A 57,671-nucleotide genomic window follows, 5' to 3' on the forward strand; every position below is an offset into this window, starting at 1 on the left:
TCCGTAGTTGTGGTATATGTTTTTTTGGTGGGTACCTCATCATTATGACCAAACTGTATTAAAACATAATCACCTTTGCTGATCCTTGCTATTATTGAGTCCCATAACCCTTCCTGCCGGAAAGAACGGGTGCTTCTCCCGTTCTTTGCGTAGTTATGCACTGTAACGGCGTCATTCCAGAAACCGGCAAAAGGCATTCCCCAGCCCGTTTCAGGATAGGCTTTTGGGTCTTTTATTGCCATTGTTGAATCGCCTGCAAGAAAAATGGTGATCTTCTTTTTTTGAATAAAGGATGCTGAAAGGATCAGTAATAAAAGGGCTGTAAGCCGCAAGCCATTTTTCATTGTGCTTATTTTACAAGACTGTTAATATAAACTTCTATATTGGAATAGTTTTTATGAAGGGTAGAAAGGGCAGCATCTTTGGGATCCCCGGGGTTCAGCCCATGCGTTTTTTCCCAGCTATCCGGGATGCCGTCTTTGTCTGTATCAGCCGGCACAACCCCTTGTTTTAGCGCAGGCCATGCCGAAACTGTTTTTTCATACGGGGTTCCATGGGGATAATTTCCCTGAACATCAATAAACCGGCCTGTACGGTTTTTTACATCGTTAATGATCCGCTGATCCAGCGTGTCTCTTTCAGGTAAAAAGGCCCCGGCCTTATCTAAAACGGCTTGGTAAGCGTTGTTTGCGGATTGATAAGGAACCGGCACTACATCAAACGGTTTTTCCATTACAGCCTGCTGCTTATCGGTTGTTGTACCGTCATTGCCCATCCGGATCCCTTTGTAATTATCCCGGGTTATATCAGCCGCCCCGTCAACATAATTGCCGTTTACAAAATAGCTGCCAAAAGGAATATTGTCCTTTGCAACTTTATTGGGGTTTACAATGCGGTATTTTACAGAAGCCTTTGTTGAGGGCCCGTATTTAAAATAATTGTTTGTGATGTTGTAATGGCCGCCTTCTCCGCCGTAAATAGTATTGATCCCCCAATTGTAAATTACATTATTGGCAAAGTCTGCCAGCTCTGCAGTAGCGCCTAATCTTACTCCGTTAAACCTTGGATTACGGCTGTTACAATGTGCAAACAGGTTATGGTGTGCACTGAAATGAGCCCCGCCCCAGATGCCGCCATAGCCATGATGCTCAAAATCCTGATCTCCCTCTTCAAAATGATAGGAATAATTCAATGGCTCGGTAATGATGTTCCATTGCAGGGTAGTGCTGTCGCTTTTATAGATGGAGCAAACCTCATCTGTACTCCAGCTCATACTGCAATGGTCAATCAGGATGTTCTTTTTACCGGCACCCCCAAATGCATCATCCGAACCACCCCCATCAGTCCTGCCTTTGTTCTGGTACCTGTCGCCCATCCTGAAGCGCAGGAACCGCACAATAATATTGTTGCCCGCTAAAACCACCGGCTGATCTGCCAGGCAAATGCCGCCGCCCGGTGCTGTTTGCCCTGCAATGGTTTTATTGCCTTTAATGTTGAGCCTGCTTTGCAGGTGGATGGTTCCTGATACGGCAAAAACAATGATTGCCGGGTTATTGCCTGTAACTGCTTTGCGGAGGCTGCCTTCCCCATCATCATCCAGGTTGGTAACAATATATACCTTACCACCACGCCCGCCTGTAGTATATTTACCAAAGCCTTCTGCGCCCGGAAAGGCAATGATTCCTGATGCAGCATCCGTTTTTACCGGCAATGTTTTCTGAGCGCTGCATCCTGTGGCCAATACGGTACAACAGGTAAAGAATAGTTTTTTCATTTCTTCTTGAGTTAATAGCCGGGGTTTTGTACTAAATTTTTGTTGGCATCAATGGCCGGTTGCGGAATGGGCAATAATTCTGATTTATTAACGGTAAACCCGGTTGCAAACCGGGCAAGGCCTGTTGTATTAATGGCAGCAGTCAACCAGTTGACTTTAGTGGTGCCTGCCGGTGTGGAGGAAGGTGCTGTATTATAATAGGAGTTTGCCCAGATGGTATGGTCATCTCCTGTTGCTGTTGTTTGATAATACATGTTTTTAGGCAGTATTGTTGTAAGGCAGTAAGCCGGGTATCCTGCCATATAACTGGGGTTGGCGATGGCTGTATTTGTTGACATGGTTAAAAGATTGGCTTTTGTTTCTGTAAGCGCAGTGGCCAGCAGGTTCCAGCGGATCAGGTCAAATTTCCTGATCCCTTCTCCACCCAGCTCTAAAGCGCGTTCTCTTACAATATATTTAAAAAAGTCCGTTTTGCTCAGTCCTGCCGGTACATCAACTGCTGCATTTACGGTGTTTATATTTTTGCCAAATCCCCTTCGCCTTACCCAATTTAAAGCATTGTAGGCATTTGCGGTTGGCCCATTGCTGATCTCGTTCTCGGCTTCGGCAAACATCAGTAAAACGTCAGCATAACGAAGGAGCTGCCATTTAAGGCTGAGGTATTGTATGGCATCGTTTGGATCAAAGGACGGATTGGTAACCCAGTCACGCCGGTATTTTCCGTCATTAATGGCTGTAATGGCCTGGCCTATTTTTGTTATACCATCGGCAGCAACAAAATAGGGTGCAATCGTTACATCTCTCCTCAGGTCCATCGAATCGAACAAATAGAAATAAGTCGGCAGCGGATTGATGGAGCTGTTCCCTTTGCCGTTAACACGGGGGCCGTTGTAGTAGCCCAGTTTTGAATCTTCTGCACTGCCGGACCCGGATGCGCTAGCCTGGAATAGCAGTTCGTTATTGGGATCCGAAACCGCATGTGCGCAAACCTGGTCTTTCCACAAGGATTTAAAGCTGGGATTTAAGGAATGCTGACCGGATTGAATGATATCATAGGTTTCGTCTCTTGCAATCTGGTAATATTTTAAATAATCCGTACTGCGTTCCATTGTTTTACTGGCGGGGCGCAGCGCGTAACCTCCCCTGAACAGGGCAATACGCGCCCTTAATCCTTTTACAGTGCCCTTCGTAATGCGCTCATCTTTGGAATCGCCTATGGCACCAAGATCATTTACCCAGGGAACAAGATCTTCGGCGGTTTTCAGATCCTCCAGGAGTCGGTCATAAAGCGAATCGCTGCTGGTTCTGGTGGGGAAAGGATCTTGCAGCGCCTGGTTTTGCGCAGCTGTAAAGTGGGCAGGCAAATCGCCCCAGTTACGGATCGCTTCAAAATAAAATTGTGCCCGCAACGTCAGGGCTTCTCCGTACATCCGCTGCAATTGTTTTTTTTGCTGATCTGTTCCATTGGTATACAACTCCATTTTAGGAATATAATCGATGCACATATTTGCGTTTTCTATTCCATTGAATAACTGTAAAAAGGGGTTGGTGATCTGGGCATTACCCGGTGTGCACTGATAACGGGCGATATCCCTGCGATCGTTATCATTACCATTGCCTGTAGGCCCCTGCATTTCATCATTATCCACTGTAAAATACAAACTTATCCGGATGCCATACCCATTGTCGCCCATAAGACGGCTGTAAGCGCCAATAAGCGCTGAATAAGCCCCGGGCACATCATTAAATACTTTTGCAGGATCATTGGCGGTGATGGGCTGCTGGTCTAAATATTTTTTGCATGAAGGTAGAAGGGTAACCACAGCTATTGCCCCTGCAGCCAGTAAATGATGTATTTTAATATGTTTCATCTCGTTGTTTTTTAGCGTTAAAAAGTAGCATTGATACCAAAAATGAACATGCGGCTTTTGGGGTAAGCGCTGTAATCCAGCCCGGGCGTTAACCCGCTTGACCGTACGCTTACTTCAGGATCATACCCGGAGTAACGGGTAAACACGGCCAGGTTATTGGCTGTTAAATAAAGCCTGAGGCTTTTCATTTTAATATTTCTTATGGCCTCTTTGCTAAAAGAATAACCGATTGTGATATTGTTTAACCGGAGGAAGGAGCCGTCTTCAATTGCCCAGGTGGAGGGATAAAAGGCGCCGCCACCCCTGATGGGCTGCCAGATGGTTGCATTGGCATTCAACGCGGCCAGCTGGTCGGGCGGTATACCATATACGGTTGTGCCATCTGTCCATTGTGCCGTTTGCCCGTCTGCTGTTACCACTTTCCATCTTCCGGACATTATTGCCAGCATATTGGAATTGCCGGTATAACCATTGGTAAACTCTATTTTATTTGCATTGTAAATATCATTGCCGTAACTGAAGTTTACAAAGATGCTGGCATCCCAGTTTTTATAACGGAACTGCTGGTTGAGACCGCCCGTGAATTTCGGGGTAGGATTACCGATAATTGTGCGGTCATTATTCAGATCAACAACCCCATCGTTATTCAGATCCCTGAATTTAACGGATCCCGGTTGTACCACGCCAATGATCCCGGCATCGGAAACAACACCGGGTTTAAGCGTATAAACACTGGTGGAAGCGTCATAATTGAAATCGCTTACCTTGTAAAATCCATCATTGACCAGCCCGTACATAGCGCCTACAGGAGCTCCTACTTTTTCTATATAATCTGTTGGCTGGCCGGAGACACCCCAGCTGGGCGATGGATAAAAATAGTCCTGGCCCTGTCCAAGCGCAAGGATCTTATTCTTATTGGAAGAGATATTGAAGTTGGCGTTCCAGGAGAAATCTTTTTTCGTAATGATCGCTGCTGCCAGTTGTATTTCAACCCCTTTGTTCTGCGTTTTTCCAATGTTCTGCAGCTGTGCAGAATACCCATACGTTAAATCAATAGGAACGCTCAGCAGCAGATCCCTGGAATTGTTGATATAATAATCAATACTCAGGTCAATCCTTTTAACCAGGGAAATGTCCAGCCCTATATTCTTATTAACGAGCGCCTCCCATTTAAGGTTGGGGTTCACGAGTGCGGGGGAGTAGCTGGCGTTTGTATTCTGGTTGTTGACGCTGTAATAATATTTTCCATCCTGGTTAAAGGTGGTGATGTAGAGGTAATCCGCTATACGACTGTTACCAATAGCACCGTAACCCAACCGCAGCTTTAGATCATCAATGAAGCGTGCGTTCTTCATGAAATTTTCGTTCTTGATTTTCCATGCAAAAGACCCTCCCGGGAAATAGCCCCACTGATTACCGGGGGCAAATTTTGAAGTTCCGTCTGCACGAACATTCAGCGATAAGAGGTATTTATCCATGAAGCCGTAATTGACCCTTGTAAAAAAGGAAAGATAGGTTGCCCGTGCTTTATTCAGGGAAGGGTAGCCTACAAAAGGAGTTCCCAGTTCCTGTTGCGAGAAAGCCGTTTCAGGTGTTGTAAACACCGGGTATTTGCCCACCATGCCAATACCATGGGTTGTTTTGATGTCTACTGTTTCTTCTCCCAAAATAATACTGATGTCGTGTTTGTTATTGATCTTTTGCAGCGAGTAAGTCAACACGTTTGAATTGATAAATGTGGTGGTTTTGGTAGAATCCAGGTTGATCATGGGCAACCGCCCGTCCTGGATTACAGCATAGGGCGACAAAGAATCGTAAAACTGCCTGTTGATGACATTATTATAATTATACCCAAAAGTTGTTTTAAAAGAAAGATTTTTTAAAATAGTATAGCTGGCATAGGCCGTAAGGTTAAAGGCGTCTGTAGTGGCTTTTTTATATTCTGAATTTGCAAGCAATATCGGGTTTACCAGTATTAAGCCATTGCCAACATTTGGGTCTGCATAGGGATCTTCCGTGTCCAGCGTTTCGTTAGCGCTCAGGAATGGCCTGTATTTAACGGAATTACGCAGCCTGCTGTAAGAACTTCCTGAATTGGACGAAACCCCTGCGCCATAAACGGTTTGATTCATATACCGTGTTATGATGCCTGCTTTCAGGTTTTTGGTGATAGTATAATCTGCTTTAAAGTTTAACAGGTTGCGGGTATATTTTGAATTGATAACAATGGGCTTTTCATTATTGAATGTATATCCAAAATTATACACGATCTTTTTATTGCCTCCGGAAAGAGCAAGGTTATGGGTTTGAGTAATGCCGGTTCTACCCAGTACTTCCTTTTGCCAGTCAACCGGTTTTACGTTTTTGTAATTTACCAGGGTATCCCATGTAAATCCGAACTGGTCTGCAAAAGTTGTGCTGTCTGAAGAGCTGCCTCTTGAACGTTCCGATTGATAAATAACAAAATCATAAGGCGAAAGGACGTCCAGCGTTTTGGGTAGTTGTTTGACGCCGATAAATCCGTTGTAAGTTACAGTAGTCCGACCCCGCCTTCCGCTTTTTGTGGTAATTATAACAACCCCATTGGCTCCCCTGGAACCATAGATGGCTGTTGCGGAAGCATCCTTTAAAACATCAATCGATTGAATATCCTGGGGGGATAGTGTGGATAATGCATTATCCACCTGCACGCCATCTACAATGTAAAGCGGACTGTTGTCGCCGGTAATAGAAATACCGCCACGTACCCGCACGTTCACCTCGGCATCAGGAGCACCTTCTGCAGAAGTGGCTGTAACCCCTGCCAGCCGGCCGTTTAGCGCTTCTGCTGCTGAATTGATTGGGATGTCCTTTAACTGCTTTGCCCCTACAGAAGAAACAGACCCTGTAAGCTCCTTCCGTTTGACCGTTTGGTACCCTATAACCACCACGTCATCACTGGTAATGATATTTTTTGCAAGGAGGATGTTCTGCTCATTCCCGTTTACCTTTACCGTTTGTTCTATAAAACCGGAAGAAGAAAACTGAAGCTCCGCTTCCCTTGCAGCCCGTACAGGAATGGAATAGGTTCCGTCCTGTTTGGTTTGTACTGCTGTCTGGCTGCCGGTAACTGAAACAGTAACATTAGGAACGGGCTTTCCGTCCTCATCAGTAACCGTTCCGGTAATGATGCGCCCCTGTGCCAGGGCAACCAGGCTAATCAACTGTAATGAAAGGCATAGAAGCAATACTTTTCTCATTTGCTGAAATTTTAAAAATTGAATAGGTCTGTCAACGTGTTGAAATCGGCCGCAAATCGTAATTTCTGTCTATAACATAGCAATCAGTACAATTTTAAAAACATTTTTAAACATTCGCTATTGTTTAGGTATGAATATTTACGCAATCGTTGCCGGAAACGTGCGCATAAAGAGTATCTTCGCAAACAGATAAGGTTTGGTTTTATGAAACTGGGTGCCATTACGATTAAAGATATTGCCAAAGCGCTGGAACTTTCTGCTTCCACGGTCTCCCGCGCACTGCGCGACAGCCATGAAATAGGTGCTGAAACCAAAAAGCGGATACAGGACTATGCTGCTGCAAACAATTACCGGCCCAATCTTGCTGCGCTAAGCCTGCGAAAAGGCAGGTCAAAATCTATAGGCATTGTACTGTCCAATGTTGCCAATAATTTTTTCAGCCAGATTATTGATGGCATTGAATCCATAGCTAACAGCAAGGGCTACAACGTTATCATTACACAAAGCAAGGACTCTGCGGAGCGTGAAAAGATGATCATTAATGATTTATCTGCCCGCTCCATAGATGGCCTGATTGTATCGCTTGCAGCGGAAACTACCGATTATTCTGTATTTGAAGAACTGAATAATGAAGGGTTGCCGATGGTATTTATTGATAGGATCGCAGAATCCATTGAAACGCATAAGGTTGTTGCAGATAACTTTGCTGGGGCTTATGAGGCGGTACGGCATCTTGCCGGCAATGGATATAAGAAAATTGCCCTTATTGCCAATAACAGAAACCTTTCTATATCAAAGGAGCGGATCGAGGGATGCGTTAAGGCATTTGATGAGCTGGGACTAGAGCAAAGCTCAGACTGGGTGCGCTTTTGCGCGGCCGGCGGGTCAGACAGGGGCGAAATGGAAAATGTAGTGTCTGCATTACTGTCGATGGAAAACAGGCCGGATGCCATCCTGACCCTTTCTGATACGCTGTCTCTCAAAACCCTCAGAATGCTTAAGAATAAAAATACAGCTATCCCTGATGATATAGGACTGATGGGATTTTCAAACTTTAATAATGCAGATTTGCTGGAACCGGCTCTTTCTGTAATTTATCAACCTTCATTTGAAATGGGCTCACTGGCTGCAAAATTGCTGCTCTCGGAAATAGAGAGCAAACGCCCTGTTACAAAATTTGAGAAACATATTCTTAAAACAAGGATCGTAACCCGTAAAAGTAGTGCCGCTTCTCATTTATAAAACACTTATTTTTGGAAGCATCAGTAGTTCAAAAGAATAAAAAATGAATCAGTCACCATTTGCCATGATCCATACCATGCGCTGGTATGGCCCTAATGATCCTGTGAGCCTGGATGATATTAAACAGGCCGGTTGCACAGGAGTTGTAACCGCCTTGCATCATATTCCTGTAGGAGCCATCTGGGAAATTGATGAAATCAGTAAAAGAAAAAAAGAGGTAGAAGATGCCGGTTTAACCTGGGAGGTTATTGAAAGCCTGCCGGTGCATGAAGCTATAAAAAAGCAAAGCGGCAATTACCGGGAGTATATTGAAAACTATAAGCAAAGTCTTAGGAATGTGGCCGCATGCGGGCTACGGGTGGTTACTTATAATTTTATGCCCATCCTGGACTGGATGCGCACAGACATTAATTACACGGTTGCCGATGGCAGCAAGGCTTTGCGGTTTGAAAAACCGGCCTTTATTGCTTTTGATGTATACCTGTTAAAGCGCCCGGGCGCAGAAAATGATTATACCGGAGAAGAATTACAGGCCGCCAGGGATTGCCTTGAAAAACTAAGCGATGAGGAAAAAGAAACCCTTTACCGCAATACCTTACTGGGGCTACCAGGCAGCGAAGAACGTTTTACAGAAGCGGAGATACTTGCGGCGCTGAAAACCTATGAAGCCATTGATGCAAAGAAACTAAAAGAGCACTTGTTTTATTTTCTGCAGCAGGTGGTTCCCGTTGCTGAGGAGGCCGGTTTAAAAATGGCTATTCACCCGGATGACCCTCCCTTTCCTATATTGGGATTGCCCAGGATCGTAAGCACTGAAAAAGATGCAGAAGAGTTAATTAATGCTGCCCCGTCCAAAGCCAACGGGTTGTGCTTCTGCACAGGATCTTACGGAGTAAGGGCCGATAATGATCTGCCGGGAATGGTAAAACGGCTGGGAGATCATATCCATTTCCTGCACCTGCGCAGTACGAAGAGGGATGCAGCCGGCAATTTTTTTGAAGCGGATCACCTGAACGGAGATGTGGATATGTATGAAGTGGTAAAAGAAATTGTAAAAACCATGCGCAGAAGGAAGGTATCCATCCATATGCGGCCGGATCATGGGCACCAGATGCTGGATGATCTTAAAAAGACCACTTATCCCGGGTATTCTGCTATAGGCCGGTTGAGAGGTTTGGCAGAATTACGCGGACTGGAGCTGGGTATTCAGCGAAGTATATAAGAAATGTGGAACAGGTAACAGGGTTAGTATCTATCCTGCTCCGTGCGGCGTCCTTCATCGCACAATGCTATTGTAGCTCGTTGGCGATATACATACTTCTGACTCAGTCCTCATAAAAAGGCTCTTTGGGAAGTTGCTTCAGATGGCGAATGTACCTTTGTTCATCAAAGGGTTTTTGGTGTTTCAGTATCTCAAACAGTTCTATGGCGACACACTGGCCGATCAGCTGCATGGTCTCAAATTCAGTATAGCCTTCTTTCAATAACCGTTTAAATGTTATTTTTGTTTCTGGAGGAGTATTGGGCCATCTGGTTTTTAATGATCTCAAAAATATGTTCCCGCATTACTTCATTCTGTTCCATATAAGCGTTTGTGTTTATTTATTTCCCTGTGAAATGATATAAAGATCCCGGTATGGACAATGTGCAACAATGCACCTGTCATTCCTCCCATTCACCTGCGCCCTGCCGTACCAGCACCATCGTATCACCGGTAGCATCAATAACGGTTGAAGGGATCATTCCGCCAATGCCCCCGTCTACCACAATATCAACCAGGTTCTGATATTTGTTGTAGATCATTTCCGGATCAGTATACTCTTCTACCAGCTCACCGGGCAGGGTGGTGCTTAAAATGGGATGCCCCAATTCTTCAATAAGCATGCGGGTAATTTTATTATCCGGTACGCGGATGCCCACAGTGTCCTTTTTGCTGTGCAGGATCTTGGGTACCTGCTTGCTGGCGCCCAGGATAAACGTGTAAGGACCGGGCAGGTACTCCTTCATGGTACGGAATGTAGTATTGGAGATCTGTTTGGCGAAATCGCTCAGATGGCTCAGGTTGGCGCATACAAAGGAAAACTGCGCCTTTTTAGGATCAACCTGCTTGATCCAGGCGATCCGTTCTATTGCTTTTGTCTGAAAAATATCGCAACCCAAACCATAAATAGTATCTGTAGGATAAACAATAATGCCCCCGGATCTTAAACAGTCTGCTACCTGTTTAATCAGTCTCGGTTGCGGATCCTTTGGATGAATAGCTATCAGCATATAATAAGTACTGCAAATATCGGGCTAAGTGTTGGGCCCGGCAATAGGTTTCAATGTTACCTTCAATATTTTTCAGCTGGGAATGTAAAATGTTTAAATAACCAATTTAAAATGAAAAGTGAAGTGGTGTCTTCCCGGGAACTGAAAATGACAGGGCAGCCAACAGTATCTCCTTTACTTTTACATTTTATATTCCATATTTCTTATTTTCTACTCCTGTATGCTCCATACTTCCTTACCCCGCAGCAGGGCATCCAGGTCCGGCGTTTTACGGGCTTTGGCATCTTCTAATTGCAGTGCCATCATTTCCTCATAGCAGGGGCGGTCTGTTTCATAAAAAACGCCAAAGGGCCTTGGCAGGTGGCCATCCAGTGCCGGGTTATCAAAGATGCGGGTTAATAATTGCGCTTTGAAAATATCTTTTTCATCATGTATCCACAGGTCATCAGCGCTGTATTCTGCTCCAAGTGTCACTACCTGTGGTTTGAACCCATCCAGGCGGATCCCTTTATTGCCTGCTGCACCAAAGATGAGCGGTTTGCCATGTTCCACAAAAATAGTTTCTTCCGGCTTGGATCCTTTCTCCGTAAAAATTTCAAAAGCGCCGTCATTAAAAATATTGCAGTTCTGGTAAATTTCCAGGAAGGAAGCGCCCTTGTGCTGGTGCGTGCGGATCAGCATTGCCTGCAGGTGTTTAGGGTCCCTGTCCATAGTGCGTGCTACAAAAGTAGCATCTGCGCCCATTGCCAGGGCAAGGGGATTAAAGGGGTGATCAATGCTGCCAAACGGAGTAGATTTTGTTATCTTCTTCTCTTCTGATGTAGGGGAATATTGTCCTTTGGTTAGCCCATAGATCTGGTTATTGAACAATAAAATATTTACGTCAAAGTTCCTGCGCAGCAAATGGATGGTATGATTGCCGCCAATGCTCAACCCATCACCATCGCCGGTAACGATCCAGATGCTCAGCTCCGGCCTTGTGGCCTTCAGGCCCGATGCAATAGCCGTTGCGCGACCGTGGATGGAGTGCATGCCATAGGTATTCATATAATAAGGAAAACGGCTGCTGCACCCGATGCCGGATATAAAAACAATATTTTCTTTAGGCATGTTAAGGCCGGGCATTACCCGTTGCACCTGTGCCAGTATGGAATAATCGCCACAACCGGGGCACCAGCGAACTTCCTGGTCAGTTGCAAAATCCTTTGCGGTTAAGGCGGGAACTAAAACTTCAGACATCTTTTAAAAATAATGCGCAAAGGTAATCATTAAAAGCCATTAAAGGGCATTAATAAGTGATGCTAACAGTTGTTATGCCATCGGTACTTCTGCAAAACATTACAACTGTTTAATTTGTCAAATTGTAGTACCTTGTCATTAAATTGTAAAATTGAGTCTATGCAGTATAAAAAGATCACCGTGGCATTCACCGCTCTGCTGTTATTATTAATGATAGGTGTTTCTTATTCCTTTTACACGCCGCCACATAATTTAAAAGTGCTGCCGCAGGATATTACGCATGAAAAGCTGGACAGCATCATGCACGGGTTCAATACTTCGCTAGGTGTTAAATGTGATTTTTGCCATGCGAAAAACGGCGATAAGCTGGATTTTGCCTCTGATAACAACCCTGCAAAAGATGTAGCGCGTAAGATGCTGCTGATGACTATGGAAATCAACAAGAATTATTTTAATACGGATTCCACTATTCACCCTGCCTATTTAAACACAGTAACCTGCAATACCTGTCATAAAGGAGATGCTTATCCTGAGCGCTAAAAAGATACTAAAACATCCGGAAGCGGATCTGTTTCTACCGGCTTGCTAAAAAAGAATGATGAATAGAACCTTCAACAAATGTCTATGGCTTTGGGCTCTTATGCCTGTTTTTATTTTTTCCTGTACAACAGACACCAACAATTGCTTAAGCCGCAAAGAAAAAGAGCAGGGGTGGGTGTTGCTGTTTGATGGCAGCTCTGCCAGCGGATGGCATTTATACAATAAGAAAAATACAACTGCCGGGTGGATCGTAAAGGATCAGGCGCTGGCGGTGGATACGGTAAAGAAAACGGAGGTCAATGATCTTGTTTCTGATAAAACGTATACCAATTTTGATTTGCAGTTTGAATGGAAACTGGCCAAAAACGGAAACAGCGGCGTATTTATAAATGTGCAGGAGCGCCCCGACCTGACCACCGCCTGGGCCTCCGGGCCGGAATACCAACTGCTGGACCCGGCACATGCGGATAATGCCATCCCTGTAAAAAAAGCGGGTACCCTTTTTGCGCTGGATGCGCAGAAAACCCCTGCGGCGGCTAAACCTGCGGGCGAGTGGAACCTGTCCCGCATAAAACAGGTAAATGGGAAGATTGAGTTTTATTTGAACGGGGTATTAACCGTGCAGGAGGATCTTACGGCTCCTGCCTGGCAGGATTCGGTCAGGCATACACATTTTAAAAACTTTCCTGAATTTGGCAAACATACCAGCGGGCATATTGCATTACAGGACTGGGCCAGCGGGGTTGCCTTCAGGAATATTAAGATCAGAGAGCTGTAAGAAAATACCAGGGACTGTATTTTTCAGAGCACCTTTTAGCAACGGTTTATTTTATGAGCTAATGATGCTTGTAGCCAGGAACCTTCCCTGAAATGCAACCGGTCTGAAACAGAAAAATTAAAAAGCCGGACGATTGTGTTTGTGATTAGTAATATAATCTGATAAACTGTAATTCAAATCATTCGCCATGCAGATTTACCTGTAATGAGCCTGTAACCGCTCCGTTATCAGTCCTCCCGACTGCCGCCAAACCGTTTGTTGTGCGCCGTTATTTTCGTTTTGCACTTAATAGTTTTAAATAGTCCTTTGTTGATGTTAAGAAATCTGTTGCGTCTTCTTGTTTTGTGTCAATATGTTGTTTGTCGCTAAGGATTGTGTCAATTAGTTTATCATTGTTAAAATAATATCGTCCTTTGAAAACAATGTTCAACTTAGAGTAGTCAAAACTTTGCGTGCCGTCATTGTATTTATATCTGCTTTCTGTTGAATAAACAAAAATAAGTTTCCCTTTGTCAAGATAATATTCGTTTTGAATAACCTTATTTGAAAGTCCGACCCATTCTATAATTTTTTTCAAAGTGTCATTTTTAAAGTATCCTGTCAAGCTACCGCCATTGTCTGTGCCGTGTCCTAAAAATTCTTCAGCATCGACAATAGTTACGGTCTTGTAATTTTTGTAATCATTAATTTGGTGGAACATATTTTTAATCTGGGTAAGCGTGAGATTTTTGTCTTGCTTACCTTGTCCATAAATTGTTGTCAAAATAAGAAAGCTAAAAATTGTCAGTACTATGAATTTGTTGAGTGTCATTATTATGGCGTGCAACGGTTCGGGGCTTGGCGGTTGGGCGGGATTTTTTGCACTAGCGCTGATATGAAGAACCAAGCACAAATATAGTAAAAAAGTTCAGGCGAAGCTCTTCGCCCCGCCTGACGCCAAACTCTTGTTGCCGGCAGTGTTGTTTTATCTGTTTTCTAGCTACCTGCAAAAGGTGTCCCAAATATTCCAACTGCGAGCTCTGCCCAAACGAGTAAAAAAGCTAATAGAACAATCCCGCAAAATATAATTCTGCCTTTAGTACTTTTCACTTTTCTTAAAACAAATTCACAAAGCAAGCCCGTTCCTAAAAGTAGAACACCCATTATTACGAAGTCCAGAATTTTCCAGTCAACACCGGTGCTAAATTGCATTGCCATTAGTGGGATAAGGAGTAGAGTAGGTACTGCTACCAAAATGAGGATTAATCTTTTGTTTTGTAGTGACATAATTGTTGAGTTTTTATTCGTTAAATGATAAATATTTCCAACTATAGAAGGTCGAAATAAATGCAGCACTTCTTTGACAAAAATCCATTTTGCCTTTTTCAGTCCATATTTTCCGGAATATTCATGAAATCTCTCAGTCAAGTCGCCTTCAATTTCTTCAAGAAAATCAGGATGGCAAAACCAGCGAAAAAAAACTAATGCAATTCGGGGCGGTTTATTTTCTGATGGGTTCATTTATGAAAATTTGAAAACTACTTTTGGTATTGCGTCCCAAAGAGAATTTCGCTGTGCTCTTGTTCGGTTAAGTATTTGCCTTCCACTGGCTGTAATTTCGTATAGCCGTTTTCTTTTCCCTCCTCTGACTTTTGTAGTTTCACCAAATTCTGACTTGACCAAGTCTTTCTCCTCAAGTCTTTTTAGAACAGTTTGCATTGCACCTAAACTTACTTTTCGGTTAAGCCGGTCTTCAATTTCTGTAATGATGTTTACGCCATAGGCTTCTCCGTTAAGTATTGCGACTGTGAGTAAAACGATTTCTTCAAATTCTCCTAAATGAAATTGGCTCATTTTGTCTGACATTTGCCACAAATGTAGTTATTATTTTTTAAATAAACCATATTTGTAGTTAAAATATAAAAAAATTGGTTGACTAAAAATATTTGAAGAGGGTCTCTTTTCGTTTTGAAGTGTCGTGATTAACATTGCAGCCAACTCTCAAATAAACGAAGCTTTTGTTTGACCTGCCTGTAAAACCTATAGGGGATAAAGCGCTGCAACAAATAAATCCTGTAAATGCCGGCACGTTTAAAAAATTTAGGGAAACTCTGATATTAAAAGCATACAGTCCGGTAACGCTTAAAACCGATCTTTCCGAGTTTGCGCAACTATTACATGGAATACAAACCAAAATCATTTCTGTTTGAAGGTCAGTTTGGCGGTCCTTACCATTTACGCAGTGCCCAGGCCGTTTTTAAAAATGCAATGAAGGCCGCGGGTGTCAATAAACAGATAGGTATTCACGGTCTGCGGCACAGCTATGTGCCACACATTTATTGGAATATGGAACGGATATATCGTTTATTCAAAAACTGCTGGGGCATAATGATATTAAAACAACGCTTCGCTACGCGCAGGTGGCTGATCCCGCAATCGCAGCCATAAAATCGCCTCCGGACAGACTAAGCACCGGCTGAATATAATATGTACACTTTCTTAGATTGTTTCTGCCGTACAAAACGCATGCATCTCCTTTAAAAACGCATAAAGGGCCTGCATGGATGGAATGGGGGCTGCAACCAACAGGAATAGTTTGCCGGTTTGTTTTAACCGGGCCTTATTGGTGCCGGTTTGCACATATTGAATGATCTTTTGGAAAACCCCGGATTCAAAGTAAGGCGAGTCTGGCCGGTTGATGAAATGGCAACGCAGTGTTTCGTTTTTTAAGGTCATCTTTTCAAAGCCCAGCTCTACTGCCAGCCTGCGGCATTTGATGGTCTCAAAAAGATCGTTCACAGGAACGGGCACAGGTCCAAAACGGTCCTGCAGCTCCGTATATAGTTCGGCCAGCTCTTCCTCTGATTCGCTGTTGTCTAAACGCTGGTATAAGGAAAGGCGCTCGGTAATGCTTTCCACATAGTCATCCGGTATAAGGATCTCCAGATCGGTATCAATGGTGCAATCCGTAACAAAATCATCCTGACGACTGATTTCTTCTTTAAACAGCTCTTTGAATTGGGTGCGTTTTAGTTCCCGTATGGCTTCATCCAGGATCTTCTGGTAGGTTTCAAAACCGATCTCGGCCATAAACCCGCTTTGTTCCCCTCCTAACAGGTTCCCTGCTCCGCGAATGTCCAGGTCCCGCATCGCAATCTGGAAGCCGCTTCCCAGCTCACTGTGCTGCTCCAGGGTTTGCAGGCGTTTTCGTGAATCGGCGGGCAGTGTGCTCATGGGAGGCGCCAGTAAATAACAAAAAGCTTTTTTATTGCTGCGGCCCACGCGCCCTCTTAGCTGGTGCAGGTCGCTGAGGCCGAAATGATGCGCATTGTTTACGATAATGGTATTCACATTCGGAATATCCACCCCGCTTTCAACAATATTGGTGCAAACCAATACATCATAGCGATGGTCAATAAAATCCAGAATCTTCTCTTCCAGCTTGGCTCCTTCCATCTGGCCGTGCGCATAGCTTACGGAAAGATCAGGGCAAAGCCCCTGTATCATTGCGGCCATCTCGCTCAATCCCGCCACGCGGTTATGGATAAAGAATACCTGTCCGCCACGTTCTGTTTCAAAATAAATAGCATCCCGGATGGCGTCCTCATTGTATATCAGCACTTCTGTTTGAATAGGCTGCCGGTTGGGCGGAGGCGTATTAATGATGCTCAGATCCCGGGCGCCCATTAAGGAGAACTGCAGCGTTCTTGGTATAGGCGTTGCCGTAAGCGTTAAACAATCAATGGTGCTGCGCAGCACTTTTATTTTTTCCTTATGCGCTACGCCAAACTTTTGTTCTTCATCTATGATCAGTAATCCCAGGTCTTTAAATTTGACCTCCTTGCCCAGGAGGCCGTGCGTGCCTATCAGAATATCGATCTTTCCTTCTGCCAGTCGCTGTAAGGTTTCTTTTTTTTCTTTGGAAGATTTAAAGCGGTTCAGGTAGTCCACGGTAACCGGAAACTCTTTCAGCCGGTCGCTGAAGGTTTTAAAATGCTGGAAGGCCAGGATGGTCGTGGGCACCAGCACTGCGGCCTGTTTCCCGTCTACACAGGTTTTAAAGGCTGCACGGATGGCGATCTCCGTTTTGCCAAAGCCCACATCCCCGCAAACCAGGCGATCCATGGGCGACCCGGATTCCATGTCCTTTTTTACATCGGCCGATGCCTTGCTCTGGTCCGGCGTGTCTTCATAGATGAACGAAGCTTCCAGCTCTGTTTGCATGTAATTGTCCGGCGTATGCGCAAATCCTTTCTGGGCCTTGCGTTGCGCATATAGCTGAATAAGGTCAAAGGCAATTTCCTTAACCCGGGTCTTTGTTTTTTCCTTTAAGCGGTTCCAGGCGTCGCTGCCTAATTTATTTACCCTGGGCACGCTTCCGTCCTTGCCCGTGTATTTGGCAATTTTATGCAGGGAATTAATGTTTACATACAGGATATCGCTGTCTTTGTAAAGGATACGTACAGCCTCCTGCGTTTTGCCGTTTATGTCCATTTTCTGCAGCCCGCTGTAAATGCCTACACCATGATCCATATGCGTAACAAAATCGCCGGGCTGCAGCTCCCGGAGGGTACGCAGCGTAATGGCCTTGTTCTTATTATAGGCCTGCTTGACTTTGTATTTATGATAGCGCTGGAATATTTCATGATCTGTATAGCAGAGGATCTTCAGATCCTGGTCCGTAAACCCCGAATGAATAGCGGCAGCCACTGGGTTAAAGACAAGATCGGCTTCCTGGTCATCAAAAATGGATTGCAGCCGCTGTAATTGCTTGGGATTTTCAGAAAAAATATATAAGGCGTACCCTGTGGTTTCATGCGCCTTCAGGTCTTTAATCAGCAGCTCAAACTGGCGGTTAAAAGCTGGCTGTTCTTTTGTATGGAATTCAAATTCCTGTGTTACAGTGCCCGGCAGGCGCTCCAGGTGCACCACCGGTCTTGATTGCAGCGCTTCTTCAAAATCCACAGCTTCAATAAAATCTTCCCGGTTTACATTTTTCTTTACCAGTTTATCGGTTTCGGGGTATTGATCCGGCTCTGTTCCGGCAAATTGTGCCTGCTGCTCCAGGAAATATGTTAAATTTTCCGCATGCTCTTTTAACCGCTCTGTGCAAAGTGCAGCATCCTGTACCCAGATAGCCGTATTTTCCGGCAGGAACTCAAATAAAGAAACATGTTCTTCTTTCACAAACTGTGTATCCACATTAGGAATAATGGATACCTGAAGCAGCTTACGCTCGCTTAATTGCGTTTCAGGGTCTATAATACGAATGGAGTCAATGTCGTTACCAAACAGCTCCACGCGATAGGGCTTATCGTTCCCGAAGGAATAAATATCCAGGATACCGCCCCGCAACGCAAACTGTCCGGGCTCATACACAAAATCGGTGCGCTCAAAGCCGTATTTATCCAGCTTTAACAGCAGTTCCTCAGTGTTCAGCTGATCTGCCGTTTTCAGATGAATGATGTTTTCAGCAAGCGCAGCGGATACGACCACTTTTTCAAACAGCGCGTCCGCGTAGGTCACCAGCACTTTTTTATTGCCGCCACCGGCAAGTTTTGTCAGTGCTTCCGTGCGCAGCATTACGTGCGATGCGTTCAGCAACTGGTAATTCCTTGCTGTTTTAAAAGAAGAGGGGAAATAAAATATATCGAGTGCCCCGGTTATATTTTCCAGGCTGTTCTGAAAATATGCCGCGTCTTCCGGTTCGTTCAGAATAATAACGTGGTTGAGCTTTGGCGTATTGGCCATACAGGCGGCTACGATAAACTGGGAGGCGCTGCCATGTACACCGGAAAGGGCCAGATGGCCGGGTTGAAGCAAAGAAAGTTCGTTCGCTATTTGTAAACAGCGGGGGTCTTCACTATAAAAATTCTTCAACACTTCCGTTTGCATCGGGGCGCAAAGATACAACGAGTTTTAGAAAATGCAAGAGCTCCTGCTGTATGAAAACCGGTAACGATGCAATGGCATCAATGATCAGCAGACGGATTATTAAAAAATATTGATCCCGGTGATTGCATACCCACCTGATAAATTGTTTATCTTACAATGCATTATATGCAGGCTTCTTCTCCGTTTATTATTGTACTGGCCCTTTCGGCGGGCACAGGCCTTATTGTTCTTTTGAGCGCGCGGTACAAAATGCACCCGTTCTTTTCCCTGCTTACAGCCTGCTTTGTTACGGGCTGGCTGGGCGGCCTGGAGCCGGAGGCCCTGCTTACTGTTATGAAAGAGGGCTTTGGAAAAATAATGAGCTCCCTGGGCTTTATTATTGCCGTGGGCACTGCATTGGGAATGGTATTGCAGGTGAACGGCGCTACAACAGCAATGGCTAATGCCATTATCAGGCGTGTGGGCAACAAGCGGTCCATTCTTGCTATGAGCCTTACGGGCTTTATTGTTGGGCTTCCCATTTTCTGCGATTCAGGGTATGTGGTGTTAAACGGCCTGAACCAGTCTATGACCCGCAAAACCGGTATGGGGGTTGCTGCTATGAGCACAGCAATGGCTACCGGCTTGTATGTGGTACATTGTTTTATTCCGCCTCATCCCGGCATTACCGCTGCTGTGGGCACTTTAAATGCCAGCTTTGGAAAGATAATTGTTTACGGGTTCCTGGTGGCGGTCCCTGTTATGCTGACCGGTTATTACTGGGCGGTGCGGGCGGGTAAAAAGATTCCCCAGACTGATACAGCAGCGGATACTGTTATGGAACAGGCAACCGGTAATAAGCCGCTGCCCCGGGCATTGCCTGCATTTATTCCGGTAATAGTGCCTGTTTTACTGATTGCGCTGAGGGCCCTTGCCGCCGGTTTTTCTTTTTGGGGAAACGAGATCATTGAGCAGCTCTTAGTCATTGGCGATCCGGCTGTTGCCCTGGTAATCGGGCTCATACTGGCCCTGTGCATTTCCCCGAAGTGGAAGCCGGGCGAACTGGGAAAACTTATCCACCACGGGTTGGAGAAGGCAGGGGGTATACTGGTAATTATTGGTGCAGGCGGGGCTTTTGGAATGGTCATTAATGCATTGAAGATACAGGACTACCTGGCAAAAACAGAAGGGCTGCATGCTTTGGGCCTGTTCTTTCCCTTTTTGGTGGCAGTGATCTTAAAAACGGCGCAGGGCTCTTCCACTGTAGCTGTTCTTACTGCAGCCTCCATCGTGCTGCCTTTTTTGCCCGGGCTGCACCTGGATGGTGAAAACGGGCGGGTTATTGCGGTGTTGGCCATGGGCGCGGGATCTATGGCTGTATCTCATGTAAATGATGCCTATTTTTGGGTGATCACCAATTTCTCCGGACAGGAGTTGAAACAGGTGTTAAGAGTGTATAGCATGGCTACGGTCTTTATGGCCGTTGTGGGCATCCTTTCCGTATATCTTTTGTCATTAATGATCTTGTAAATGAAGCTTGTAATAGCCCCCAACGCTTTTAAGAACAGCCTGCCTGCCACAGCGGCAGTTGAAGCCCTGAAAGAAGGCTTGCTGCAGAGTGGTCTTAAAGGTGAACTGGTTTGCTGCCCCGTGGGAGATGGTGGCGATGGTACGGGAGAACTGTTGCGGCAATTTTTTAAGGCCGAGGTTTTATTGCATAAAGTAAAAGACCCGTTGGGCAGGATGATAGAAGCGCCCCTCGGATGGATTCCGGAAACAGGAACCGCTATTATTGAAATGGCGGATGCTGCCGGGTTGCGCCTGTTGCAGCCGGAGGAATATGCTCCGCTATACGCTACTACAGCGGGTTGCGGGCAACTGATAAAAAAGGCGCTTGATAAAGGCGCTGCCGAAATCTTGCTTTGTATTGGCGGAAGCGCCACGGTAGACGGAGGCACAGGCATTTTAAGTGAACTGGGGATTGTTTTTAAAGACAAGGCCGGCCGGCGTTTGCAACGGTTGCCGGCTGATCTGCCGCAGCTTTATGGAATAGAGCAGCAGGAGCTGGATCTGCGGGTACTTCAAACCAATATCGTTATACTTTGTGATGTCCAAAACAGGTTGCTGGGCACAGATGGCGCGGCGGCTGTTTTTGGACCGCAAAAAGGGGCCACCACCGGGGATGTACTGTTACTGGAAAAAGCGCTTCAGCGGTTCAATAGGGTCACAGAGCAAACCACTGGTGTTACTATGAATGACCTGGACCACAGCGGTGCTGCGGGTGGTGTGGCCGCAGCGCTCTGTGCTTTTTGCAGGGCAAAGCCTGTGGAGGGAATCGCTTATTTTTTGGAGAAAATAAATTTTAAGCAGCAGTTAGTGCGGGCGGATTGGGTCGTTACCGGTGAAGGCATTATTGACGGGCAAACGCTGAAAGGTAAAGCTCCCTTTGGTGTGGCAAAGATGGCAAAGGAGCAGGGCTGTAAGGTGATCGGCGTTGCCGGCAGGGTTCCTGCATCATCTGATAATGTGCTGGGCAATTATTTTGACCGGCTTCTTTCCATTAATGAAATAGCGGTTCCGCTGGAAGTGGCTATCCGCAACACCAGGATCAATCTGATAAGGGCAGGCATAAAAATAGGAAAATGGCTCAGGGCGGAAGCCGGTGACAGAAAGGAATGACCTGTTTTAGTAAAAAAAGGTATCTTACAAAGAAAAAAGATGCCCCTTACCTGGCTTAAAGGAACGATTGTAAAAATTATTGAAGAAACGTACAATACCCGCCGGTATTTTATTGAGGTGCCGGAACTGGAGTCTTTTGATTTTGTTGCAGGCCAGTTTGTTACTATCGATTGCCCGATTCATGAAAAGCCGAATAAGCGCTGGCGCAGCTATTCCATTGCCAGCGCGCCCGATGGTACTAATGTATATGAACTGGTGATTGTGCTGGTAGAAGATGGTCTGGCCACACCCTGGATGTTCAGTACCTGGAAGGTGGGGACGGAAATCCTGTTCCGGGGGCCACAGGGAGTATTTACATTAAAAGAAACGCATTTGCAGAATGATCTGTTTCTGGTTTGTACCGGAACGGGCATTGCTCCGTTCCGGAGCATGCTGCACTGGCTGTTGCGTGAAAATGTACCTCATAAAACTATTTACCTGATCTATGGATGTCGTTCCCAAAGAGACCTGCTGTATTATGAGGAAATGAAAACGCTGCAACTGGAGTATTTTCATTATATCCCCACCCTGTCCAGGGAAGAATGGGAGGGGCGAACGGGCTATGTACATGCTATTTATGAAGAGCACTCGGGCGGGAGGCCCGGCAGCAACTTTTTTTTATGTGGCTGGAAGAATATGATTGAGGAAGCCCGCCAGCGCATTGTACAGCTGGGTTTTAATAAAAGCGCCATCCATTTTGAGCTGTACGGATAAGTTATTTTGTTTTAGCCGGTAAAGAGATTCTTTATTATATTTGCCACCCATTTTGGCCCGGTAGTTCAATGGATAGAATAGGAGTTTCCTAAACTCTAGATACAAGTTCGATTCTTGTCCGGGCTACAGTAGATAATTGATAATGAATTAGTTATATAAATTTGTTGTCATTTTTGTTGTTTTTTTTAGTTGGCCTGACCCTATCAAGAACTCTTAGTTTAAAAATCAAACAGTGTTTTGATCTTTACCTCTAACGCCTGACTAAGTGCTACTGCTGTTTTCAAAGTGGGATTTGTGCGGCCCCTTTCGATTCTGGAGATTGCAGTTTTTTCTACGTTGCATGCCACCGCCAAATCCAGTTGGGACATTTTTCTCCTTTCGCGGAGTTTTTTCACCTTCTGTCCAAATAATTTTTGATATTCGGTAATGGGCGTTGACATTTATGTCAATGTTATTCATTAAGTTTGCGCATGTGGTAAACATATATGTCAATACCTGAATTAATTGCTGCTTGGATGGCCTGTACGATTTACGGATAACCGTAAAATAACCTTAAAACTATCCTTTAAAATTGTCAATCGAAATAAACATATAAGAAAATGAAACACTTATTCGCAACACTGCCGCTTTTTCTATTTGCTATCTTAGCCCAAAGCCAGGTAACTAATGAATCCTTACAGGGCCTGAAACTAAACGATGCCAACCGGGCTATAATAAAGGATGGATATACTTTATCCAATGGATGGCACATCCAGCCGGGCGATACCCTGTACTTAGGCAAAGGCACACTCTCTAACAAAGCTTTTGCGTCTATCTATCAATCTAAGACCAGCTTTGCTGCAATGGGCGGCACTCTTAATGACAAAATGAATGGGCAGAATAGCTTAAAGCCAGGTCAGGCGACCAGAGTAATTGTAAAACGATTGCAGGTGATAGGTTCCAAAAGAGGTGGATATACGGCAATAGCTGTTGTTGGTGCTGGTATGATCGGGTACAATTACTGGGTTGAGTTGGATAATGCGGTGGAATCTGGCGAAGTTAAAACACCTGCTCAATACGCATCATCGAAGCAGACTGAAACGGATAAACCAATCACCAGTGCTGCTGACGAACTTAAAAAGTATAAAGAATTGTTGGATTCTGGCGCCATCTCAAAAGAGGAGTATGAGGCTGCTAAGAAGAAACTATTAGGTAATTAAAATCTTTTAATACATTTAATATGGGTCAATATACAGCTCTAACTGTGTTTATAGTCATTATAGGTGGGGTCATTTATTTTTGTTATTCCCGGTATCAAAATTTCGCCCGGATACATAAATCTTACTATGCCGCTTTGGAATCAAAAAATAAGGCAGAAGCAATTCGTTATGGACGCAAGTATTATAGCATGACACTAAGAGGTCGGGATAAATTAACGGCAATAGAAATGAAGATAGCTAATGATCTGAAAATATATGATATAGAATAGGAGGTGCATTTAGGAAGTCATATTTGTCCCAATCGTCTGATAGCATTTTGGATTTGTCTTTCTGAAAAACGTACACCGCTTTGCGCTGCAACTGCTCTTATGGTACGTTCCCAATATGCAGGATTACATTGTTTTGAATTCCCTACGTATTTATTAGGCAAGCCAAGTGCAACCTTGGCCTTGGAGACAATACAGGGAGACAGTTGTTTATTATTATCGTACCGCATATTATTTGCCGTGTTTACTATTAAAAAATTCTCCCCCATTTTTATCTTCAACATACACTTCACCCTTATCATCAAGACAAACTACAATAGAAATATCCTTATTAGCCCCAACGAGAACAGTAGTTGAATCAGATACGTTTATCCATCCGTTCTTGGCCTTTTTTTGCATGGTAATATCTTTCTTGAAATTACGTAGTTTTTTTAATAACCCATTCAGTAAGCCCGGCCGAGATAGTCAGTTCTGATACCTTATCCACGAGATAAAGATTCACCTTGTTGTCTTCTTGTTCAGGAATTCTATTCAACGTAGAAACAAAAGTATGTACCACGTAGAAAAACCTATCATAGTTATTCATCAGCTCAAATTTTTTTAGATAATCCTGAAACTCATGGATGTTGGATTGGGCTTTAATCTGAACTATAGCCCGTTCCCCGGTAACCGGCGCAAAAAGATCCAGATCTAAGGTCTTTTGTGTTTTACCGGTATCGCTTACCCTTTGCCAGCCCGCCTGCCGGAAAATCAAATCCACCAAGGTTTCAAAGTCCTTCCATTGCAGGTTTTGGATTAGGAGTGTGAGCTTGGTTTTCAGATTAGCCAACGCCTGTTCTACTTCCACTACCTCCTGCATTTGCTCCCCGTTGATTTTGGCCAGCGCATACTTGTGTTCAATAACGGAGCAAATAGTGCCCCGAAAGCCCTGTGTTTTCAAAAGCTTACCGCTAATGTTGCCGGATAGCAGGAGGTTACCGTTGATGTCTTTATCTGACCACGAACCAATAACGGGCCGGGTCTTTGTTTTATCATCCCAAAGGGTGATTTCCGGGTTGGAAAAGCACCACCAAAGTTTATTGGCGTAAAAAGTTATCCAAAGCGTATCAGGCCCTTCCTCATAGAATTGCTTTACCTGGTTAGTGTGGCTGGTGGCAACGAAAGACTTAGCTCCGGCTTCTGTGGTAAAATAGTTATGTACCTTATCCCATTGCTGGGTTATGCAAAACTGATGATCTACCTCCCGGTAACCAAGTCGAAGGGTGTTGTTTTCAATACATTCCTTTTCATACTGGCCAGATTGTCCGAGTTTAATAGAGAGAACCCGTTGCGCGTAGATTTGTTCCATTCCTTTTAAGCAGTTTAGTAAATCCAAATCTACGGAATTAGCCAATAGAAAAAACCAAGCTCCAAAAATGAATCGGGCCTGATCAGGAACCTGCATAAAAGCGCGTAAAGACGTTTTTATAAAAACCGGTTTTACGGCTTTTATAAACGAATTGCTGGTATAAATGTATGGAAGGGTACATTTATACCAGCAACAAAAAGGGGCCGCCCAAAAGAGCAGCCCGTTCGATTTTTTAACCGGTTAAATTTTTATGCATCTAAGTCGGCCAACTGCTTCTGCAGGTTGTCCAGTTCTTCCTGCCTTTGCTCATCTTCAGCGACCTTTTTTGCTACATCAGGATCCAATCCGGGCTTCTTTTTTAGTTCATTAATTTTTGCCTGTAAGGCTTCGGCCTCCGCTTGCTTGCGCCGTTGCTGCTCTATGGCCCGCGGCAGTTCGGCAGCAACCCCTTTTTTAACAGCCTCCGCGATAATTTCCTCCTGCGTTTTAACCGGTTGGTCGAATAGCTGTCGTTCACTTGAGCGCACCTGCATCATCAAGGTCTGATAATCAAAATCAGAGAGGTATGCGCGTTTGCGGGCGTCCATTTCACTGGGCCTTTTAGTAAAAGTCTCCCTTTGCAATTCATTGGCGAATTGAAAATTTCCCAGCCATTCCTCCTTCAGCTTTTTGTAGGTGGTTTCAGCCGCCGTTAGCTTGGCCCGTAATTCAGCTATTTCTTTTACGTTATCTGACTTGGCAGCTGCCAACTTTAGGGTCTGCACGTAAGTCGAGAATGAAGAGAGGTCGGTGCGCTCGATGTCGGCGCCAACCAAGTTTAAATGTTTCAATTTCATTTTGTTGAAAATTTAGTTGTGAAAAATTATTGTTTGCTATTGTTTATTCTGATCCGAACTACATTCAGCCCGGGTTCAGGTGCCGGTACAGGTTCATCGTCTATCAAAAAACGGAGCCGTACTGATCCGTCCGGGGCTGTATTAGTCTGTAGGGGATCTGGTTTATTCATTAATGCCAGTAGCTGATTTGCCTTAGTGATATCGCCCTGCTGTAAGGCTTGCAGGTACTGGGCTTTTAAATGTTTTTTACTCATTGGTATTAGGATTTAATCGGTCAATAATGGCGTCCAGCACATCCTCATCCAGGTTATTAAAGTCAATTTGTTGTGACATTTTTTGGGGTAAGGCGAACTTTAATAGGGACTGGAAAGCTGAAAACTTATCCTTCGGCTCAAGTTCTATCCACGCCCGCTGAAGACCAGATTTATTTTGATTCAGAAACTCCGAAATAAATAACCTCAGCTCGGTTGTTGTTTTGTTTGGTGTTCCAGGCTTTCGCCCGGCTTCATTTCCTGATTGTCCTTTTTTAAATGGCATAGTATTGTTTTTTTATTGTTGTTTTCAATTAAAAATTATTTAAATCAACGGTCGGGGATTAAATTCTGTTTAGATCAACGTAGATTTCTTAAAAAGTATTTAAATCAACGCGGGATCTTTAAATTTTATTTAAAACGGACTGTTATCTACGTTCAGTAACAGATTCAATTTGGGATCCTTTGGTTCAAACACAACCAGCTCATCGCCAGGGATCTGCTGCATCACAGACTTTAATTCATCCAGTGTGGCCGTTAAAAACATTGGTTGGTCTGGATCACCGGTATCAACTGTGTATCGCCATCCACTTGGATTTTGTTTTCCTCTATCCAACACGAAACGATACATTGCCGATCGGCTTCTAAACATCCACCGTTCGGAACGGCCATCGTTGTACCCGTAATACAACAGGCATTCATGTGTGGTTCCGTATAAGGATCCATTTTGGCCGTCATACCTGATCGTTTCGGGGTCTGCCTTGATTATTTGTGTCATCGTTTAAATAATTTATCGGTTAAAAAAATATAGTTTGTTATTTTGGGATGGCTGATCCCAAGCGGCCGGGTAGCCTTCCGGTGTCAGGGCTACTATTGACCCGTCTTTGAGAATTTCAAAATCATATTCATCCTGTGGGGAGTTTTTAGACGCTTCCAGGATCTGCTTTTCTTTTTGTAGGGCTTGGTGCTTTTTTTCTTGTTGGGCCTCAAAATCAGCCCAGGGCGTCTTTAAAAGGAAATCAGCTATATCAAGCCCCGCCTGCTTTTCCGTTGGGGTGCATTTTTTTTCCAACAGGCCTGAAACAGCAATATGTGTACCCGGTAATGCGGCCCGGATTTCATCGGCTTTCTTATTCCAGGTATCGAAGCCGTTAGCATCTGGGAATAATATTATCCTGCAAGCCCTAACCGGCCTTAATTTTTCAGTTGTCAGGCCCTGAAGTCCACCACAGGCCATCCAAACGAGGTCGGGGAAGTACATAGAGCAAACAATAGCGCTCTTTTCACTTTCGACCACTGCCACCGGTTTGTTTTCATCCATTAAGTGCAGACCGAATAGATGCTGGCGTAGTTCGTAATTCGGGATGTTGGCCAGTTTATGAACCCATGTGAATTTTTGTTTATTTCGCCTGCCGGTTGTGGGATCATAGACCATGATCTTTCCGCCCCTAACAATATTATTACGGCATACCTGCCAAAACACAGTAGCGCCGGGCCAATGCTTGCTCGTTCCGATGTTGTAGCGGCGAACCAACCATGCAACTTGATTCGCCGGGAATATCCGTTGCAACCATGAGGTAAAATTATCATCCCCGGTGAGGGTGCGGTGCATGAGGTTTTTATCTATGTAGGTAACGGCGTCTGGTTTCTTTTTGTTTCCTTCGGGAAACAAGGGTTGACCATTTATCTGATCGGGCAGGAAGGTTTGGCCGCAGCTGTGGCAATAACCTGCGGTATCATATCCAGTATAAGGAGTAAACTTACCATCGCGGTTGCTACGGCCACAAGGGCATTGTTTCGCCCGGTACCTATTTTTATCAAATTTCAAATCGCTCATTGCTCCTATTTTTAGAGTTACGTACCGCGTACCTTTACGTACCGCGTACTTGGTACGCGAGGTACGCTGGGTACGCGAGGTACGCGCTTTATGTTTTAAACCATTTTCTTACAGCACCTTCCGATACACCCATGCGTCTTCCTATTTCCCGGTTACTTACGCCCTGTTCGCGTAATACGCGGGCTTCCTCCTTACGGGCGGTAGTGTCTTTTTCTGTTAGGTTTTTCAGGTGCTCAAACTCATTGCCGTATCCAATTAATTCAAAACGTAGATAATCATCCTTTACTAACTGATATAAGGCCACGTTTTCCAGATCATACCTAAGCTCTCCATCACGAACCTTCACCTGTTTTACATAGCGCAAATATTTATCCGTAGCGCTCCGGCCAATGGTAAAAACCGAATCCACTAAGTTGGCTTTCATCTTAGAGCCTTGTAGATCGTTTAATTGAATGGGGCGGGTAGTATCTACCTTCTTATTGTGCTCAATGGCCACAATGGTTATGCCTCGCTCAGCCTTTAAATCGTTTAACCCTTCTAAGATTGGTATTGTAGCTTTTGCAGTATCGGTATCGCCAGCCGCCAGTTTTGTGAGATTATCAATAAAAACTACCTGTGCGCCGGTACAATCTATTAATGCACTAAGGCTTTGGAGAAAGAACCCTGTATAGCTTATATCTTTGGGCGCTCTGCGCATACGGCTATATCCTATACGATAAAGTGTTTCAGGCATTTTGTATGCAGCGCCGTTGTCCGAGGTGTACCGTTTCTGAAACTGCTTTTTAGAAAGCTCAAGATCAAGAAACAGTACTTTATATCCTTGCTGTGCAATGTGGATTGCCGCCTGCATACATAGGACAGTTTTCCCTAATCCAGTATCAGCAAAACATATCACCATTTCTCCTTCCTGGATTAAACAATCAAACAGGTAAACAGGATCGGGCATGGATGCAGCTTCCTTAATAGCATCGTTTGCAGTTTGCAATTCAAACAGGCCTACATCATTACTGGCGGCGTGATTCTGTATTGCCTCTATTTCCTGCGCTACTATTTCCGGGTAAATTGAATTATCTTTGCTGTGTTGTTCTTCCAAAGAATTTACGGCGTGTGTTGTGGTGTTCATACGCCGTTTTTATTTTAATTCTGCTTTGGTTTCTTTGACCGCAGCCATTACTTGGTCACGCAAAAAATATGTACGCCGCCCGACCTTGTGTCGCCGGAGAATTCCTGCTGCATCCCAAGCGTGAACCGTGGGCAGGGATATACCAAATTCTTCGGCAACTTCTACCCTCGACATTAATCGTTTTTTGGGTTCGCCTGTTTGCATTACCGCCGATATTTCCGATCTAACCGCCTCCTTTATTATACCGGTAAAATCCCCCAGTAGTTTCTCATACGGAACATTTTCGATTTGCATTAAAGTTGTTTGCATGTTTTTTAATTTGACATCAAAAGTATGTCAAACCTTAAAAAGAGGACAAAAACGTTAATTTTATAATACAGCTGAAACCCTTTGCTGTATTAGCTTTCATTGTATTTTACAGGAAATGGAAATGGTAAAAACGTTAATTGATAAGCTGAAAACGTTAATTGGATTCGTCTTCTTCTGCCATCTTAATAATATTCTTTCTGTATTCAGTTGGTGATTTGTCGGGGTCTTTTAGGTTTATCGGCTTAAATTGCTGTGCGATACTCGTGGAATACCGGGCTTCAAAAAACCTTCTAATTTTTATGCGTGACACTTTATCGCTGCGTTTCCTGAACCAGCGTCTGGCTATAAGTTCGTCTATTAGCAGAGCAATTTCTTTCTTTTTTCCAGGGGCAATCTTTCTTTTAATCAAAAGCTTCCTTTCTGTTAATGCACGTTCCAGACGTAGAAAGCAATCCACTTTGGTCGCTATAAATATTTCCTCCAATTCAGCTCTGTCGGGTGTCCAGCCGGTTTCAATTCGATGCAGAAGATCTTCCAGCTTAGATATAAAATAATCACTGGTTGCGAGCGATTCAAAAATAGGGTTGGCCTTGTTGGACTTGGACATAAGGATTAACCATCGAACATAATCCGAACCGTTTATATCTGGGTTTTCATAAAGAAATTCTTCAATGATTTCAACCAGAACATCTGTCCTTGCCACCGCCAATAATCCAGTTGGAATGTCACCAATGGGCATTCCCTTATTACCCGATAAAGCGTTTAGCCATTCAAGCTCCTTACCCATAACGCGCTGAGCTAATTCCAAACGGCTGGCTCTTTCTTTCAGTTGTTCAGGAGTATATTTTTTCTGGAGCCACTGTTCGTATTCCTTATGAAATTTCTCAAACCCCATTGTTCATATTTTTAAAGTGTCTTTGCAATACTTGTGCGTGTTCTTCTTTGGTCAGTCGCAGATAAGCAAGAAAAGCCTTTTCTGTTCTATGACCGGTAATAGCCATAATGCTTGGCACGGGCATTCCACTTAGATATGCATTGGTGGCAAAACTGCGGCGGCCTGTATGACTTGAAACCAGCTCGTATTTTGGTTGCTGGATAACGACCCGCTGGGCGCCCTTTACCTCTGTGTACTGAACCGTATCAGTAATGCCGACCTGTTTACAAACTGTTTTAACGTGTCGGTTAAACTCCTGGTTGGTCATCACGTTAGGAAAGCCGCCGTACTTATCAATAATAGCCTGCAACTGTGCCCGCATAGGTATGACCACCCGCCCGCCGGTCTTGGTCTGAAACAATTCTATACTGCTGCTGGTAATTAAGGCCTGATTTAATTGTCCCCAATCACTGAAGCGTAGCCCGGTATAGCAGCCCAGCAGCAATAAATCCCGTACCCGGTCAAAAATACCTTCAAGTTCCGGCTGGTGCAGCTTCTCAATATCTTGTTCATTCAGGTAGATGGCAAAACTTTCTGTTGGTGTGGCGCTGGCAGCTTTGCCCTTAAAGGCGGGGTTAACCCTTACCCCATGTTCTTCGGCTGCTTTTAGAAATACCTTCAGCACTGTAAAATGCTTACCTAAGGTGTTTTGATTGTGTTTTTTTACATCCACCATGAAGGTTCTTAACTTGCTGAAAAAGTTTTTATCAAGGTTTTCAAACGAAAGATTTAAGCCGGTATGTTTTGCAAAATCCTTAAGCAATGCCCGTGTACCAGAATATTTAGCTATCGTCCGGGGGCTGAGTTTAAGACCGGTATTGGGGTCAATGGTTTTGGGCGCCTCACTGATAAAAAAGTCCAGAAACGACCAGAAGTCAGTAAAAGGCAATTTTTTCCTGCCGGTAGCTAAGTCTATGGCCTTTTTAAATTTATCCTCAGTCACAGGGTTATTGCTGTTGTCCAGTTGGTGGAATGCGGTTTTGGCGGTAGCCTTTAATTTTTCCAGGCTGGCGTTTATGGAAGCATAGTCAGGCTCGGCCAATACAGCCCGTACTTTTTGAGCCTTACTGCTCCATGCTGAGGGGCTTACGTTTTGCCTGGTAGGATAAACCAACCGTTTGCCATCCCACCTGGCAACCAGATAAACGGGCACTGGTTTTGTTCCCTCGGTTGTTCTGATGTTGAAATTTAGCCTTAACATACGACAAATTTAATTCGTTGTCAGTTCTGTTGTCATTTTTTCTTTACTTATTTTAATTTTATTTTTCTTTTCAGGGATTCAATATCCTTTGAAATGCAATATGAAAGGGCATTATAGGAGAATTTGAAATTAAGAGGGGTTAAAATGAATTAAGCTAATATAGTTTTGTCCGGGCTACTTAACGATATACAATATCAAATGTATCTCGTCTTTTTAGGCTGCTAACTAATGAAGTGCCAGTAAATTATAGTTTGGTTGCTGGCAGCTCGGTTTTATGCCAAATAAACGCCCTCATTTTTTACAACAAAAGACATAAAAATAATATAGGAGAAGGTATTAGCTTGCTTTTTCAGTAGCTCGATATTCACTTAAGGGTTTATAGGTGCCTCCCCTTCTATAACATCAGGCGATGTGGTAAAAAATCCAATATGATGGAAACCTCCTGAATATTACTTCAAACTAATATTGCAATGGCTCGTTCCATTGATCCGTGGCTACATAAATCCGGATGAAAAACTGACCATGCCGTAATGATATCTAATGTAAAACTTTGCAAACCGAGCATACCTGAAAAATGAAAATTACATATTCCAATGGCGCCATTTTGGCAGTCGGGGTGAATTGTATCTTTGTATTAGGTTATACATAATACATATGCGGGATTTGAAAGATTAGCAGTAGAGACTGTACAAAAAATAAATAATGATAATATATTTACAGCGTTTAGAAATAGGTCTGTTCATTTTATAAATGAACGCAAGCGTTTGTTGGAATCTTAACTTTGATCAAATGTTTTTTTGGTGATTGAACAAATAATGAATGGAGATAAAAAGGCTTTTGATGCTTTCTACTGGCAATATGTAGATAAGTTGTTCGGCTATTTCTTCAAAAGGACCCAATCCCATTTTCACGCAGAGGAGCTTACTCAACTCACCTTTATAAAGTTCTGGGAATATCGCAGTTCCCTTAACCCGGAACTTTCGCCGGATATGCAATTGTATTATAAAGCACGCATTACATATATCGACTGGTTACGGAAGGCCGCCACGCAGCGCAGCCTGCTGTCGCAGATTATTGGCCCGGCGTCAGATTCCCCTGATAATCCCCCGGAAGGATCCGAAAAATATGAACGCGCGCGGATGGCATTGGAGCAGTTGCCGGAAATGCGCAAAAAAGTGCTGACCCTTTTTTACCTGGAGGGCTATAATTATAAAGAAATAGCCACTTTGCTCGGCATAGCTCCTAAAACGGTGGACAATCATATTTACCAGGGTATTGCCCAACTCAGAAAAATTTTATTGCTTTTTATTATTTTTTTTCCCAGGCAATAGGGAAAATGCGCTTTGTGCAACGTTAGTAGTATTATATGGCAGAAGAAATGGACCCATATCTCATCCGGAAGTTTTTAAATAATGAGAGTACACCAAAAGAAGCGGAAGCCGTAAGCGCTTTTTTTGAAGCACACCCGGAAGAGCTGGATCAATATTTTGCAATAGAGGAATGGCAAGATGCTTTAAAAGAAGTTGAGTTAACTAATGAGCGGAAACAGGCCATCAAAAAGATCATTGATAAAAAAGCAGGTATAAACCGCAGTGTTTTAAAACTTCCGCTGTTCCGGTATGCCGCTGTTGCTGTTTTGCTGCTGGCGGTAGCTATTACTGTGGTTTACGTTGTAATCCCGCGACCGGAGACCGGCAGGTATGAGCGTTTTGTTATTAATAATCCAACCCTGGCCAATAAAGATACAGTGCTTCCTGATGGTTCACGGGTAATGCTTTTGCCCGGTGCACGCCTCTCCTATCAATCGGATTTCTTAAAAAAACGATGGGTGACGGTAGAAGAAGGCACGGTACAGTTTGAGGAAAGGAAAATGAATGTGCCTTTTACAGCCTTTGCACAGGGAATTGCTACCACTCCCATAGGTACGAAATTTTCCGTTAACAGTGCTCCGGCAATGGAGACCGTAGAAATCATATTGTTAGAGGGAAAAGTAAAAGTAAATACGGTAAATACGGTCAAAAAAATGAACGAAGTAGTGATGGCCCCGGGCGATAGGCTCTTTATCCGGGTGCGTACAATGTCGGTAATCCTTACGGGTGTCGGAAAGCAACAGAAGGCAGCACCCCTCCTGAAAAGCGTGCTATCTCCAGCAAAGGAAGCCCCGCCGGCTGATGCTGTATGGACAAATAACGCCATCACGTTCTCACAAACGGCATTACCGGTTGTATTTGATAAAATAATGGATAAGTATAATGTACCGATTGTTTATGATAAAGAACAACTATCCCGGTACCATTTTACAGGCGCGGTTTATTATAACGATGATATAAACAAACTCTTAAAGAACATTTGTGATGTAAACGGTCTTATGTATAACTATCGAAACGATTCAATAATTATAACCAGGAGCTCTGAACCTAATCCGTAAAAAGAGCAGTATTCACCGATCGGGTTCTTTCCGGGTATTTTGAAGCAAGCTGCTTATATAGCCTGCAGAGAGAGAAATGCCCCCAAACGGGTGGCAGGCAAAAGTATTGCATCATGAGCAATGATGCATTTACAGAAGTATTGACTTTTAATTAAAACATACAGTTTACATGAAAATGAGAAAAAGACGACTTATGCTTGTCGTACCATTATTACTGCTGTCATTTCCTTTGCTTACTGCTGCTCAGATAAAACCGGGCGGGATTAACGGGAAAGTAATAACAGAACAGGGCGATCCCTTAAACGGAGTTACTGTTACACTTATCAATCAAACGAACAGGGAAGGGCGGTTTGCCGTTTCCGATGAAAACGGCAATTTTTCATTTGCAAACGTTACGTATAATCAGAAATATACGCTGGTCTTTGAGTATGTAGGATACCAGGCAGATTCAGTAACGCAGTTTTCTGTAAGAAATGAAAGTGAGAACAATGCCATCGTAATGCGGTTGAAGCCTTCAGATGCAAAATCCGCGCTCAATGAAGTGGTTGTTGTGGGCTATGGTACGCAAAAGAAAATAAACCTTACAGGGGCTGTTTCCGTTGTAGACGGGGAAGCACTGGCCAACCGCCCGGTTGTAAATGCCACCCAAAGTCTGCAGGGGCTGGTGCCGGGCTTAAATGTAAGTGTCAACAACAAAGGAGGCACTCCCGGAACCAGTTACAATCTGAACATACGCGGACAGGGGAATTTAAGCAGCTCAGACAACCCTTATGTACTGGTAGATGGTATGGAAATGTCTTTAAGCGATGTAAATCCCAATGATATAGAAAGTATCTCTGTTTTAAAAGACGCCGCCGCTTCCTCTATTTACGGAGCCCGGGCTGCTTACGGTGTTATATTGGTCACCACTAAAAAAGGAAGTAAGAACAAGATGTCTTTTAACTATAACGGAAATGTGGGAGTGACACATCCGGCAAAGTTGCCGGATATGGTAAATAGCTATGAGTTTGCGAAATTTTTTAATGCCGGGTGGAAAAATGTAACGGGAAATGTTGAGTACTCAGATGAAAAACTGGCGCTGCTGGAACAATTTGTCAAAGACCCGACAGGAATGAATCAATGGCCTGAGCAAACCACGAACTGGTTCCTTGTAGAAAATTCTCCGTTGGGGGTAGGCAACACCAACAATTTCAAACTTCAGTATAAAGACCTGGCATTGAAGCAGGATCATAATCTCAGTGCCACCGGAGGCAACGATAAACAACAGTATTATGTTTCCGGAGGCTATTATGATGAGGATGGCCTCCTCCATTATGCTGATATTAATTATAAGAGATACAACCTTAATGCAAGACTTACTTCACAACTGGCGTCCTGGCTAAAACTGAATCTGAATACAAAATATTCCAACGACAAATCTACGACGCCCTTTGGCGACAATGCCGTAAACGAATCCATGTTCTTTCATAACCTGGCAAGAATGCGGCCCACTAACTCGCCTTATGACCTGAACGGGCATTTTACGGAGCTTTCCCAGATCCCTTACCTGCAGTCTGGTTCCGTAAATAATAACCAGAATAATAATCTTGGTATACTCAGCGGATTCGAAATACAACCCTTAAAAAACTGGAAAATCTTTGTTGACTACAATTACCGGTTAAACAATAATAATAATGAGCAGGCCGCCATTCCTGCCACCATTTACGGGTTAGATGGTACCACCCGATATGAAGCCCGGCAGGAGTTAGCGGTGCCGCTGGGCGGCTCCTACTACAGGAGCATGACAAAATCGATTTACAACTCCATAAATATTTATTCAAACTATAACCTGAATATCGCCAATACACATCATTTTACCTTTATGGCAGGTGGGCAGCAAGACAACCTCAAATACTCAAATTTATGGAGTAAGGCAACAGACCTGCTGAACTTCAGTAACCCCGGTCTGGGAACTACCTCCGGGCAAAGAACCACTGATGAAAGTCGGAACGGATGGGCTACTTTAGGGTTCTTTGGCCGTATCAACTATGATTATAAAGGAAAATACCTGTTTGAAGGCAATGCCCGTTATGACGGCTCTTCCCGCTTCAGCCCGGATAACCGCTGGGGGTTTTTCCCTTCCGTATCCGTAGGGTATAATATATCAAAGGAACAATTTATGAGCAGCACCCGCAACTGGCTCAATATGCTCAAACTAAGGGGCTCCTATGGCTTTCTTGGAAACCAGGCGGGCGCTGCTTTATACACTTTTGCGCAAACGATGTCCACACAACCGCAGGGAAGCTGGTTTTTTCAAAACGGCCGTGAAATGATCATTAATGCGCCCGGCACTTTTAATCCGGATGTAACCTGGGAGAAAATTGAAAGCGCAGATATTGCCATTGATTTTGGTATGCTGAACAACCGGCTAACCGGTAGCTTCGATGTTTACCAGCGTACTACAAGGGACATGCTGGGGCCAACAGCCAAACTTGCAGATATGTTTGGCGCCAGTGCACCACAGGCCAATAATGCAACAATGCGCAACAGGGGCTGGGAATTGAGTATCAATTACAATAATAAAATCAATAACAATCTGTCCTACTCTGTTGGTGGAATGTTATCAGATTATACCGCCCAGGTGCTTTCCTATCAAAATCCCACCCTGAATGATCCGGCCGGCACCTGGTATCCCGGCAAAAAGGTAGGGGAGATCTGGGGATATAAAACGGGAGGGTTGATCCAGACCCAGCAAGAGGCGGATGAATACAATAAACTGGACCGCTCCTACCTCAGTGGCCAGAACTGGATACCCGGAGATGTAAAATACCTGGACCTCAATAACGACAATAAAATCAACCGGGGCTCCAACAAAATCGGCGATATGGGAGACCTTAGTGTAATTGGCAACAGCACCCCGCGGTATCAATATGCCCTCAGCGGTTCGCTTACCTGGAAGCATCTGTCTCTTTCCATGTTGTGGCAGGGTGTGGGAAAACGGGATTATAACCCTGCCGGCAGTGTATATTTCTGGGGCGCAGGGGCTAAGGCACAGGTTACCGTATTCCAGGAGCATCTTGATTACTGGACACCTGACAATCCCAATGCGTATTACCCCAATCCTTATATAGGTACCGTGGGGTCTATAGGGCCATATGCCGCCAAGGTAACACAGGCTGCTGACAGGTATATTCAAAACGGGGCCTACCTGCGGTTAAAAAATCTTACACTATCCTATAACATCCCGGGTAATACGGTTTCAAAAATCGGACTTAAAAATGTAACTATTTATGGCGCCGGAGAGAACCTGCTTACGTTCACTAAGATGGCAAAAATGTTTGATCCCGAAACCGTTTTTGTCTTTAACGAAGGAGGAAAGAACTATGCGCTTACGCAAACCTTTTCCATCGGGCTGAATGTTTCATTTTAACAAGGATCAAAATCGCAATCAACAATGAAGAATTTAAACAGACCTTTTATTATAGCAATACTTTTTGCAACTGTTGCAGGATGTGTTAAGAATCTGGATCTCACTCCGCAGGGGCAGCTTACAACAGCCAATCCATTAGGTTCGGTTCCGGAGCTGCAGAAGTATATGAACCAGTTTTATGAAGGCACATTTGAAGTGCAGCCGGGAGGATTGGCAGGCACCGGCATTGCATATGACGATCAAAACAGCGACAACCTGGTTGCAGCGGCGCCTCCTGCATTGATCAATGGCACAAGAGCGCTCAGCGACGCTGCAGCGCTTAGCGAATACACAAAAATAAGGGGCGTAAATTTCGTGTTTGAAAATATAGGAAACTGTAAGGGTACACAGGCCGACATCAACCATTACCTGGGAGAAGCTTATTTTTTCAGAGCCTATTACTACTTCAGCATGCTGCGTAAATACGGAGGTGTCACCTGGGTGAACGAGGTGCTGCCGCCGGATAATGAGGTAATGAAAAAGGCAAGGGGCCCCCGTACCCTGATCACTGACTCGATTCTCTCGGACCTGGACAGAGCAGCATTGTTATTAAAAACCCAGAGCACAAATGGCACCATGCGCATTCACAAGGACTATGCACTGGCATTCAAATCGCGGGTAGCCTTATTTGAAGGAACCTGGGAAAAATACCATAAAGCTAAAGGAACGCCTTTTTTTACAGCCGGCATTTCCGATGCAAAGATTACCAATTACCTGGAGCAGGCGCGCGATGCCGCCAAAGCGGTGATCAGTTCATCAAGATGGAGCATTTTCAATACCGGGCAACCGCTTTCTGACTATCAGACGATGTTCATTACACAGGATCTGACCGCTAATAAAGAAGTATTGTTTTATAAAAAGTATGACATTACGGTTACACCCTCCGTTGGGCACAGCATTACACGCTACCTGAATACAGGAGGAGGCAATATCGGTTTATCGTTGTCATTGGTGGATGATTATCTTACCAGGGACGGGAACATCTTTTCAGGAGCAGCACGTGAGAATGCACAGAAAGTGTATGGCGCTGAACTGGACCCGGCTATCCGTGACCCACGCCTGAGCCAGACAGTGGCCCGGCCCGGAACACGCCTGCGCCCTTTAACGGCCGCCAATATTTATATGCCGCCCTTCAGCCCGGTTATTACACAAACAAGCCCTTCCGTGTTATGGGCAAATCCCTCCGGGTTTTCAATGCTTAAGTATGTAGAGGTGGACTGTCCTATACCAACCGTTGACGGAGAGTTTATGAGCCAGGCTCCTGCCATACAAATGCGCTATGCAGAAGTATTATTAAATTATGCAGAAGCCCTTGCCGAATTACAGGGCGCCAATGCGCAGCAGGAAATAGCAACGGTATTGCAGCCATTAAGAGCCCGTGCCGGAATGCCTGCTATCGACTTTTCGAGGGAGTATAACACAGATCCTGCCTATCCTTTTAGTAAGTTGTCAGCTACCATACAGGTGGTGCGCAGGGAACGCAGGATTGAGTTTGCCGCAGAAGGTATGCGCATGTTCGATATCTTCAGATGGGCTGCTGCAGATGATTTATTGGCAGGGAAACGCCCCCTGGGCACATTATTTATCGGGAGTAATATGGCAGCCGCCAATGTGAAGGGAGGATACTTTGGAGGAAACCTGGTGTATGACCAATCAACCGGGAACAACCTGTACCTGACCGGTAGCCCGGGCGAAGCAAAACGCTATATGGATCCTTATAGGAATGTTTGCCCAAACGGGCTGGGGTTCAAATCTTCCAGGGATTATTTAAGCCCCATTAATCAGGATCAGCTTTCGCTTACCGGCGGCAAATGGGAACAAAATCCGGGATGGTAACAGACATTTATTATACAAACTGAAAAAAAGAATAATGAAAAAGATATATAGCCTGTTCTTTACCTTAGCAATCGTGCTCAGTTTTTTCGCTTGTAAAAAAGACAAAAATATCAACTACAAACCCGTGGCATCACCTTTCAGCGCACAGTTGGAAACAACGGAAAGCGTTGCCGCTGATGGTGCAACCGTCAACGTAATTATAAAGGCCGGAACAGATGGCTGGTGGGTACAGATTCCGTCCTCCGCACCCTGGTGCACTACTACCAGGCCTTATGGAAGCGGAGATTTTACGCTGCCGGTTAAAATTGCCGCCAATACTTCCGGCGCTGAAAGAGCGGTGGACGTTATTTTAAACCCAACGTTCCAATTGCCGCCTGTTACGGTTACGATTCATCAGGCGAAATAATAAAAAGAAATCTTTTGCAGGATCAACAACTTGCTGCATCCTGCATTAATTCTTAAAAAAATGATAATCATGTACAGAAAATTCCTGGCAATCCTGTTTATGACAATCTGCGCATTTACAAATGCATTTGCGCAGCAACCCAATATCGTAGTGATCATATCGGACGATCATGCGTTCCAAACCATCAGTGCCTATGGCAGTAAGTTTACAAAAACGCCCAATATTGATCGCCTGGCTAATGAAGGGGCATTGTTTACAAAGGCCTATGTAACAAACTCCATCTGCGGCCCTGCACGGGCAACTTTTTTAACCGGCAGATACAGCCACGTTAATGGATTCAGGGACAATGAGAACTCCAATTTCAATTTTAACCAGGATATTTTTGTAAAAGATCTTCAGAAGGCGGGCTATCAAACTGCCTGGATCGGCAAAATGCACCTGGGAAACAATACCCCGCAAGGGTTGGATTATTATAATATACTACCGGGTCAGGGGCAGTATTATAATCCGGATTTTATTGAAAGCGGTAACGTGCGGAAGCATTATACCGGTTATGTTTCCAACATCATTACAGATCTTTCCGAACAATGGCTGGATAAAAGGGATCGCTCAAAACCCTTCTGCCTGGTTATTGGTCACAAAGCCACACACAGGACCTGGATGCCGGATCTGCCGGATCTGGACAGGTTTGAGGACAAAACCTTTCCGTTGCCCAAGGACTTTTTTGATAGCTATGCAACGCGTAAAGCTGCACAGGTGCAGGATATGACCATTGCCAAAACGATGATCATGGGGTACGACCTGAAAATGTTTGATAGTGAAGCAAAGGCTGAAAAGGAAGGCTCCATTGCGCGTATGACGCCGGAACAACGTAAAGTGTTCCTGGAGCATTATAATAAGATCTATGCCGGATTAAAGGCCCGCCCGCTTACGGGTAAAGCACTTACCGAGTGGAAGTATCAACGCTACATGCGCGACTATCTGGCCACTGCGGCATCCCTTGACCGGAATATTGGACGCGTACTGGATTATCTGGACAAAAACGATCTTGAAAAAAATACGATTGTCATTTATTTATCTGATCAGGGCTTTTACATGGGGGAACATGGATGGTTTGATAAACGGTTTATGTACGAGGAGTCCTTCCGTACGCCGATGGTGATGCGCTATCCGGGGGTTATCAAGCCCGGTACCCGGATCAATGATTTCATCATGAACCTGGACCTTGCGCCCACCTTACTGGATGCGGGCAGGGCTGTTATTCCTGCCGATATGCAGGGGCAATCGTTCCTGCCGTTGCTCCGCCATCAAAACTATCAATCGCGGAACGCCATGTATTATCATTATTATGAGAACGGGGAGCATTCCGTATCACCCCATTTTGGCATTAAAACCAGACGTTACAAGCTGATCCGTTTTTACAAGCGTGTGGAGAGCTGGGAATTATTTGACCTGGAAAAAGATCCCCGGGAATTGAACAACATTTACCACACAGCCCGCGGACAAAAGCTCAGTAAGGGTTTAAAAGAGCAGTTGGCCGCGCTGATTAAAAAATACAGGGACAATGAGGCTCAAATTATTTTTGATACGACAATAAACTAGTGTAGGGCATAGCATGAATTTTCATTTGGAATCTCCCATTGTTCCGTGCTTCGGAACGCTGAATTACGCAGGTAAGCAAATCATTCTGCGCTTTTCTGTCAGCATTGCTCATTAATATTCTGTTGAATGAAGTATTGCCCAATTACAAGACTTGCCGGGATGCTTTTTGCGCTACTGTGCTTTCATTCTGCCCTGCCCGCACAGAACGGAATTAAATTGATTCCCCTACCTGCAATATTGACCGCCAGGGCGGGCTCTTTTATAATTGGGAACAGTACTGCACTTGTGTACAACAGCAGGAATGCGCAATTGAAAGCCATTGCCCGTCTTTTCCAGGATCATATTAAAGAATTATCAGGAATAGAACTGAACGCCAGTTCCGGCAGGGGTTCCGGCTCCCGGATCGTTTTTCATATTGTGCCCGGCGCTGGTTTGGGAAATGAAGGGTATACGCTAAATGTTGCTCGCGGGCAAATAGACATTACAGCGGCAACAGCCTCCGGAATATTTTATGGTGTTCAGACCCTGTTGCAAACCCTGCCCGCCATCCGCACCAATGAGCCGCTGCAGGTGCCCTGCATGTGGGTAAAAGACCGGCCACGCTTTGCCTGGCGGGGTCTTATGCTGGATGTAAGCCGTCATTTCTTTTCACCGGAAATGGTGAAACAGCTTATTGATATCATGGCATCTTTCAAAATGAATGTGCTTCACTGGCATTTAACAGATGACCAGGGCTGGCGTATAGAAATAAAAAAGTACCCGCGGCTTACATCTGTTGGCGCATGGCGCATGGAAAAGGACGAAGCGCTCTTTTACCAAAAAGACACCGCTGCACTGAAAGGCAAACCTTCCTGTAGATATGGCGGGTATTACACCCGGGAGCAGGTGAAAGACATTATTGCTTATGCGGCATTGCGCAACATTTCCATCGTGCCGGAGATTGAAATGCCCGGTCATTCCGGGGCCGCACTGGCAGCCTATCCGGAATATTCCTGCTCCGGCACCCCGCAGCCGGTTCCCAATACCCAGCTTTCCGGAAACTTCGATTGGTTTCATTCCAACTATTGCCCCGGCAACCCGGCCACTTATACGTTCCTGCAAAATATTCTTACCGAGGTAACTGATCTCTTCCCTTCAAAGTATATTCATATAGGGGGTGATGAGGTAAATAAAAAAGACTGGAAGACCTGTCCCCGTTGCCAGGCGCTTATGCAAAAAGAACAGCTGAAAACGGAAGAAGCATTGCAAAGTTATTTCATCCGGCGTATGGAGCAGTTCATCCGCTCCAGGGGCAAAAGATTAATTGGCTGGGAAGAAATACTGGAAGGAGACAGTCTGGCTCCTGATGCCGCCGTTATGAGCTGGATCGGTGAAAAAAGAGGCATTGAAGCGGCCAGGAAACACCATGCTGTAATTATGTGCCCTGGCAACCCGCTTTATCTCAACCGGCATCAAACAGCCAATAGCCGGTATGAGGCCCATGCACCCTCCTTCTCTATTAATACATTGGAAAAGGTGTACGCATACGATCCGCTACCGGCCGTACTTTCAACCGGGGAGCAGCAATATGTGCTGGGCACCCAGGCGGTTCTGTGGACAGAGTTTATCAAATCCGTAGATCAGGTGCAGTATATGCTTTTCCCCCGCTTATGCGCATTAGCAGAGATAGCATGGACGCCCCGGGCAAAGCAAGACTTTTGGTCGTTTAAAAAAAGATTAAAACCGAGGCTTACTGCATTTGAACAAACCGGTATCCGCTTTTTCAATAAGGAAAGATTTTAAAACGGTAATATCATGGCCGGTTTATTTGGTGGGTGCTTGCTGCTCGTTATTGGTTCTATGCCTTCGCGGGCCACCCTTCAGTTTTCTCTGACATCCTGGTAATTCACAGAACTTCAAAAAGCCCTCGGAATCTTTCTTAATTCCGGTTCTCCTCATTTTTTTAGTAAATTGGTTTAAAAATAAATCTCTTGGAAAATAAACAGCTGTTTTCAACGTTATAATCTTGGGTTAATCATCTGTATTTGTACAGATCTGATAGGGTAAATACCGTGCTTCACGGAATACAGGAGCGCTTCCCATTGATAACTCTGATCAATTATTCGTTCTATGATTAAAAAAATAATAGGCAGTGTAAGTATTATTCTCTGCTTCTATACAGGAAAGGTTCAGGCACAGGACACCTTAAGCTACTATCGCAAACAGATCGATACACTGGATAAACAACTGGTCGATCTGCTGGGGCAGCGGATGAAGGCCGCACGCGCCATTGGCATCTATAAAATGGATCATAAGATCGGGGTCGTTCAATCCGCCCGCTTTGAAGAAGTATTGAAGGCTGCCATTCAGCAAGGCAAGACCCGGCAGCTCTCGGAAGAATTTATAAGAGCTTTATACAACGATATTCATAAGGAAAGCATACACCAGCAGGAACTGCTGCAGGCTGAAAGAAAGCAGGCTGGAAAATAACCTTCGTTCATTGTGCGATACTATTGGGTTGAACACCGGTACAGCGTTAATAATAGTCAAACATAAAAGGGTAGCATTAGGCTGCAGTAAACAGGTTTATTGAATCCGGACCTCGGATGACAAAAATGATTGTCATAGCCTGACGAACCATGAGCAGCAATAAAAAAATCACCTCCGAGCGACGTTCAGTCGGGCAGGCCTCGTCAGGTTGCCAATGACAGATGTGTTATTGTTTTGAAAATCAACCTTTCTTATTGTCATGCCGTTCCGATAATTCGGAATTGTTTCGGCATCTATGTATCGCTCACCCGGGCCCTGAAACAGGAGTAGGCCCTGAAATAATCCCGATCGCTAACGAGACCAGGTGACCATAAGCGCGTTTGTCATCACCTCATCCGAACTTTCGGATGATTAGGCCCTGTCAAAAAACTGCCAATGACAGATGGAATTATGCATTGAGGACCAATGATACGTTCGTCATCCGAATGTTCGGATCCGAGCGAAGCCGGGGAGGCTCTGAAATATTGAAGTGTTCGATGATTGAGAAATCCTTCGACTTCTTCCGCTATCGCGGAATGCGCTGCCAATGACACATTTGTAAGTAACTGATTTGTACTATTCTTTTCGCATCCACATGTATACCTTATTTAAAGCTTCCCTGGTATTTTTTTATTTGTACCTTTTTGCTTGTCCAAAAAGGTACCCAAAAAAGACTCCCGAAATCGGTTACGGCACGATTTCGGGGAGCACTTCTATCGGCTTCAGCATATAGTGGTATGTTTCGCTGAAAGCGAAACGCTCAGCTGTTGAATTGCTATCATTAAGCTGATATAGCCCTACATTTAGAAAACGCTTTCAATTTGAAAGAACAAATAAATACGTCATCGCATCATTGATTTGGGCCACCAATAATTTACTCAGGGTGACAGTCTACAGTCTGTTATTATTGTTCAGTAGTGGCTGACAGCACTTGTTATTTACCGTATGATGGGTGCATCTTTCCCTACCAGCCAAATGGAAGTATGCGGACGGATATAAAAACTACTCTGTTCTGCGCTATTCTGCGTTCCGATGCTTCGGAACAGTGGGAGTTATGAAACAACATGCCGGCAGGATGGAGCAAGGATTTGCCTGGTTGAAGTTGCTATAAAGCTCCATTCAATTAATGTATATTTGCCGGAAAGAGCACCGCTACGCAAAAACATGTTATCTCCCGCAATACAGCATCAGGAATTTGAACCACCCGAAGAGTTACAGGATACCATAAAGTGCTTCTGGTACAACAGAAGGAATACCGGGGCAATACAAACCGGTTTTGAAGTGCTGCCTGACGGCTATGCTGAAATTATTTTTCATTTCGGAAGCACCTGTAGTGTTTTTTACAATGGGCGCCTGCAGCCGTTACCATCCCCGTTTATGATGGGACTGCTGGATCAGCCGGTCCTTTTTTATACAGAAAACCGTTTGGAGATCATTGGTATCCGCTGCTTTCCCTGGGCCGTGTTCGAGCTGCTCGCACTGCCGCCCGGCAAAGAAGGAGCACGCCTGTTGGAGCATCCGGTTGCCCGGCTTCAATCCCCGCTGGCAAAGCAGGTACAGGCTGGTAAGATAGATGAAGCGCTGGTTGCTGTAAAACAATATTTCCTGGATGCACGGTCGCGCGTTGCTGCCAACAGTATGCTATTCAAAGCGGGGGTTGCTATGAGAAAAACAAACGGTACCCTGTCGGTAAGCCAGGTAGCGGCGGCGGCGCATACCACGGTTCGCACGCTGGAAAGGAAGTTCAGGCAATCATCCGGATATACGGTCAAAGACGTATCCGGCCTGATGCGTTTTGAGCAGGTGCGTAACCGGTTATGGCTTTATCCGGACACCAGCATTGCCGGCCTTGCGCAGGAACTGGACTATACGGATCAACCCCACCTGAGCCGGGAGTTCAGGCGCTACAGCGGTACTACCCCCGCGGCATTTGCACGTAAAGCAAGGAAAGAGCAGCAGGCATATTTCCACAATGATTTTTTTTCCCTGGCAACATAATAAACCTTCCTTCTTTATTTTTTGTATAGAACTATTTTTTTAGGCCGGGCAGCAGTAACTCCGGTTGAGCTTCGTTGCGTCGCAATACGTTCAGCTGTAGTGCTGCTATTGAGCTGTAGCTGCCTGCTATTGAATACGAAGGCCTGAACTTAGGTTAAAATAGCGTGCCGGTAGTTATAACCCTTTTTGGGTTACATGTATTTTATATAACCCATTTTTGCCCATTTTTGGGTTACATGTATTTTATATAACCCATTTTTGCCCATTTTTGGGTTACATTTGATAACAAATAGATCTGGAATGCAGCATTCGCTACCATTATTGCCTGTTCAAAAAGATATAGAAACAAAAGCTGTTTTGCGTAAAACTACTCAGGCACATAAAGCTTTGGCAGAATTAAAAGGTATTACCAGTAGTATTCCTAACGAAAATATATTATTGGAAACATTAACGTTGAGAGAGGCAAAAGAAAGCTCTGCGATAGAAAATATTATCAGCACATTTGATGAAGTATATCAAAGCAACTTATTCAACAATCAATTTGCAAGCGCTGCTACAAAAGAAGTTTATCTATACGCACAAGCACTGAAAAAGGGTTTTCAGTTGGTAAAAGAGCACCATCTGCTTACTAATAATAACATATTACAAATACAGGCAGTAGTGGAAGAAAATAAGGCAGGTTTCAGAAAGCTACCCGGAACTAAATTATTAAATGATAAAACAGGAGAAGTTGTTTATACGCCACCTCAGGATTATGATACCATTGTTTCGTTAATGAACAATCTGGAAACTTTTATTAATGATGATAGTGTTATGGATGCAGACCCCCTAGTCAAAATGGCCATTATTCATCATCAGTTTGAAAGTATACACCCTTTTTATGACGGTAATGGACGAACAGGTAGAATTATTAATATTCTGTATTTGACACAGAAAGAACTACTGCATTTACCTGTTTTGTATTTAAGCCATTACATCATAAAAAACAAAAACAGCTATTACCAACTTTTGCAAAAAGTGAGAGATACGGGAGAATGGGAAGAGTGGTTACTCTATATGCTGGAAGGCGTGGCTCAAACATCCAATGAAACCATTATCTTAATTACAGAGATAAAAAAGCTGATGCAGCAATTTAAGCAGTATATCCGAAGTAAATATCCTAAAATGTATAGTCAGGATTTACTGAATAATCTTTTTAAATATCCATATACAAAAATTGAATTTATTCAACATGATTTAAATGTGAGTCGGAATACAGCAATAAGATATTTGGAAACATTGGTAACAGAAGGCATTTTGGTTAAACATAAAATAGGTCGGGACAATTTCTATTTAAATCAAAAGCTATTTACTCTGTTGAGTGGGGAATAGCGGATCTGCGTACAAAATCCCGCCGGGGGCGGAAAAAGAATGAAGAACACAATGCCGCACCCGGGTTCAAAAACTAATAGAATGTCCAAAGGTTGGTATTTTGTCGCGTTTATACAAGACAGATGCAGGATCATTCCGGAATTTTGCATTCTAAAACAATGCAGGATCATGTTATTACAAAATAAAAAAGTAGCTATCATTGGTGGTGGGCCGGTTGGTCTGACCATGGCAAGATTGCTACAGCAAAAAGATGCAGACGTAACCGTTTATGAAAGAGATAAAGACGCGCAAACAAGGATCTGGGGCGGCACGCTCGATCTGCATAAAAGTTCAGGCCAGGTGGTTATGAAAAAGGCAGGATTGCTGGAAGCGTATTATGCTACGGCCCTGCCTATGGGAATAAACATTGCAGATGAGCAGGGGAACGTGTTGTCTACTAAAAAAATCACGCCCGGAAATCAATACGATAACCCGGAGATCAACAGAAACGATTTGAGACGACTGTTGCTTGACAGTTTAACAGGTGGCACCGTTGTCTGGGACTGCAGGTGTACAGGGCTTGAGGTGCAGGATGGGAAATGGCGGTTACAATTTGAAAATAAACCCGGTGCAATGGCAGATCTTGTTATCGCAGCCAATGGAGGAATGTCCCGGGTAAGGAGCTATGTTACGGATACCGAAGTGGAAGAAACGGGAACTTTTATAATACAGGGAGATGTAGCGCAACCGGAAATCAATTGCCCGGAGTTTTATCAATTATGCGATGGTAAAAGGCTGATGACTGCCAGCCAGGGCAATTTATTGGTAGCAAACCCCCGCAACAGGGATGCGCTTACCTATGGTGTAATTTTTAGAAAGCCCGTGGAATGGGGGCACGGTAATGGATTGAACTTTCAGAACACGGACAGCATTATTGCGTTCCTGTTGAACAGGTGCTCCAATTGGAATGAGCGGTATAAACAATTATTCCGCGCAACTGCTTTCTTTGTTGGGTTGCCAACAAAAAAACTGCCATTGAATAAGCCCTGGAAAAAGGATCGCCCCTTGCCCATAACGCTTATTGGAGATGCGGCACATCTGATGCCTCCTTTTGCAGGCGCGGGTGTAAATACCGGACTGGTGGATGCATTAACCTTATCCGATAGCCTCACAAACGGAAAACATAAAACCCTGCAGGCTGCGATCAGTGACTATGAGCAAAAGATGTTTGCTTATGCAACAGCAGCTCAGTTTGAATCAGGCAGGAACGAAATAGAAATGCGTCATCCTGACTTTTCTTTCCAACAATTGATCTATTAATGCTGCAATGGTTTTGCTGATTGATGTTAAGGCAGGCGGCTATGACAGACCCATCCCGGAATAATGCCTGATGGGCAAAAGATGCTGACCTGCAGCATTCCGGGTAACCGGAATTGAATAATCCAGAAAAAGTATTGTGTAAGAAGCAGACTTCCGGTCAGCCCTTTACGGATAGTCAATTGGTATAAATTGCTGCCGCTGTAAAAACAGGTTCCGTCAGTTTTTAAAAGAAAAAAGCAAGCCACCCAACTTTCTGTTTCAGCGTTTTGCAGTCCTGATTATTTCGCCTGCAGGAGGATTTATTTTGCTGAATGTTATAAATAATGTTATTTAGTGTAAAAGTACCATAGAAGCTTTTTGATTGCTTTCATATATTAAACACCGGTTTATTCGGCTATGGTAATATTCCTGGCGCGATGTATACATTGAAATCTTAGAGGGGCAGTATAATGGATTCCGAAACGGTTTTATATCGTATTTCAGAGGGCGATGAGGGGGCTTTCAGGGAATTATTTGAAAAATTTTTTTCCGGGATGCTTTCCTATGCTGTGTCACTTTTAAAAGATCAGCAGCTCGCAGAAGAAGTGGTGGAAGATGTTTTTGTAAAGCTTTGGGAGAACAGGAAGACCGCCCGGAATATCCGGAAAATTTCCTTCTACCTTTACAGGGCAGTCCGTTATGCGTCTATTGATGCTATAAAAACACACAAAAGAATTAAAAGTCTTTCTTTTGAAGAATTGGGAGAAGTGTTTACTTTTTCCTACATCCCGCAGGTCAATTCCCTTATAAATAAAGAAAATTGTGATAAGATTTCCGAGGCCGTTAATCAGCTTCCTGCTAAATGCCGGCTGATCTTCCGCCTTATCAAGGAAGAGGGAATGAAGTATAAGGAAGTAGCTCAACTGCTGGGGCTCTCAGAAAAAACTATTGAAAACCAAATGAATATAGCTGTAAAAAAGCTTATTGAAGCGCTGAAAACTGATTTTCCCGAGTTTCACCTGTATTTTTCCTCCAACAAAAATTAAACAGGATTTTCTTTCAGATTTTTTTTTACCTCTTTGGGGGTTTTTGTAAAAAAAGAAGACTTTATCAGTAAGGAAAGTTGCCAATATGAGCTATAATCGGTTTTTAGAATTATTACTTAGAAAAAGGTCAGGAGAATTATCTGCTGATGAGCAGCAGGAATTGAACGGGTTCCTAAGCGATAATCCAGGCTATTTTGAACTGTCCGGAATTGTTGATCAGCTATATGAAGCGCCGCTGAAAGGGATCAAAGAGGTGGATAAGACCTATCTGCGAAAAAGATGGGAAGCGCTCAAAGAAAAAACAGCGGAATTACCTGCCAGGTCAGCCGTTATCAGATCAACAGCTCAAAGCCGCCTGAAATACTTATTGGCCGCCGCTTCTGTTGCGGCAATCGTGCTGCTAAGCGTATTCTATTTTGTGAACCGGGACAAGGTGAATGCAAAAGATGTAGTTGTTGCTACCCGGCCCGGATCAAAATCAAGTATGAAATTGCCGGATGGCAGCGTGGTGTGGCTGAATGCGGGAAGTGAAATTTCTTATGGAAAGGATTTTGGAAAAACCAGTCGTGATGTAAAACTGTCCGGTGAAGCGTATTTTGATGTTACGCATGATTCGGATCATCCTTTTATCGTGCACACCAATAATTTTGATATCAAAGTTCTGGGCACTGCATTTAATGTGAAAGCCTATTCATCAGACCAGGAATCTGAAACCACTTTAGTAAGAGGTTCCATTGAATTGAATCTTAACAATGGCGATGCCCGCAAGATACTCTTAAAGCCCAATGAGAAATTAATTTTTAAAAGCCCCGGAAACTTTGGAAAAGAGGCGGTAGCAGGCGCACTAAAACCGGAGATCAAGATTACGGGTTTGCAGACTCCGTTTAAAGATTCTGCAACGGTTGAAACACAGTGGCTGCACAATTGCCTGGCGTTCAGGGATCATAAGCTGAAAGACGTAGCGCAAATGATCTCCAGGTGGTATGGGGTCACTGTTGAAATTAAAGATGATAGCCTGAAAGAGAAGGAGTTCAGCGGGCTGTTTAAGGATGAAAATGTAGATCAGGTAATGCATGCCCTGAAGTTAGCAGGAGGGTTTAACTATACGATTGATAAAAATAAAATAACGATTGTTCCTTAACTTAAAAAATGATTGCAGTATGAAAACGAAAGATTAAAATAACTCCAATAAAAAAGGAGAATGTTACCAGCATTCTCCCGGGCTTTTAAACAAAGCTGTATTTGCGACAACACTTATTTATCTAAAAACCAATGTAAAGTTATGCAAAAAAATAACAATTCTGTTGCCCTGTTTGGGGGCAGTGGAATTATCAAATACCTGCTAATGACGAAACTTGCCATTATACTAAGTTTGATATTTTCTTTTCAGGCTTTTGCAGATACAATTTCAGCACAAACAATCAATTTAAATCTCAGGAATGTTTCCGTTGAAACTGCAATTAAAGCAATAGAAGCGCAGGGGAACTATAGGTTTGTATATAAAACAGAAACGCTTCCCAAAGAAAAAGAGGTGAGTATTTCAGCAGAAAATGCCACTTTAAGTTTTATTATGGATAAACTGCTCCATAATACATCATTATCCTACCAGGTAATTAATAATACACTTGTAGTTATTGTTGCGGGGGAAGCCAACAAACCCCGGGTTATTTCCGGTAAAATAAATGATAAAGAGGGTAATCCCCTGGCAGGTGTGAGCGTTGTTGAAAAAGGAACGAATAATGGAACCGCCAGCAGGGAAGACGGCAGTTTTTCCTTAAACGTAAAATCAGATAATGCCATCCTTGTATTTAGTTCATTAGGATATATTACAAAAGAACAACCGGTAAGTAATAATATGGTGGTGGTGCTGGAAAAGACAGATGCATCGCTGGATCAGGTAGTTATAATAGGATACGGTACGCAAAAGAAAGCGAACCTTACCGGGGCTGTTTCCAGTATCGATTTTGACAAACAATCTATGAACTCCAGGGCCATCTCCAATGTTTCGTCTGCAATTGCCGGGTTAGCGGCAGGTATTAATGTACGGCAAAATAATGGCCTGCCCCGGGGCAATAATAATGCGGACCTGAGTGTAAGAGGTGTAGGCTCTTTAAACATAAGCTCGGAGCCATTGGTGATCGTAGACGGGCAGGTGGCGGATATCAATTCAGTAAGCCCCAATGATGTGGCATCTGTTTCCATTTTAAAAGACGCAGCTTCTGCCGCTATTTATGGCTCAAGAGCTTCCAATGGCGTTATCCTGATTACCACAAAGACGGGGAAAGGAATGAACGGCAAGGTAAATTTTACCTATAACAATTATGTAGGATGGAAAAAACCCACGTTATTACCGGATTGGGCCTATAATACCGTTGATCATATGAAACTGATCAATATGACACTGGAAAACTCCGGTTCTGATCCCTGGTATAATGATGAAGACATAGCAGAATGGAGCGAAGGCATTAAAACAGATCCCATAAAATACCCCAGTACCAACTGGTGGGATGCCATTACAAAACGTAATATAGTCCAGGATCATAATATATCGGCCAAGGGCGGAAACGATAAAGTGAACTTTTATACCTCCATGGATTATTATAATGATGATGGTATGATCCCGAACACGGCTTTCCGCCGCATCAATTTCCGTAATAATCTTTCTTATAAAGTAAATGACTGGCTTCGGTTAGGAAATAATGTCACCTATATTTCCTCCAAGTCGGATCCTGTTGACATCGATGATATTTTTCAGTGGTTCCGGGCAAGCAGTCCGTCTATCCTGCCTCAAAATCCGGATGGAAGGTATGGCGCCCCGCAGCTGGATAATGAAGTAAGCACCAATAACCCCTTACGTTCCGCAAAGCAGGCACGCGGCGAAACTACAGGGAACCGCTTCCAGGGAAAAGTTTTTGGAGTGCTGACACCTTTAAAGGGGCTCTCGATCACAGCAAGTTACTTTGCTGATATCTACCAGGAATTTGGATGGAGCGGTACGGAACCTGCAGACCTGTGGAATTTTAAAACAGGGGAAAAAACAAGTGATGCTTCCGGGAATATCAGGACATTGAGAAATAATTTTCAAAAGAATGCACGACAGGTAATAGATATATATGGCGATTACACAAGGGCTTTTGGTAAACACCGCGGGCATTTACTGCTGGGCTATAACCAGGAGTATTTTAAGGGTCAGAGTTTTGCAGGCGCCCGGCAGGATCTGCTGAGTTATGAAACCCCGGTATTAGACGCCGCTACAGGGGAAATTACGAACCTGGCTGGTAATGCCAATGATTATGCCATGCGCTCCTTTTTTGGAAGGTTCAATTACGATTATGATGGAAAATATCTTTTTGAAGCGGATCTGAGGTATGACGGTTCATCAAGGTTCTCGCCCGATCACAGGTGGGGACTATTTCCATCAGGTTCCGTAGGCTGGATGATCTCCAGGGAGGATTTTTTTAAGCCATTGATAAACGTCTTTACCAATTTCAAACTGAAAGCTTCTTATGGAGAGCTCGGAAATAATGGCATCGGCAATTATGCCTGGCAGAATTTTTATTCTGTAGTCAAATATCCTTTTAATGAAGTGCCTTCTTCAGGACTTATTTATACGTCTTTTGGTAATGAAAGCATTACCTGGGAATCGACCGCCGTTACCAATGTAGGCATAGATACGCGGTTGTTTAACCGGCTGGATCTTAGTTTAAATTACTATAACAAATTAACAAAAAGTATATTGACCGATCTGCCCATTCCGGCTACCAATGGCGGTATTGGCGCTCCCCTGGTCAATTCAGCCAAAGTGCGTAATTACGGCTTTGAAGCAGAGGCCAGCTATGCACAGCATATCGGTAAACTGAATATTTATACCAATGTAAATTTTAGTTATAATCAGAACCGGATCATAAGCTATAAAGGAGATTTCATAGAACCGCACGGCCAGAATGCTGCCGCTTGGACAGAGGGGTACCCGATAGGAGTTCTCTGGGTGAGAGAAGTAGATCATATCATTCAAAGTCAAAAGGAAGTGGATGACCTGGTGGCGGCAGGATATACATTTTCACCTGCTACGCCCGACCCCGGTGACTTTCTGTACAAAGATGAGAATGGCGACAAAAAAATAAATGATGACGACCGGGTATTGAAGGGCAATCCTATCCCTGTATTTAACTATGGAGGAAGTATTACGCTTGACTATGCGGGTATTGACCTCAGCGTTTATTTTAGCGGGGTAGGTAAATGGGACCGGTATCTGAGCTCTTCTGTTTATGCACTCACTCACAATACCGGTAACTATATATACCCTACTGAGTATCTGAATATGTGGACGCCCGAAAATACCAATACGAATATTCCTAAGGTATATGCAGGCAGCCAGGTCAATAACCAGACTTCTGATTTTTTCCTGCATAGGGCAGATTACTTTAAGATCCGCTCATTGCAATTAGGATATTCGTTGCCCAATTCAATCATAAGGTCGCTCAAGCTCAATAAGTTCAGGGTTTTTGCCAATTTGGAAAATTATTTTACGTGGACAAATTGGCCGAACCTCGATCCGGAAATGTCAAGGTCTACGAATGACGAAGCCTCTTATCCACTGGGAAAAGTGGCGTCATTCGGCCTTCAAATCAGTTTTTAACTATTATCATCCACAAAACAATCCAGATCATGAATTTCAGAATTTATATAATCGCCATTTTATTTTCCCTGCCCTTTATGGCATGCAATAAAAACTTCCTGGATACGGTTCCTTATGATGGTATATCAAGTACCAAAATATTTGAGAACGATGCCAATGCCAAATTAGCCGTTAACGGCATCTACCAGGCTGCTTCACAGAAAGCCTTTCTGGATCCGTTTATAAATGTTACCACTAATCTCGGCCCGGATAGTTATTCTTATGGCAGGGCAGCCAGCAATGCCTTCTCCATGGGGCTTGGTACCAACCGTGGAACAGGCATATTAAACATATATACCAATTTTTATAAGCCCATTATTTATGCAAATGATGTTATAGCAGGCCTTGATAACAATGAAAATGTAACAGAAGACTTGCGGAACAGGCTGATCGGTGAAGCCAAATTCTTCAGGGGTTTATGCTATTTCTACCTTTGGAATTATTTTGGGGATGTGGTGCTGATTGATAAACCCACACCTGTATCGGAAACCTTTCTTCCCAGGTCACCTGTTGCAGAGGTGCAGCAATTAGTGATCGATGATTTTAAAGATGCGGCGCAAAGACTACCGGTAAGCTATACCTCTGCGGATGTGGGCAGGGCTACCCAGGGTGCAGCTATTGCCATGCTGGGGAAAACCTACTTATACCTGCAACGCTGGGATGAAGCCGAAGCGGAATTTGCCAAGTTATTACAGGCACCCTATACCTATGATCTTACAGACAATTTTGGTGATTCTTTTTACTGGCAGACCCAAAATAATAAAGAGTCTGTTTTTGAGCTGCAATATGCCATGGAAGCAGGCACGGGCAGCACTTTTGAGCGTTGGTACGGCAACCGGAGCGGAGGCGTAGGCGGAGAAGATTATGCAGAAGCCGCAACAACAGCATTAAGTGTATTTACCCATAAGAACGGAACACCTTTTGATCTTACAACCATACCCCAAAGGACAGCCTATACCGGCAGCACCGCAGAAGTAGATTACGGAAAAGACCTCATTCACTGGTACGACACTACATTCGCAGATGCTGATGTACGTCTTGGCCAAAGCGTTATTCTGCCCGGATCTACTTTTTTCGGCAATAACAATATGTACTATAAACTCTACTGGCCTTACAACACATATATCAATGCCGACACGCCTGCATTACGTACGACCTGGAGTACCACGGTGGGTGTGATACCTATCCGCAAGTTCCTGACGCTGGGAGAAGAAAATATTCTGAATCCCAGTACCTGTCCGACCAATTTCCCGCTGGTTCGTTTTGCGGATGTATTACTGATGTATGCGGAAGCCGTTAATGAAGCAAAAGGCCCTTTACCCGAAGTGTATGATGCCGTGAACCGCGTAAGGAAAAGGGCGAAAATTGTAGATCTTCCCACAGGACTAAGCAAAGACCAGATGCAGCGTGCGATCAGGCTGGAACGCTATAAGGAGCTGATGTTCGAAACGCATTTATACTTTGATGTGAAAAGGTGGCATGTAGCTCATTTGACGCCTGCGCAGGATCCGGTTTTTGGACTTAATAATGACGTAGTGGATTTCAGGTTTGTGAAGCTTTTTACAAAAGTCTTTAGAGAAGACCGGGATTATTTGTTCCCGATTCCGGGGGATGAAATAGATCTGAACCCTTTATTGACCCAGAATCCGAACTGGGACTGATAGAATCCCGCCCGGATTTTTTACTAAAAAAGAGATGCATGTACCAGTTATTGATTATTGGTATCGGGATGCTCTTGTTGATGGGCAATCAGAGTGACCGGCTATTTACCGAGCACTTTGATTATCCTGACGGGGAGCCACCCGGATCCTTCTGGAGCGAAGGCAATGCTGTAACCATTCGCAATGGCCGCCTGCGGATCGATGCGGATACAGCAGTACCCCGTGCTTCATCGGTTTGGCTGGATAAAGAAATAATAGGAGATGTCAGCATTGAATTCGATGTGTATCTGCTGTCCTCTGCCGATGATGCCAATAACATAAATGTATTCTTTATGTACAGCGATCCGTCCGGTAAGCCTCTCCGGCAAACTGCAGCAACGCGACAGGACGGCCTTTACCGGAAGTATCACCAGCTGAATGGTTTTATTGTTACGAATGTTACAAATGGAGATACTTCAGCAATTCGCTACCGTTTCAGAAAAAACCCGGGTTTCAAATTGATGGCAGAAGCCCGTCAGTACAGGAATATCCGCGGAAAAAAAGTACATATAAAATTGATCAGGAAAGGCAATCATTTTGAGTATTGGGAAGACCGGAATAAAGTATTGGACCTGGTAAGCAGTGAACCCGGAGAATCATATAACAAGGGATTGTTTGGATTCCGTACCTGGCATACGGCATTGGAAATTGATGATCTTTTAATTAAAAGAATATGAGAACAGCGATTTTAGTACCTGCAATATCCGTTCTTCTTTTTTTGAGCCCTCCTGTCAAACAATCGGGAGCTGTACTGCCGGATGACAAAACAACATTTAAAGAAATACAGGTAGGCAGGGGCGGTGCCTCCACCATCTTTTCTTACTTTAATACCTGTCCGGAAAGTCCCGATGGCCATACTATTGCCTATATACGATGTGAAAAAGAACCGGAACGGGGCAAACCCCGTGTACCGGCTTCGCTTTGGGTTTGTGATCATGATCTTAAACAACATCGTAAGGTTGCCGGTATCAGGAAAATTTCTGTTCACGATGGAGCGGAAGCGCAATGGGTCGATAACAACCGGATCGCGTTGCTGGATGATATGCTGCTGCGGGTAATAGATATCCGGTCCGGCAAAGACCTGCTTCATAAAAAGCTGATGGCGGCAGAGATCGGGCATGAAACATTTAATGGAAAATTACTTTATTCCATCTGTGAGGGAAAAGTGCCCGGGGAACCTGCCATCTATGAGCTCGATTGCAATACACAGCAGGTGCGCACGGTATTACGGCTAAAGGAGCTGGCAGCGCTTCCGGTACCTGTATTTATGAAGAAGGGTTCGTTATGCCCCTTGCTGCAATGGCAGCTTTCGCACCTGCAATATGCACCGGATGGAAAAAAAATATGCTTTCGGATTGAATTGGGGCCTGAGGAGAATACCATATTGCTGGGTCTTTGCAATATTGACGGCTCCGGTATGAAAGCCTGGATGAAGCCCCTTCATTTTCTATGGTACAACAATACGTCAATAGTCGGGCATTTGAGCAATGAGCCGGATGGAAAAAGACCGGAACCCTATGGACGAAGATATTCCCTCACCCGCTGGGATCTGGATGGAAATGTGATCCGGCAAATGATGGCTCCAAGGGGCAACCATCTTGCCATATCCCCGGACAAAAACTATTTTGTGTCCGAAACTTTTTATCAAACCAACCCGGTCATTGTTACGCTTTACTCCGGTGCAGGCAAAGCTCCGTCAGAAATTTGCCGTTTTGATCCTTTTAATATCACCTGGAAGAAAAAATTTCATGTGAACCCCTCTTTTTCGCGGGATGGGAAACGGGTCTATTACTCCAGGCCACTAAATGAAATGTATAATGGTACTTTTT

Annotated in this window: 48 protein-coding genes and 1 tRNA gene (2 of these 49 only partly in view); 27 read left to right on the forward strand and 22 right to left on the reverse strand. The window is 44.2% G+C overall.

Annotation, left to right across the window (positions count from 1 at the left end; translation table 11 throughout):
* The 4 genes in view from A8C56_RS23425 to A8C56_RS23440 are tightly spaced (at most 17 nt apart) and all read right to left on the reverse strand, a layout consistent with a single transcriptional unit that may run on beyond the window.
* Positions 1 to 344: the 5' end (the start) of a rhamnogalacturonan acetylesterase gene (locus A8C56_RS23425; protein ID WP_067761169.1), read on the reverse strand. It extends 412 nt beyond the left edge of the window; only the first 344 of its 756 coding nucleotides appear in the window; it begins with the start codon at positions 342 to 344; its stop codon lies beyond the left edge, outside the window.
* Positions 345 to 349: 5 nt separating this feature from the next.
* On the reverse strand, positions 350 to 1,774 hold the full coding sequence (locus tag A8C56_RS23430) for a pectate lyase (RefSeq protein ID WP_084490372.1): 1,425 nt from the start codon (positions 1,772 to 1,774) through the stop codon (positions 350 to 352).
* A gap of 11 nt (positions 1,775 to 1,785) precedes the next feature.
* A complete protein-coding gene (locus A8C56_RS23435) occupies positions 1,786 to 3,645 on the reverse strand; it encodes a RagB/SusD family nutrient uptake outer membrane protein (protein ID WP_067761170.1) in 1,860 nt (619 codons plus the stop codon).
* A gap of 17 nt (positions 3,646 to 3,662) precedes the next feature.
* Positions 3,663 to 6,884 carry a SusC/RagA family TonB-linked outer membrane protein gene (locus tag A8C56_RS23440; protein ID WP_067761171.1) on the reverse strand — a complete coding sequence of 1,074 codons (3,222 nt, stop codon included), beginning with the start codon at positions 6,882 to 6,884 and terminating at the stop codon, positions 3,663 to 3,665.
* Between the two features lie 120 nt (positions 6,885 to 7,004).
* Between A8C56_RS23440 and A8C56_RS23445 the strand changes: the two genes are divergently transcribed.
* Together A8C56_RS23445 and uxuA are read left to right on the forward strand one after the other, a co-directional pair.
* Entirely contained in the window at positions 7,005 to 8,126 is a 1,122-nt protein-coding gene (locus A8C56_RS23445) for a LacI family DNA-binding transcriptional regulator (RefSeq protein ID WP_245645688.1), read from the forward strand.
* Positions 8,127 to 8,169: 43 nt separating this feature from the next.
* Positions 8,170 to 9,348: a mannonate dehydratase gene (uxuA, locus tag A8C56_RS23450; RefSeq protein ID WP_157098075.1), complete on the forward strand. Its 1,179-nt coding sequence runs from the start codon at positions 8,170 to 8,172 to the stop codon at positions 9,346 to 9,348.
* Between the two features lie 440 nt (positions 9,349 to 9,788).
* Here uxuA and A8C56_RS23455 read toward each other — a convergent pair whose 3' ends face one another.
* Positions 9,789 to 10,397, reverse strand: coding sequence for an L-threonylcarbamoyladenylate synthase (locus tag A8C56_RS23455; RefSeq protein ID WP_067761175.1), 609 nt, complete (start codon positions 10,395 to 10,397; stop codon positions 9,789 to 9,791).
* A 210-nt stretch (positions 10,398 to 10,607) separates the two neighbouring features.
* On the reverse strand, positions 10,608 to 11,636 hold the full coding sequence (locus tag A8C56_RS23460; RefSeq protein ID WP_067761177.1) for a 2-oxoacid:ferredoxin oxidoreductase subunit beta: 1,029 nt from the start codon (positions 11,634 to 11,636) through the stop codon (positions 10,608 to 10,610).
* 159 nt (positions 11,637 to 11,795) lie between these two features.
* Between A8C56_RS23460 and A8C56_RS23465 the strand changes: the two genes are divergently transcribed.
* The gene (locus tag A8C56_RS23465; protein WP_067761179.1) at positions 11,796 to 12,176 is read left to right on the forward strand and encodes a c-type cytochrome; all 381 of its coding nucleotides are present in this window, start codon (positions 11,796 to 11,798) and stop codon (positions 12,174 to 12,176) included.
* Between the two features lie 55 nt (positions 12,177 to 12,231).
* Positions 12,232 to 12,954: a 3-keto-disaccharide hydrolase gene (locus A8C56_RS23470; protein WP_245645690.1), complete on the forward strand. Its 723-nt coding sequence runs from the start codon at positions 12,232 to 12,234 to the stop codon at positions 12,952 to 12,954.
* Between the two features lie 268 nt (positions 12,955 to 13,222).
* Here A8C56_RS23470 and A8C56_RS23475 read toward each other — a convergent pair whose 3' ends face one another.
* The 3 genes from A8C56_RS23475 to A8C56_RS23485 form a co-directional block, all read right to left on the reverse strand.
* Positions 13,223 to 13,717 carry a hypothetical protein gene (locus A8C56_RS23475; RefSeq protein ID WP_157098076.1) on the reverse strand — a complete coding sequence of 165 codons (495 nt, stop codon included), beginning with the start codon at positions 13,715 to 13,717 and terminating at the stop codon, positions 13,223 to 13,225.
* A gap of 212 nt (positions 13,718 to 13,929) precedes the next feature.
* Positions 13,930 to 14,454 (reverse strand): permease prefix domain 2-containing transporter, encoded by a 525-nt coding sequence (locus A8C56_RS24900; protein ID WP_218917218.1) that lies wholly within the window; start codon positions 14,452 to 14,454, stop codon positions 13,930 to 13,932.
* A complete protein-coding gene (locus tag A8C56_RS23485) occupies positions 14,455 to 14,787 on the reverse strand; it encodes a PadR family transcriptional regulator (protein ID WP_067762520.1) in 333 nt (110 codons plus the stop codon).
* A 485-nt stretch (positions 14,788 to 15,272) separates the two neighbouring features.
* Here A8C56_RS23485 and A8C56_RS25585 point away from each other — a divergent pair, with 485 nt between their 5' ends.
* Positions 15,273 to 15,413: a hypothetical protein gene (locus A8C56_RS25585; protein ID WP_218917219.1), complete on the forward strand. Its 141-nt coding sequence runs from the start codon at positions 15,273 to 15,275 to the stop codon at positions 15,411 to 15,413.
* 19 nt (positions 15,414 to 15,432) lie between these two features.
* Here the strand turns inward: A8C56_RS25585 and mfd are convergent, their stop codons facing one another.
* Positions 15,433 to 18,816, reverse strand: coding sequence for a transcription-repair coupling factor (mfd, locus tag A8C56_RS23500; RefSeq protein ID WP_245645928.1), 3,384 nt, complete (start codon positions 18,814 to 18,816; stop codon positions 15,433 to 15,435).
* Between the two features lie 168 nt (positions 18,817 to 18,984).
* Here mfd and A8C56_RS23505 point away from each other — a divergent pair, with 168 nt between their 5' ends.
* From A8C56_RS23505 to A8C56_RS23520, 4 genes are all read left to right on the forward strand, one after another.
* Positions 18,985 to 20,337, forward strand: coding sequence for a GntP family permease (locus tag A8C56_RS23505; protein WP_245645694.1), 1,353 nt, complete (start codon positions 18,985 to 18,987; stop codon positions 20,335 to 20,337).
* Complete coding sequence (locus A8C56_RS23510) at positions 20,338 to 21,486, forward strand: glycerate kinase (protein ID WP_067761188.1); 1,149 nt, start codon at positions 20,338 to 20,340, stop codon at positions 21,484 to 21,486.
* Between the two features lie 39 nt (positions 21,487 to 21,525).
* A complete protein-coding gene (locus A8C56_RS23515; protein WP_067761190.1) occupies positions 21,526 to 22,239 on the forward strand; it encodes a ferredoxin--NADP reductase in 714 nt (237 codons plus the stop codon).
* Positions 22,240 to 22,293: 54 nt separating this feature from the next.
* Positions 22,294 to 22,365, forward strand: a tRNA-Arg gene (locus tag A8C56_RS23520).
* Positions 22,366 to 22,457: 92 nt separating this feature from the next.
* Here the strand turns inward: A8C56_RS23520 and A8C56_RS23525 are convergent.
* Positions 22,458 to 22,679 carry a helix-turn-helix domain-containing protein gene (locus A8C56_RS23525; protein ID WP_067761191.1) on the reverse strand — a complete coding sequence of 74 codons (222 nt, stop codon included), beginning with the start codon at positions 22,677 to 22,679 and terminating at the stop codon, positions 22,458 to 22,460.
* A 159-nt stretch (positions 22,680 to 22,838) separates the two neighbouring features.
* Here A8C56_RS23525 and A8C56_RS24245 point away from each other — a divergent pair, with 159 nt between their 5' ends.
* Entirely contained in the window at positions 22,839 to 23,438 is a 600-nt protein-coding gene (locus tag A8C56_RS24245; protein ID WP_067761193.1) for an SHOCT domain-containing protein, read from the forward strand.
* A 497-nt stretch (positions 23,439 to 23,935) separates the two neighbouring features.
* Here A8C56_RS24245 and A8C56_RS24595 read toward each other — a convergent pair whose 3' ends face one another.
* The 11 genes from A8C56_RS24595 to A8C56_RS23585 form a co-directional block, all read right to left on the reverse strand.
* Positions 23,936 to 24,103, reverse strand: a complete 168-nt coding sequence (locus A8C56_RS24595; protein WP_157098077.1) for a hypothetical protein — start codon at positions 24,101 to 24,103, stop codon at positions 23,936 to 23,938.
* 19 nt (positions 24,104 to 24,122) lie between these two features.
* Positions 24,123 to 25,052 carry a restriction endonuclease gene (locus tag A8C56_RS23540; protein ID WP_067762524.1) on the reverse strand — a complete coding sequence of 310 codons (930 nt, stop codon included), beginning with the start codon at positions 25,050 to 25,052 and terminating at the stop codon, positions 24,123 to 24,125.
* Positions 25,053 to 25,300: 248 nt separating this feature from the next.
* Positions 25,301 to 25,888, reverse strand: a complete 588-nt coding sequence (locus tag A8C56_RS23545) for a hypothetical protein (RefSeq protein ID WP_157098078.1) — start codon at positions 25,886 to 25,888, stop codon at positions 25,301 to 25,303.
* 26 nt (positions 25,889 to 25,914) lie between these two features.
* A complete protein-coding gene (locus A8C56_RS23550; RefSeq protein WP_067761203.1) occupies positions 25,915 to 26,142 on the reverse strand; it encodes a hypothetical protein in 228 nt (75 codons plus the stop codon).
* Positions 26,135 to 26,425 carry a hypothetical protein gene (locus tag A8C56_RS23555; protein ID WP_067761212.1) on the reverse strand — a complete coding sequence of 97 codons (291 nt, stop codon included), beginning with the start codon at positions 26,423 to 26,425 and terminating at the stop codon, positions 26,135 to 26,137. The genes A8C56_RS23550 and A8C56_RS23555 overlap by 8 nt, the downstream gene beginning before the upstream one ends.
* A gap of 129 nt (positions 26,426 to 26,554) precedes the next feature.
* Positions 26,555 to 26,917, reverse strand: coding sequence for a hypothetical protein (locus tag A8C56_RS24600; protein WP_157098079.1), 363 nt, complete (start codon positions 26,915 to 26,917; stop codon positions 26,555 to 26,557).
* 12 nt (positions 26,918 to 26,929) lie between these two features.
* Positions 26,930 to 27,976, reverse strand: coding sequence for a DUF6371 domain-containing protein (locus A8C56_RS23565; RefSeq protein WP_067761216.1), 1,047 nt, complete (start codon positions 27,974 to 27,976; stop codon positions 26,930 to 26,932).
* 88 nt (positions 27,977 to 28,064) lie between these two features.
* On the reverse strand, positions 28,065 to 29,099 hold the full coding sequence (locus A8C56_RS23570; RefSeq protein WP_084490374.1) for an AAA family ATPase: 1,035 nt from the start codon (positions 29,097 to 29,099) through the stop codon (positions 28,065 to 28,067).
* Between the two features lie 9 nt (positions 29,100 to 29,108).
* Positions 29,109 to 29,408, reverse strand: coding sequence for a helix-turn-helix transcriptional regulator (locus A8C56_RS23575; protein ID WP_157098080.1), 300 nt, complete (start codon positions 29,406 to 29,408; stop codon positions 29,109 to 29,111).
* 154 nt (positions 29,409 to 29,562) lie between these two features.
* Positions 29,563 to 30,303, reverse strand: coding sequence for a hypothetical protein (locus A8C56_RS23580; RefSeq protein WP_067761221.1), 741 nt, complete (start codon positions 30,301 to 30,303; stop codon positions 29,563 to 29,565).
* Positions 30,293 to 31,543: a tyrosine-type recombinase/integrase gene (locus tag A8C56_RS23585; RefSeq protein ID WP_067761223.1), complete on the reverse strand. Its 1,251-nt coding sequence runs from the start codon at positions 31,541 to 31,543 to the stop codon at positions 30,293 to 30,295. Before A8C56_RS23585 ends, A8C56_RS23580 begins: the two co-directional genes overlap by 11 nt.
* A gap of 800 nt (positions 31,544 to 32,343) precedes the next feature.
* On the opposite strand from A8C56_RS23585, the gene A8C56_RS23590 reads away from it, so the two are divergent.
* From A8C56_RS23590 to A8C56_RS23675, 17 genes are all read left to right on the forward strand, one after another.
* On the forward strand, positions 32,344 to 32,874 hold the full coding sequence (locus A8C56_RS23590) for an RNA polymerase sigma factor (protein WP_157098081.1): 531 nt from the start codon (positions 32,344 to 32,346) through the stop codon (positions 32,872 to 32,874).
* A gap of 35 nt (positions 32,875 to 32,909) precedes the next feature.
* Positions 32,910 to 33,971: a FecR family protein gene (locus A8C56_RS23595; protein WP_067761228.1), complete on the forward strand. Its 1,062-nt coding sequence runs from the start codon at positions 32,910 to 32,912 to the stop codon at positions 33,969 to 33,971.
* Between the two features lie 193 nt (positions 33,972 to 34,164).
* Positions 34,165 to 37,380 (forward strand): SusC/RagA family TonB-linked outer membrane protein, encoded by a 3,216-nt coding sequence (locus tag A8C56_RS23600; RefSeq protein ID WP_218917220.1) that lies wholly within the window; start codon positions 34,165 to 34,167, stop codon positions 37,378 to 37,380.
* 24 nt (positions 37,381 to 37,404) lie between these two features.
* Positions 37,405 to 39,255, forward strand: a complete 1,851-nt coding sequence (locus A8C56_RS23605) for a RagB/SusD family nutrient uptake outer membrane protein (protein WP_067761231.1) — start codon at positions 37,405 to 37,407, stop codon at positions 39,253 to 39,255.
* A 34-nt stretch (positions 39,256 to 39,289) separates the two neighbouring features.
* On the forward strand, positions 39,290 to 39,661 hold the full coding sequence (locus A8C56_RS23610; RefSeq protein ID WP_067761233.1) for a BACON domain-containing protein: 372 nt from the start codon (positions 39,290 to 39,292) through the stop codon (positions 39,659 to 39,661).
* A gap of 69 nt (positions 39,662 to 39,730) precedes the next feature.
* Positions 39,731 to 41,263 (forward strand): sulfatase family protein, encoded by a 1,533-nt coding sequence (locus A8C56_RS23615; protein ID WP_067761234.1) that lies wholly within the window; start codon positions 39,731 to 39,733, stop codon positions 41,261 to 41,263.
* 126 nt (positions 41,264 to 41,389) lie between these two features.
* Positions 41,390 to 43,045, forward strand: coding sequence for a beta-N-acetylhexosaminidase (locus A8C56_RS23620; RefSeq protein ID WP_157098083.1), 1,656 nt, complete (start codon positions 41,390 to 41,392; stop codon positions 43,043 to 43,045).
* A gap of 327 nt (positions 43,046 to 43,372) precedes the next feature.
* The gene (locus A8C56_RS23625) at positions 43,373 to 43,732 is read left to right on the forward strand and encodes a chorismate mutase (protein WP_067761240.1); all 360 of its coding nucleotides are present in this window, start codon (positions 43,373 to 43,375) and stop codon (positions 43,730 to 43,732) included.
* 1,203 nt (positions 43,733 to 44,935) lie between these two features.
* The gene (locus tag A8C56_RS23630) at positions 44,936 to 45,769 is read left to right on the forward strand and encodes a helix-turn-helix domain-containing protein (protein ID WP_067762530.1); all 834 of its coding nucleotides are present in this window, start codon (positions 44,936 to 44,938) and stop codon (positions 45,767 to 45,769) included.
* Positions 45,770 to 46,069: 300 nt separating this feature from the next.
* Complete coding sequence (locus tag A8C56_RS23635) at positions 46,070 to 47,140, forward strand: Fic family protein (protein WP_067761241.1); 1,071 nt, start codon at positions 46,070 to 46,072, stop codon at positions 47,138 to 47,140.
* A 168-nt stretch (positions 47,141 to 47,308) separates the two neighbouring features.
* On the forward strand, positions 47,309 to 48,439 hold the full coding sequence (locus tag A8C56_RS23640) for an FAD-dependent oxidoreductase (RefSeq protein ID WP_067761244.1): 1,131 nt from the start codon (positions 47,309 to 47,311) through the stop codon (positions 48,437 to 48,439).
* Positions 48,440 to 48,888: 449 nt separating this feature from the next.
* Entirely contained in the window at positions 48,889 to 49,464 is a 576-nt protein-coding gene (locus tag A8C56_RS23650; protein ID WP_067761249.1) for an RNA polymerase sigma factor, read from the forward strand.
* 85 nt (positions 49,465 to 49,549) lie between these two features.
* Complete coding sequence (locus A8C56_RS23655) at positions 49,550 to 50,605, forward strand: FecR family protein (protein ID WP_067761252.1); 1,056 nt, start codon at positions 49,550 to 49,552, stop codon at positions 50,603 to 50,605.
* Positions 50,606 to 50,746: 141 nt separating this feature from the next.
* The gene (locus tag A8C56_RS23660) at positions 50,747 to 54,103 is read left to right on the forward strand and encodes a TonB-dependent receptor (RefSeq protein ID WP_067761255.1); all 3,357 of its coding nucleotides are present in this window, start codon (positions 50,747 to 50,749) and stop codon (positions 54,101 to 54,103) included.
* A 29-nt stretch (positions 54,104 to 54,132) separates the two neighbouring features.
* Entirely contained in the window at positions 54,133 to 55,803 is a 1,671-nt protein-coding gene (locus A8C56_RS23665) for a RagB/SusD family nutrient uptake outer membrane protein (protein WP_067761258.1), read from the forward strand.
* A 38-nt stretch (positions 55,804 to 55,841) separates the two neighbouring features.
* Complete coding sequence (locus A8C56_RS23670; RefSeq protein ID WP_067761261.1) at positions 55,842 to 56,519, forward strand: DUF6250 domain-containing protein; 678 nt, start codon at positions 55,842 to 55,844, stop codon at positions 56,517 to 56,519.
* Positions 56,516 to 57,671 carry the 5' portion of a TolB-like translocation protein gene (locus tag A8C56_RS23675; RefSeq protein ID WP_157098084.1) on the forward strand. Its footprint extends 17 nt past the window's final position, so the window shows 1,156 of its 1,173 coding nt (coding positions 1-1,156); it begins with the start codon at positions 56,516 to 56,518; its stop codon lies beyond the right edge, outside the window. Before A8C56_RS23670 ends, A8C56_RS23675 begins: the two co-directional genes overlap by 4 nt.

Source organism: Niabella ginsenosidivorans (assembly GCF_001654455.1).
Classification (GTDB): domain Bacteria; phylum Bacteroidota; class Bacteroidia; order Chitinophagales; family Chitinophagaceae; genus Niabella; species Niabella ginsenosidivorans.

What these genes read in the sequence shown, in the direction of transcription:
- A8C56_RS23655 (WP_067761252.1), top strand. Translation starts at nt 49,550, where the DNA reads ATGAGCTATAATCGGTTTTTAGAATTATTACTTAGAAAAAGGTCAGGA.
- A8C56_RS23555 (WP_067761212.1), bottom strand. Translation starts at nt 26,425, where the DNA reads ATGCCATTTAAAAAAGGACAATCAGGAAATGAAGCCGGGCGAAAGCCT.
- A8C56_RS23575 (WP_157098080.1), bottom strand. Translation starts at nt 29,408, where the DNA reads ATGCAAACAACTTTAATGCAAATCGAAAATGTTCCGTATGAGAAACTA.
- A8C56_RS23440 (WP_067761171.1), bottom strand. Translation starts at nt 6,884, where the DNA reads ATGAGAAAAGTATTGCTTCTATGCCTTTCATTACAGTTGATTAGCCTG.
- A8C56_RS23550 (WP_067761203.1), bottom strand. Translation starts at nt 26,142, where the DNA reads ATGAGTAAAAAACATTTAAAAGCCCAGTACCTGCAAGCCTTACAGCAG.
- A8C56_RS23545 (WP_157098078.1), bottom strand. Translation starts at nt 25,888, where the DNA reads ATGAAATTGAAACATTTAAACTTGGTTGGCGCCGACATCGAGCGCACC.
- A8C56_RS23515 (WP_067761190.1), top strand. Translation starts at nt 21,526, where the DNA reads ATGCCCCTTACCTGGCTTAAAGGAACGATTGTAAAAATTATTGAAGAA.
- A8C56_RS23630 (WP_067762530.1), top strand. Translation starts at nt 44,936, where the DNA reads ATGTTATCTCCCGCAATACAGCATCAGGAATTTGAACCACCCGAAGAG.
- A8C56_RS23600 (WP_218917220.1), top strand. Translation starts at nt 34,165, where the DNA reads ATGCTTGTCGTACCATTATTACTGCTGTCATTTCCTTTGCTTACTGCT.
- A8C56_RS23635 (WP_067761241.1), top strand. Translation starts at nt 46,070, where the DNA reads ATGCAGCATTCGCTACCATTATTGCCTGTTCAAAAAGATATAGAAACA.
- A8C56_RS24245 (WP_067761193.1), top strand. Translation starts at nt 22,839, where the DNA reads ATGAAACACTTATTCGCAACACTGCCGCTTTTTCTATTTGCTATCTTA.
- A8C56_RS24595 (WP_157098077.1), bottom strand. Translation starts at nt 24,103, where the DNA reads ATGCAAAAAAAGGCCAAGAACGGATGGATAAACGTATCTGATTCAACT.
- A8C56_RS23660 (WP_067761255.1), top strand. Translation starts at nt 50,747, where the DNA reads ATGCAAAAAAATAACAATTCTGTTGCCCTGTTTGGGGGCAGTGGAATT.
- A8C56_RS23665 (WP_067761258.1), top strand. Translation starts at nt 54,133, where the DNA reads ATGAATTTCAGAATTTATATAATCGCCATTTTATTTTCCCTGCCCTTT.
- A8C56_RS23485 (WP_067762520.1), bottom strand. Translation starts at nt 14,787, where the DNA reads ATGAGCCAATTTCATTTAGGAGAATTTGAAGAAATCGTTTTACTCACA.
- A8C56_RS23460 (WP_067761177.1), bottom strand. Translation starts at nt 11,636, where the DNA reads ATGTCTGAAGTTTTAGTTCCCGCCTTAACCGCAAAGGATTTTGCAACT.
- A8C56_RS23540 (WP_067762524.1), bottom strand. Translation starts at nt 25,052, where the DNA reads ATGGAACAAATCTACGCGCAACGGGTTCTCTCTATTAAACTCGGACAA.
- A8C56_RS23640 (WP_067761244.1), top strand. Translation starts at nt 47,309, where the DNA reads ATGTTATTACAAAATAAAAAAGTAGCTATCATTGGTGGTGGGCCGGTT.
- A8C56_RS23580 (WP_067761221.1), bottom strand. Translation starts at nt 30,303, where the DNA reads ATGGGGTTTGAGAAATTTCATAAGGAATACGAACAGTGGCTCCAGAAA.
- A8C56_RS24600 (WP_157098079.1), bottom strand. Translation starts at nt 26,917, where the DNA reads ATGACACAAATAATCAAGGCAGACCCCGAAACGATCAGGTATGACGGC.
- A8C56_RS23615 (WP_067761234.1), top strand. Translation starts at nt 39,731, where the DNA reads ATGTACAGAAAATTCCTGGCAATCCTGTTTATGACAATCTGCGCATTT.
- A8C56_RS23610 (WP_067761233.1), top strand. Translation starts at nt 39,290, where the DNA reads ATGAAAAAGATATATAGCCTGTTCTTTACCTTAGCAATCGTGCTCAGT.
- uxuA (WP_157098075.1), top strand. Translation starts at nt 8,170, where the DNA reads ATGAATCAGTCACCATTTGCCATGATCCATACCATGCGCTGGTATGGC.
- A8C56_RS23620 (WP_157098083.1), top strand. Translation starts at nt 41,390, where the DNA reads ATGAAGTATTGCCCAATTACAAGACTTGCCGGGATGCTTTTTGCGCTA.
- A8C56_RS23465 (WP_067761179.1), top strand. Translation starts at nt 11,796, where the DNA reads ATGCAGTATAAAAAGATCACCGTGGCATTCACCGCTCTGCTGTTATTA.
- A8C56_RS23505 (WP_245645694.1), top strand. Translation starts at nt 18,985, where the DNA reads ATGCATTATATGCAGGCTTCTTCTCCGTTTATTATTGTACTGGCCCTT.
- A8C56_RS23585 (WP_067761223.1), bottom strand. Translation starts at nt 31,543, where the DNA reads ATGTTAAGGCTAAATTTCAACATCAGAACAACCGAGGGAACAAAACCA.
- A8C56_RS23430 (WP_084490372.1), bottom strand. Translation starts at nt 1,774, where the DNA reads ATGAAAAAACTATTCTTTACCTGTTGTACCGTATTGGCCACAGGATGC.
- A8C56_RS23605 (WP_067761231.1), top strand. Translation starts at nt 37,405, where the DNA reads ATGAAGAATTTAAACAGACCTTTTATTATAGCAATACTTTTTGCAACT.
- A8C56_RS23595 (WP_067761228.1), top strand. Translation starts at nt 32,910, where the DNA reads ATGGCAGAAGAAATGGACCCATATCTCATCCGGAAGTTTTTAAATAAT.
- A8C56_RS23435 (WP_067761170.1), bottom strand. Translation starts at nt 3,645, where the DNA reads ATGAAACATATTAAAATACATCATTTACTGGCTGCAGGGGCAATAGCT.
- A8C56_RS23510 (WP_067761188.1), top strand. Translation starts at nt 20,338, where the DNA reads ATGAAGCTTGTAATAGCCCCCAACGCTTTTAAGAACAGCCTGCCTGCC.
- A8C56_RS23670 (WP_067761261.1), top strand. Translation starts at nt 55,842, where the DNA reads ATGTACCAGTTATTGATTATTGGTATCGGGATGCTCTTGTTGATGGGC.
- A8C56_RS23525 (WP_067761191.1), bottom strand. Translation starts at nt 22,679, where the DNA reads ATGTCAACGCCCATTACCGAATATCAAAAATTATTTGGACAGAAGGTG.
- A8C56_RS23570 (WP_084490374.1), bottom strand. Translation starts at nt 29,099, where the DNA reads ATGAACACCACAACACACGCCGTAAATTCTTTGGAAGAACAACACAGC.
- A8C56_RS24900 (WP_218917218.1), bottom strand. Translation starts at nt 14,454, where the DNA reads ATGAACCCATCAGAAAATAAACCGCCCCGAATTGCATTAGTTTTTTTT.
- A8C56_RS23470 (WP_245645690.1), top strand. Translation starts at nt 12,232, where the DNA reads ATGATGAATAGAACCTTCAACAAATGTCTATGGCTTTGGGCTCTTATG.
- A8C56_RS23625 (WP_067761240.1), top strand. Translation starts at nt 43,373, where the DNA reads ATGATTAAAAAAATAATAGGCAGTGTAAGTATTATTCTCTGCTTCTAT.
- A8C56_RS23650 (WP_067761249.1), top strand. Translation starts at nt 48,889, where the DNA reads ATGGATTCCGAAACGGTTTTATATCGTATTTCAGAGGGCGATGAGGGG.
- A8C56_RS23565 (WP_067761216.1), bottom strand. Translation starts at nt 27,976, where the DNA reads ATGAGCGATTTGAAATTTGATAAAAATAGGTACCGGGCGAAACAATGC.
- A8C56_RS23455 (WP_067761175.1), bottom strand. Translation starts at nt 10,397, where the DNA reads ATGCTGATAGCTATTCATCCAAAGGATCCGCAACCGAGACTGATTAAA.